This window comes from Roseovarius mucosus DSM 17069 (assembly GCF_000768555.3).
Classification (GTDB): domain Bacteria; phylum Pseudomonadota; class Alphaproteobacteria; order Rhodobacterales; family Rhodobacteraceae; genus Roseovarius; species Roseovarius mucosus.
In genome coordinates this window covers 506,571-561,360 of sequence record NZ_KN293991.1, presented here as the reverse complement: position 1 = coordinate 561,360, position 54,790 = coordinate 506,571, and the positions used below count along the sequence as shown (strand labels likewise).

The 54,790-nt window shown below is 61.2% G+C and carries 57 protein-coding genes (2 of these 57 only partly in view); 17 read left to right on the top strand and 40 right to left on the bottom strand.

The features are described 5' to 3' along the window. The 3 genes from ROSMUC_RS20435 to ROSMUC_RS20425 form a co-directional block, all read right to left on the bottom strand. Positions 1 to 308, bottom strand: partial view of a MotE family protein gene (locus ROSMUC_RS20435; protein ID WP_245875251.1) — the 5' portion only. The gene continues 211 nt to the left of window position 1, outside the view; 308 of the gene's 519 nt are visible here — the first part of the coding sequence; the start codon lies at positions 306 to 308; the stop codon falls past the left edge of the window. An 80-nt stretch (positions 309 to 388) separates the two neighbouring features. Continuing rightward, entirely contained in the window at positions 389 to 784 is a 396-nt protein-coding gene (locus ROSMUC_RS20430) for a hypothetical protein (protein WP_037276735.1), read from the bottom strand. Between the two features lie 11 nt (positions 785 to 795). After that, positions 796 to 1,299, bottom strand: a complete 504-nt coding sequence (locus ROSMUC_RS20425; protein ID WP_037276902.1) for a flagellar basal body-associated FliL family protein — start codon at positions 1,297 to 1,299, stop codon at positions 796 to 798. A 122-nt stretch (positions 1,300 to 1,421) separates the two neighbouring features. Between ROSMUC_RS20425 and fliF the strand changes: the two genes are divergently transcribed. The 6 genes from fliF (at position 1,422) to ROSMUC_RS20395 (ending at position 8,100) form a co-directional block, all read left to right on the top strand. Continuing rightward, positions 1,422 to 3,029 carry a flagellar basal-body MS-ring/collar protein FliF gene (gene fliF / locus ROSMUC_RS20420; RefSeq protein WP_037276734.1) on the top strand — a complete coding sequence of 536 codons (1,608 nt, stop codon included), beginning with the start codon at positions 1,422 to 1,424 and terminating at the stop codon, positions 3,027 to 3,029. Beyond that, positions 3,029 to 3,616, top strand: a complete 588-nt coding sequence (locus ROSMUC_RS20415; RefSeq protein WP_037276732.1) for a FliH/SctL family protein — start codon at positions 3,029 to 3,031, stop codon at positions 3,614 to 3,616. Before fliF ends, ROSMUC_RS20415 begins: the two co-directional genes overlap by 1 nt. Beyond that, positions 3,616 to 3,912: a FliM/FliN family flagellar motor switch protein gene (locus ROSMUC_RS20410; protein WP_037276730.1), complete on the top strand. Its 297-nt coding sequence runs from the start codon at positions 3,616 to 3,618 to the stop codon at positions 3,910 to 3,912. Before ROSMUC_RS20415 ends, ROSMUC_RS20410 begins: the two co-directional genes overlap by 1 nt. Then, positions 3,912 to 4,649, top strand: a complete 738-nt coding sequence (gene fliP / locus ROSMUC_RS20405; protein ID WP_102106049.1) for a flagellar type III secretion system pore protein FliP — start codon at positions 3,912 to 3,914, stop codon at positions 4,647 to 4,649. The genes ROSMUC_RS20410 and fliP overlap by 1 nt, the downstream gene beginning before the upstream one ends. A gap of 161 nt (positions 4,650 to 4,810) precedes the next feature. After that, positions 4,811 to 5,857 carry a glycosyltransferase family 2 protein gene (locus ROSMUC_RS20400; RefSeq protein WP_146005710.1) on the top strand — a complete coding sequence of 349 codons (1,047 nt, stop codon included), beginning with the start codon at positions 4,811 to 4,813 and terminating at the stop codon, positions 5,855 to 5,857. Next, the gene (locus tag ROSMUC_RS20395) at positions 5,854 to 8,100 is read left to right on the top strand and encodes a glycosyltransferase family 2 protein (RefSeq protein ID WP_052115464.1); all 2,247 of its coding nucleotides are present in this window, start codon (positions 5,854 to 5,856) and stop codon (positions 8,098 to 8,100) included. The genes ROSMUC_RS20400 and ROSMUC_RS20395 overlap by 4 nt, the downstream gene beginning before the upstream one ends. On the opposite strand, the gene ROSMUC_RS20390 is transcribed toward ROSMUC_RS20395, so the two are convergent. After that, complete coding sequence (locus tag ROSMUC_RS20390; protein ID WP_037276727.1) at positions 8,097 to 9,068, bottom strand: glycosyltransferase family 2 protein; 972 nt, start codon at positions 9,066 to 9,068, stop codon at positions 8,097 to 8,099. The two genes, ROSMUC_RS20395 and ROSMUC_RS20390, sit on opposite strands and share 4 nt — an antisense overlap. Before the next feature lie 214 nt (positions 9,069 to 9,282). On the opposite strand from ROSMUC_RS20390, the gene ROSMUC_RS20385 reads away from it, so the two are divergent. Then, a complete protein-coding gene (locus tag ROSMUC_RS20385; RefSeq protein ID WP_037276725.1) occupies positions 9,283 to 11,499 on the top strand; it encodes a glycosyltransferase family 32 protein in 2,217 nt (738 codons plus the stop codon). 32 nt (positions 11,500 to 11,531) lie between these two features. On the opposite strand, the gene ROSMUC_RS20380 is transcribed toward ROSMUC_RS20385, so the two are convergent. From ROSMUC_RS20380 to ROSMUC_RS20340, 9 genes are all read right to left on the bottom strand, one after another. Beyond that, a complete protein-coding gene (locus tag ROSMUC_RS20380; RefSeq protein WP_037276724.1) occupies positions 11,532 to 12,650 on the bottom strand; it encodes a flagellar basal body P-ring protein FlgI in 1,119 nt (372 codons plus the stop codon). Then, a complete protein-coding gene (locus ROSMUC_RS20375) occupies positions 12,647 to 13,657 on the bottom strand; it encodes a flagellin (RefSeq protein ID WP_245875248.1) in 1,011 nt (336 codons plus the stop codon). The genes ROSMUC_RS20380 and ROSMUC_RS20375 overlap by 4 nt, the downstream gene beginning before the upstream one ends. A 2-nt stretch (positions 13,658 to 13,659) precedes the next feature. After that, entirely contained in the window at positions 13,660 to 15,108 is a 1,449-nt protein-coding gene (gene flgK / locus ROSMUC_RS20370) for a flagellar hook-associated protein FlgK (protein WP_037276721.1), read from the bottom strand. A 33-nt stretch (positions 15,109 to 15,141) separates the two neighbouring features. Then, positions 15,142 to 16,443, bottom strand: a complete 1,302-nt coding sequence (locus ROSMUC_RS20365) for a flagellar hook protein FlgE (protein ID WP_206018483.1) — start codon at positions 16,441 to 16,443, stop codon at positions 15,142 to 15,144. A gap of 87 nt (positions 16,444 to 16,530) precedes the next feature. Then, positions 16,531 to 17,394, bottom strand: coding sequence for a flagellar motor protein MotB (locus tag ROSMUC_RS20360; RefSeq protein WP_037276718.1), 864 nt, complete (start codon positions 17,392 to 17,394; stop codon positions 16,531 to 16,533). A 91-nt stretch (positions 17,395 to 17,485) separates the two neighbouring features. After that, positions 17,486 to 18,886 (bottom strand): TRAP transporter large permease, encoded by a 1,401-nt coding sequence (locus ROSMUC_RS20355; RefSeq protein ID WP_037276717.1) that lies wholly within the window; start codon positions 18,884 to 18,886, stop codon positions 17,486 to 17,488. A 12-nt stretch (positions 18,887 to 18,898) separates the two neighbouring features. Further along, the gene (locus ROSMUC_RS20350; RefSeq protein WP_037276715.1) at positions 18,899 to 19,531 is read right to left on the bottom strand and encodes a TRAP transporter small permease subunit; all 633 of its coding nucleotides are present in this window, start codon (positions 19,529 to 19,531) and stop codon (positions 18,899 to 18,901) included. Between the two features lie 75 nt (positions 19,532 to 19,606). After that, positions 19,607 to 20,626: a C4-dicarboxylate TRAP transporter substrate-binding protein gene (locus ROSMUC_RS20345; RefSeq protein ID WP_037276712.1), complete on the bottom strand. Its 1,020-nt coding sequence runs from the start codon at positions 20,624 to 20,626 to the stop codon at positions 19,607 to 19,609. A 268-nt stretch (positions 20,627 to 20,894) separates the two neighbouring features. After that, positions 20,895 to 21,194, bottom strand: a complete 300-nt coding sequence (locus tag ROSMUC_RS20340; protein ID WP_052115463.1) for a hypothetical protein — start codon at positions 21,192 to 21,194, stop codon at positions 20,895 to 20,897. A 91-nt stretch (positions 21,195 to 21,285) separates the two neighbouring features. Between ROSMUC_RS20340 and ROSMUC_RS20335 the strand changes: the two genes are divergently transcribed. Further along, positions 21,286 to 22,548, top strand: coding sequence for a multidrug effflux MFS transporter (locus tag ROSMUC_RS20335; protein ID WP_245875247.1), 1,263 nt, complete (start codon positions 21,286 to 21,288; stop codon positions 22,546 to 22,548). Positions 22,549 to 22,684: 136 nt separating this feature from the next. Then, positions 22,685 to 24,889 (top strand): NADP-dependent isocitrate dehydrogenase, encoded by a 2,205-nt coding sequence (locus ROSMUC_RS20330; RefSeq protein WP_037276708.1) that lies wholly within the window; start codon positions 22,685 to 22,687, stop codon positions 24,887 to 24,889. A 35-nt stretch (positions 24,890 to 24,924) separates the two neighbouring features. On the opposite strand, the gene ROSMUC_RS20325 is transcribed toward ROSMUC_RS20330, so the two are convergent. Further along, entirely contained in the window at positions 24,925 to 26,877 is a 1,953-nt protein-coding gene (locus ROSMUC_RS20325; protein ID WP_037276707.1) for a lytic transglycosylase domain-containing protein, read from the bottom strand. A 148-nt stretch (positions 26,878 to 27,025) separates the two neighbouring features. Between ROSMUC_RS20325 and dapA the strand changes: the two genes are divergently transcribed. Then, positions 27,026 to 27,901: a 4-hydroxy-tetrahydrodipicolinate synthase gene (dapA, locus tag ROSMUC_RS20320; protein ID WP_037276899.1), complete on the top strand. Its 876-nt coding sequence runs from the start codon at positions 27,026 to 27,028 to the stop codon at positions 27,899 to 27,901. Between the two features lie 49 nt (positions 27,902 to 27,950). On the opposite strand, the gene ROSMUC_RS20315 is transcribed toward dapA, so the two are convergent. After that, positions 27,951 to 28,997 carry a cytochrome-c peroxidase gene (locus tag ROSMUC_RS20315; RefSeq protein WP_037276705.1) on the bottom strand — a complete coding sequence of 349 codons (1,047 nt, stop codon included), beginning with the start codon at positions 28,995 to 28,997 and terminating at the stop codon, positions 27,951 to 27,953. Positions 28,998 to 29,286: 289 nt separating this feature from the next. Here ROSMUC_RS20315 and ROSMUC_RS20310 point away from each other — a divergent pair, with 289 nt between their 5' ends. After that, entirely contained in the window at positions 29,287 to 30,993 is a 1,707-nt protein-coding gene (locus tag ROSMUC_RS20310) for a bifunctional sulfate adenylyltransferase/adenylylsulfate kinase (RefSeq protein ID WP_037276704.1), read from the top strand. An 80-nt stretch (positions 30,994 to 31,073) separates the two neighbouring features. Here the strand turns inward: ROSMUC_RS20310 and ROSMUC_RS20305 are convergent, their stop codons facing one another. Both ROSMUC_RS20305 and ROSMUC_RS20300 read right to left on the bottom strand, forming a co-directional pair. Beyond that, positions 31,074 to 31,301 (bottom strand): DUF1150 family protein, encoded by a 228-nt coding sequence (locus tag ROSMUC_RS20305; RefSeq protein WP_008281435.1) that lies wholly within the window; start codon positions 31,299 to 31,301, stop codon positions 31,074 to 31,076. 6 nt (positions 31,302 to 31,307) lie between these two features. After that, positions 31,308 to 31,721 (bottom strand): Hsp20 family protein, encoded by a 414-nt coding sequence (locus ROSMUC_RS20300; protein ID WP_037276703.1) that lies wholly within the window; start codon positions 31,719 to 31,721, stop codon positions 31,308 to 31,310. A gap of 158 nt (positions 31,722 to 31,879) precedes the next feature. On the opposite strand from ROSMUC_RS20300, the gene ROSMUC_RS20295 reads away from it, so the two are divergent. From ROSMUC_RS20295 to ROSMUC_RS20285, 3 genes are read left to right on the top strand one after another with little or no spacing between them, the layout of a single operon-like run. Continuing rightward, the gene (locus ROSMUC_RS20295; RefSeq protein WP_008281433.1) at positions 31,880 to 32,104 is read left to right on the top strand and encodes a YdcH family protein; all 225 of its coding nucleotides are present in this window, start codon (positions 31,880 to 31,882) and stop codon (positions 32,102 to 32,104) included. Positions 32,105 to 32,150: 46 nt separating this feature from the next. Further along, positions 32,151 to 32,639 carry a 5-(carboxyamino)imidazole ribonucleotide mutase gene (gene purE / locus ROSMUC_RS20290; protein ID WP_037276702.1) on the top strand — a complete coding sequence of 163 codons (489 nt, stop codon included), beginning with the start codon at positions 32,151 to 32,153 and terminating at the stop codon, positions 32,637 to 32,639. After that, a complete protein-coding gene (locus ROSMUC_RS20285; protein WP_037276701.1) occupies positions 32,632 to 33,705 on the top strand; it encodes a 5-(carboxyamino)imidazole ribonucleotide synthase in 1,074 nt (357 codons plus the stop codon). The genes purE and ROSMUC_RS20285 overlap by 8 nt, the downstream gene beginning before the upstream one ends. A gap of 73 nt (positions 33,706 to 33,778) precedes the next feature. Here ROSMUC_RS20285 and ROSMUC_RS20280 read toward each other — a convergent pair whose 3' ends face one another. Next, a complete protein-coding gene (locus ROSMUC_RS20280) occupies positions 33,779 to 34,633 on the bottom strand; it encodes an SDR family oxidoreductase (protein ID WP_037276699.1) in 855 nt (284 codons plus the stop codon). A 125-nt stretch (positions 34,634 to 34,758) separates the two neighbouring features. On the opposite strand from ROSMUC_RS20280, the gene ROSMUC_RS20275 reads away from it, so the two are divergent. Continuing rightward, positions 34,759 to 35,244: a lytic transglycosylase domain-containing protein gene (locus ROSMUC_RS20275; protein ID WP_052115462.1), complete on the top strand. Its 486-nt coding sequence runs from the start codon at positions 34,759 to 34,761 to the stop codon at positions 35,242 to 35,244. Between the two features lie 46 nt (positions 35,245 to 35,290). On the opposite strand, the gene ROSMUC_RS21625 is transcribed toward ROSMUC_RS20275, so the two are convergent. The 7 genes from ROSMUC_RS21625 to ROSMUC_RS20250 all read right to left on the bottom strand — a co-directional run bounded on the left by ROSMUC_RS21625 (position 35,291) and on the right by ROSMUC_RS20250 (position 40,939). Continuing rightward, positions 35,291 to 35,422, bottom strand: a complete 132-nt coding sequence (locus tag ROSMUC_RS21625; protein ID WP_281256647.1) for a hypothetical protein — start codon at positions 35,420 to 35,422, stop codon at positions 35,291 to 35,293. A gap of 365 nt (positions 35,423 to 35,787) precedes the next feature. After that, complete coding sequence (locus tag ROSMUC_RS20910) at positions 35,788 to 36,546, bottom strand: HNH endonuclease signature motif containing protein (protein ID WP_146005709.1); 759 nt, start codon at positions 36,544 to 36,546, stop codon at positions 35,788 to 35,790. After that, positions 36,546 to 38,501 carry a DNA topoisomerase IV subunit B gene (gene parE / locus ROSMUC_RS20270; protein ID WP_037276698.1) on the bottom strand — a complete coding sequence of 652 codons (1,956 nt, stop codon included), beginning with the start codon at positions 38,499 to 38,501 and terminating at the stop codon, positions 36,546 to 36,548. Before parE ends, ROSMUC_RS20910 begins: the two co-directional genes overlap by 1 nt. A gap of 70 nt (positions 38,502 to 38,571) precedes the next feature. Then, complete coding sequence (locus tag ROSMUC_RS20265) at positions 38,572 to 38,952, bottom strand: type II toxin-antitoxin system death-on-curing family toxin (protein ID WP_037276697.1); 381 nt, start codon at positions 38,950 to 38,952, stop codon at positions 38,572 to 38,574. Further along, positions 38,949 to 39,197, bottom strand: coding sequence for a hypothetical protein (locus tag ROSMUC_RS20260; protein ID WP_037276696.1), 249 nt, complete (start codon positions 39,195 to 39,197; stop codon positions 38,949 to 38,951). The genes ROSMUC_RS20265 and ROSMUC_RS20260 overlap by 4 nt, the downstream gene beginning before the upstream one ends. Positions 39,198 to 39,243: 46 nt before the next feature. After that, positions 39,244 to 40,176: a glucokinase gene (locus tag ROSMUC_RS20255; RefSeq protein ID WP_037276694.1), complete on the bottom strand. Its 933-nt coding sequence runs from the start codon at positions 40,174 to 40,176 to the stop codon at positions 39,244 to 39,246. Next, positions 40,169 to 40,939, bottom strand: a complete 771-nt coding sequence (locus tag ROSMUC_RS20250) for an aldolase/citrate lyase family protein (RefSeq protein WP_037276693.1) — start codon at positions 40,937 to 40,939, stop codon at positions 40,169 to 40,171. Before ROSMUC_RS20250 ends, ROSMUC_RS20255 begins: the two co-directional genes overlap by 8 nt. A gap of 107 nt (positions 40,940 to 41,046) precedes the next feature. On the opposite strand from ROSMUC_RS20250, the gene ROSMUC_RS20245 reads away from it, so the two are divergent. Then, the gene (locus ROSMUC_RS20245) at positions 41,047 to 41,946 is read left to right on the top strand and encodes a DMT family transporter (RefSeq protein ID WP_037276692.1); all 900 of its coding nucleotides are present in this window, start codon (positions 41,047 to 41,049) and stop codon (positions 41,944 to 41,946) included. 3 nt (positions 41,947 to 41,949) lie between these two features. Here ROSMUC_RS20245 and ROSMUC_RS20240 read toward each other — a convergent pair whose 3' ends face one another. From ROSMUC_RS20240 to ROSMUC_RS20230, 3 genes are all read right to left on the bottom strand, one after another. Continuing rightward, on the bottom strand, positions 41,950 to 42,585 hold the full coding sequence (locus ROSMUC_RS20240) for a GNAT family N-acetyltransferase (protein WP_037276691.1): 636 nt from the start codon (positions 42,583 to 42,585) through the stop codon (positions 41,950 to 41,952). A 210-nt stretch (positions 42,586 to 42,795) separates the two neighbouring features. Next, positions 42,796 to 43,047: an EF-hand domain-containing protein gene (locus tag ROSMUC_RS20235; RefSeq protein WP_037276896.1), complete on the bottom strand. Its 252-nt coding sequence runs from the start codon at positions 43,045 to 43,047 to the stop codon at positions 42,796 to 42,798. 276 nt (positions 43,048 to 43,323) lie between these two features. Then, positions 43,324 to 44,319 (bottom strand): asparaginase, encoded by a 996-nt coding sequence (locus tag ROSMUC_RS20230; protein WP_037276690.1) that lies wholly within the window; start codon positions 44,317 to 44,319, stop codon positions 43,324 to 43,326. 214 nt (positions 44,320 to 44,533) lie between these two features. Here ROSMUC_RS20230 and ROSMUC_RS20225 point away from each other — a divergent pair, with 214 nt between their 5' ends. Next, complete coding sequence (locus ROSMUC_RS20225) at positions 44,534 to 45,037, top strand: invasion associated locus B family protein (RefSeq protein ID WP_037276689.1); 504 nt, start codon at positions 44,534 to 44,536, stop codon at positions 45,035 to 45,037. Positions 45,038 to 45,113: 76 nt separating this feature from the next. Here the strand turns inward: ROSMUC_RS20225 and ROSMUC_RS20220 are convergent, their stop codons facing one another. The 12 genes from ROSMUC_RS20220 to ROSMUC_RS20165 all read right to left on the bottom strand — a co-directional run. Next, entirely contained in the window at positions 45,114 to 45,410 is a 297-nt protein-coding gene (locus ROSMUC_RS20220) for an SCP2 sterol-binding domain-containing protein (protein ID WP_037276688.1), read from the bottom strand. A gap of 82 nt (positions 45,411 to 45,492) precedes the next feature. Further along, entirely contained in the window at positions 45,493 to 45,936 is a 444-nt protein-coding gene (locus tag ROSMUC_RS20215) for a molybdenum cofactor biosynthesis protein MoaE (protein ID WP_037276687.1), read from the bottom strand. A 3-nt stretch (positions 45,937 to 45,939) separates the two neighbouring features. Then, positions 45,940 to 46,185 (bottom strand): molybdopterin converting factor subunit 1, encoded by a 246-nt coding sequence (gene moaD, locus ROSMUC_RS20210; protein ID WP_037276686.1) that lies wholly within the window; start codon positions 46,183 to 46,185, stop codon positions 45,940 to 45,942. Further along, a complete protein-coding gene (gene pgsA, locus ROSMUC_RS20205; RefSeq protein ID WP_037276684.1) occupies positions 46,185 to 46,850 on the bottom strand; it encodes a CDP-diacylglycerol--glycerol-3-phosphate 3-phosphatidyltransferase in 666 nt (221 codons plus the stop codon). Before pgsA ends, moaD begins: the two co-directional genes overlap by 1 nt. A 49-nt stretch (positions 46,851 to 46,899) precedes the next feature. Beyond that, positions 46,900 to 47,661, bottom strand: a complete 762-nt coding sequence (locus tag ROSMUC_RS20200; RefSeq protein ID WP_037276682.1) for an enoyl-CoA hydratase/isomerase family protein — start codon at positions 47,659 to 47,661, stop codon at positions 46,900 to 46,902. Then, positions 47,658 to 48,962 carry a phenylacetate--CoA ligase family protein gene (locus ROSMUC_RS20195; RefSeq protein WP_037276681.1) on the bottom strand — a complete coding sequence of 435 codons (1,305 nt, stop codon included), beginning with the start codon at positions 48,960 to 48,962 and terminating at the stop codon, positions 47,658 to 47,660. Before ROSMUC_RS20195 ends, ROSMUC_RS20200 begins: the two co-directional genes overlap by 4 nt. Then, positions 48,959 to 49,615, bottom strand: a complete 657-nt coding sequence (locus ROSMUC_RS20190; RefSeq protein WP_037276680.1) for a TetR/AcrR family transcriptional regulator — start codon at positions 49,613 to 49,615, stop codon at positions 48,959 to 48,961. Before ROSMUC_RS20190 ends, ROSMUC_RS20195 begins: the two co-directional genes overlap by 4 nt. A gap of 299 nt (positions 49,616 to 49,914) precedes the next feature. Beyond that, entirely contained in the window at positions 49,915 to 51,783 is a 1,869-nt protein-coding gene (gene uvrC / locus ROSMUC_RS20185) for an excinuclease ABC subunit UvrC (protein ID WP_037276679.1), read from the bottom strand. A 295-nt stretch (positions 51,784 to 52,078) separates the two neighbouring features. Next, the gene (locus tag ROSMUC_RS20180) at positions 52,079 to 52,858 is read right to left on the bottom strand and encodes an SDR family oxidoreductase (protein ID WP_037276678.1); all 780 of its coding nucleotides are present in this window, start codon (positions 52,856 to 52,858) and stop codon (positions 52,079 to 52,081) included. A gap of 13 nt (positions 52,859 to 52,871) precedes the next feature. Further along, positions 52,872 to 53,837, bottom strand: coding sequence for a calcium/sodium antiporter (locus ROSMUC_RS20175; protein WP_206018482.1), 966 nt, complete (start codon positions 53,835 to 53,837; stop codon positions 52,872 to 52,874). Continuing rightward, positions 53,834 to 54,025: a hypothetical protein gene (locus tag ROSMUC_RS21515; RefSeq protein ID WP_037276677.1), complete on the bottom strand. Its 192-nt coding sequence runs from the start codon at positions 54,023 to 54,025 to the stop codon at positions 53,834 to 53,836. Before ROSMUC_RS21515 ends, ROSMUC_RS20175 begins: the two co-directional genes overlap by 4 nt. Then, positions 54,006 to 54,790, bottom strand: the 3' portion of a protein-coding gene (locus tag ROSMUC_RS20165) for a S49 family peptidase (protein ID WP_037276676.1). Its footprint extends 13 nt past the window's final position; the window shows 785 of its 798 coding nt (coding positions 14–798); its start codon lies beyond the right edge, outside the window; its stop codon occupies positions 54,006 to 54,008. The genes ROSMUC_RS21515 and ROSMUC_RS20165 overlap by 20 nt, the downstream gene beginning before the upstream one ends.

The window sequence follows — 54,790 nt, the reverse complement described above, 5'->3', positions numbered from 1 at the left end:
TCATTCTCAGCGGCACTTTCCGTGACGGCGATCATGCGGCGCAAATCCTCTTCGGCAGACGTCAGTGCCGTGATTTTTTCGCCGACCTCCTGCTCGACCAGTTTGAGGGCTTGTTCCCTGTTTCGCACGGCCGCCTCTCGCTCCTCAAGAGTGCGCCCGCGCTCTTGCAGCGCTTCAAGCAGGACTTTCATATCTTCCGGCGTTTCGCAGTCCTTTGCGGGAGGCGTGCTGCTCTCTTCTATAGGCTCTGACGCGAGGGCAAAGGCCCCGCCGATACCATCGCCAAACCGCAGCAAGGCTGATGCCATCAAAAAGGTCGAGAGAATTAAAAGCACGCCGCGTGCGGGTCTTGATCGCGCAGATGGCTTGGTTGAGGAGGAGCGCCAAATCATTGGGCCGCCCCTCGCGCCGGTTCGTGATGGCGCTTGAAAACGGGCCCAGTCTCAGCAACCGGGGAGCTGACGGGCGTTTGGCGATGAGGTGGGGGTGGTCCCTCTTGATGGGGCAGATCGTGCATCGCAGCCACCAGAAGCTCGAGCCGCCGTGCCACATCTTCGGCACGTTCGGTGACGTTAACAAGAGAACGGGTGGACCCGTCCGCCGTCTGCCGCGCCGCCTGAAGCGTTCGTGTCAGATCGTCAACCTGCGCCGAAAGCACCGCCACCGCACCGCCCATGCCGGTTTCGAGATCGTTGAAATGGTTGAGCCGTCGGGCCAGCACAAAGCAATAGACCCCCGCCCCGATTGCGCCCGCAACGAGCAAAATATCCGAGATCATTTCCATATGCGCGCTCCTCAGTTCAACACGAATTCCATGATCAACAGATCGTTGATCCGCCCGGCCCCGGTCACGACCTGCATGCGGCGCAAAAGCTGCGCACGCAGGCGAATCAAGGCCTGAGCGTCTTCGAGATCCGCTAGCTTGAGCGCGCGCAGATAGGTATTCGTCACATCGACGATGCGCGGCATCAGCTTTTCGACATGCGACTTGTGGGCGGCCTTCACCTCCAGTTCAGCGGCGAATCGCAGATGCGACCGCGCGGCCCCCTGCCCCACCGAAACAACCACAGGAACCACCGGCACAAAGACCAATTCAACTGTCGGCAGGCCGGGATCGGTCGCCCCTTCAACAGGCGCCTCGGCAACAGGTTCGTGACCCCCGCCAAGCGGGATCAAGCCAGACCACATGGTGTAAAATCCCGCGGTCGCCCCCAAGAGCGACAAGACCAGTCCGATCATCAATGGCTTCTTTGACGGCCTCGCCACGGCTGTTGTCTCCAATTCTCCGGTCTCTGGCATGCTCATCCATCCTGCTGTCGATAAACCCTTATAGACCCACAGAAACTAACCGATTGTTAAGCCTGATGCAGGAATGATGACCTCGGAACATTACTGGAACTCAAGGTGGCGGAGGGCATGCTGTGCAGCAGATCACGAAACTCTGGAAAGCGCTGACCCTGCGCAATCGCATCATCGTCATCGGCGCGGCAGTCGTGATGTTCTGGGCGGTTCTGGCCCTTGCACGCATGGCATCCACGCCCAGCATGACCTTGCTTTACGCAGGCCTCGAAAGTGGGGCTGCGGGCGAGGTTGTCGCGGCGCTTGAGCAGCAAGGGGTCCAATATCAAGTGCGCAACGATGCGATTCTCGTCGACGCGACTCGGCGGGATGAACTGCGCATGATCCTGGCCGGCGAGGGTCTCCCGCGCTCGGGCACGAGCGGCTATGAGCTGCTCGATGGTTTGTCGGGCTTTGGCACCACATCACAGATGTTCGACGCAGCCTACTGGCGCGCCAAGGAAGGTGAATTGGCGCGTACGATCGTCTCGCATCCGGCGATTCTGGCGGCACGGGTTCATATCGCCTCGACCGGTGCCAATCCATTTCAGCGAAATATACGCAGGTCCGCTTCGGTGTCGATTACCACAAACGGGGCCGAGATCTCCGCCAAACATGCGCGCGCGCTGCAATTTCTCGTCGCATCTGCGGTTGCCGATCTTACGCCTGACGATGTTTCCATCATTGATGCCGAGGGGGCCTTGGTGAGCGGTACCGAGGAAACCAAGGTCAACACCTCGGATGAACGCGCAGAGGGTTTGCGCCTACGCGCACAGCGTCTGCTTGAGGCGCGCGTCGGGCCAGGCAATGCAGTCGTCGAGATCGCTCTAGAAACCGTCACGCAAACCGAATCGACCCGCGAGCGGCGATTTGACCCCGAAGGGCGTGTTGCCATAAGCACGGATACCGAAGAACGCGCGAATACCTCAAGCGGCGGCGACACTAGCGTTACAGTCGCCTCCAACCTGCCGGACGGGGATGCGGCCGCAGGCGGAACATCGGCCAGCGAGAACACCGAGACGCGCGAACGCGTGAACTACGAAGTGTCCAGCACCGAGCGCGAGATCATCCAGCAACCCGGTGCGATCAAGCGCATGACAGTTGCGGTTCTGATCAACGGGATCATCACCCCCGACGCAAGCGGCACACCAATCTTTGCGCCGCGCCCCGCAGAGGAACTGACCGCGCTTAGCGATCTCGTTGCTTCTGCGGTAGGTCTGGACGAAGCGCGCGGCGACGCGTTGACGATTCGCAGCTTGCAATTCCAACCTACCGAGCCTGTCGGTACGCTCGTCGAAACAGGCTTGCTTGAGCGTCTTGCCATCGACACGATGACCTTGGTGCAATCGCTGGTTCTGGCCATCGTAGCGCTTGTGCTGGGCCTTTTTGTACTGCGTCCGATCCTCTCGCGCCCCGCCCTTCAGCCCGCCTCTCAACTGAACGCCCCAGCACGGCGGGTTCCGGAGCCAGAGCCTGCGCTCACGCCCCTTTCTGGCGTGATCGACGACGGCGACATCGACGTCGCCGGTCTGTCCGATGTGTCAGAGACACCGCAAGCAGGCCTGCGCCAGCGTCTTGATGACAGCACAGACGATCCGGTCGCACGCCTGCGCGCGCTGATCGGTCAACGCCAAGAGGAAACGGTTGAAATCCTGCGCAACTGGCTGGAAGGCGAAGAGGAGAGGGTTTGATGTCGATTGCACATCTCTTGCACGATTTTGGCGCGCTCTCCCAAGGAAAACCCGTTGCGATCACGGATGTCTCGCTTGAGGAAGAACGCCTCGCAGCCTTCGAGAAAGGCTATCAGGCGGGGTGGGACGATTGTGTAAAATCGCAGGTCGAGGATGGCCGCAGGATCACCGCCGATCTTGTCCAGAACCTGCAGGACATCGGCTTTACCTATGAAGAAGTGCGCGCCGAGATCATGGAGGCGATGCAACGGCTTTTACAGCAGATCACAGAAACGGTCCTACCACCGCTCAGTCACGCGATGCTGGTCCCGCATGTGACCGAAATCCTCCACGACTTGCTCGAAGCCAACGGGCGTCAGCCGGTTCAGCTTACAGCCGGCCCCACGGACCTCGCGATCCTGCGCCGCCTGAGCGCCGAGATGCCTGATCTTGCCTGCACCTTGACAGAGGATCAAACCTTGGCAAGCGGCCAGGTTTTCGTGCGCTTGGGCGAGAGCGAACGCGCCCTCGATATGCCGGACGTCCTGCTAAGAATTGAGCACGCGATATCCGGATTTTTTCAGCAAAATCAAAGGATAGTGGCATGATGGATGACAAAAATGGCGGCAATGAAACCTATCCCAACGATCTGCAAAATCCGTTTTCCTCGGTCCCGATCGAGATAACTGTGTCGGTCGGAAAGGCGCGCCCGCTGATCCGGGACCTTCTGAAACTTGGCAAGAATGCGGTTCTTATCCTCGACCGGCGTGTTGACGATGCTGTCGAACTATACGTGGGCGAGCGCCTGATCGCGCGCGGTCAACTCGAAGAGCTCGAAGGCGATCAACACGGTCAGATTGCCGTGCGTGTGACAGAGGTCGCTAATTTGCAGGATGGTTTATGATGAGGGCAGGTCTGATCCTCATCGGACTGAGCGCCCTCTTGCTGACAGGGCATGCCTCTGGTGCAGCGGCACAGGATCTGACCCTGTCTTTGGGTGACGGTGCCTCACTCTCGGCACGCACGCTACAACTGATCGCCTTGATTACGGTGCTCAGCCTCGCGCCGGGTCTTGCGATCATGGTGACGTGCTTTCCCTTTGTCGTCACGGTTCTCTCTATCCTGAGACAAGGGATCGGCCTGCAACAATCCCCGCCGAACATGCTGATCGTGAGTCTCGCGCTCTTTCTCACCTTTTTCGTGATGGAGCCCGTCTTTACCCAAGCTTGGGAGACCGGGATCGAGCCGCTATTGCAGGAACGCCTGTCCACCGACCTCGCCATCGAGCGGACACTGGCACCATTTCGGGTGTTCATGTTCGGCCGCGTAGACCCTGACACTTTGGCAACCATGGCCACCCTGCGCCCAGAGACAGCCACCGTTCCAGCAGGGCCGGACGCGCCGCTCTCGATCCTTATTCCCAGTTTCATGCTCTCGGAAATCGCACGCGCCTTTCAAATTGGCTTTCTGGTTTTTCTACCCTTTTTGATCATCGACCTTGTGGTTGCGGCCATCCTGATGTCGATGGGTATGATGATGGTCCCGCCCGCCATCGTCTCTTTGCCCTTCAAGCTGGCGTTCTTTGTTATTGCCGATGGTTGGACACTGATCGCAGAAAGCCTTGTGCGCGGATACCTCTAGCGAACCAACCCAAGCCGCACTGTGAACACAGCCCGCCGCACCTGCGAGTCGGAAAGAGAATTTTCGAAAGGACATCGCCCTTCGGGTGACTTTGATCCACAGCCCTGTCTATAGTGTCCATCAGCGCGCCAACCATACGAGCCAGACAGCAGGGGATCGCATTGACTATTCTGGGAATGACCTGTCTGCACGATGATGGCCCCTATGTCGTTGAATGGCTGGCGCACCATCTAGCCCTCGGTTTTGACAGGATGCTGGTTTACAGCCATGACTGCACCGATGGCAGCGCGGCATTGCTGAACCTCCTCACTCAGGACCCGCGGATATTGCATGTGGAATTTTCCCCCAAAGGTGGCAAATCCGTGCAATGGCAAGCGTTGCGCCACCTGCGCGACACCAAAGAGTACAAGAAGGCCGACTGGGCGCTCTTCTTTGACTGCGACGAATTTCTGTGTGGTCACTTCAACAGCCTGCGCGACCTGCTTGCAGATTACGAACGACATGCCGGTAATTTCGACGCCCTCGCCCTTCCGTGGCGATTGTTCGGCTCGGGTGGCCACAAGCGACGTGCTGCGGGCCTGACACCAGAGCGTTTCACCCGCGCGGCGCCACTTGATCTGCATTTCCCGCTCGCCCATCTCTTCAAGACGCTGCACCGGCCGCGTGCCTTTCGGCAGCCCGGCGTCCACCGCCCACGCGCACGCCAAGCTCATGCTGCAAGTTGGATCGGTCCGGACGGTAGGCATCTTGCCGAGGGGTTCGCGGTCAGTGACAGCGCAATCTCGCTCTATGGCGCACTCAACGCCCCAGCATTGGCGTGGCTCAACCACTATTCGCTCCGCTCGGTCGAGGAATTCATGCTCAAGCGTGCCCGTGGATTGCCCAATCATATGGACCGCGAAATCGGGATCGCCTATTGGGCCGAACGCAACTGGAATACAGTCGACGCCACAGAGATTATGCCCATGATGCGCCAGACTCGGCAAGAGTTCGAGCAACTCATGGCCGTGCCCGGTGTCGCAGCGGCGCATGCGGCCTGTCTTCAGACACACACAAACCGCTATCAAACGCTGATGCAGGATATCGATTATGTTCGCCTCGCGTTCAGAGTGGGCTTTCTAACCGGTAGCACGCCCCCCTCCGCCGAAGAGGGGCGCGCCTTTTTGGCCGCACAGCTGCACTTGACCAGAGGTGGCACCGACTCATGACCGGGCAAGTGATCGAACGCCGTATGGCGAGCCAAATGTTCGAGGGGGGCACCCTACTCGATGCCGTCGAAACGCATCACGAGGGCGAGCGGCGAATAACACTGTTTTTAGCCCCCAAAGTTGACCCTGCCCTGATAAAACCCCCAAAGGGTGCCGTGCTCCTAGCAGAAATGAGCGTGGGCAGTGCGCCTATCCTCGTCTATTCCGCGCCCGAAGGCCGCCTTGCGTTTCAAACGCCCAACGGCGTGATGGACGTGACCCCAGCCGAAGCCGAATTATCCCTGCTTGAAGGGCGCGACACCATCGCTGCCGTGCGCAACGGAGAGGATGCCGCCACCGTTCTGACATGGCTGGCGTTCCACGCCGATCAGCAGCGGATGACCGGTGCCGTGATCCTCGACCGTGCGCGTCCCGGCTCGGACCGCGAATTTGCCCGCGCGCTGCGAGACGGCCTCCGCGAGAGCGGCCTCGACATCTCGGTGATCCTGCTCACGAGCGATCAGCCGCTGGGATATCCCGATGCCCCGCCCGAAGCGCATCCCTTTTGCGTGCCAGAGGCGCCGGGCAAGGACCGGATGGAAATCCCCGCGCCCGCACCATGGGAGTCGCCCCTCGGAGCGCTCAGCTATTACGAAATTGCCCGTCACCGCTTTCTGGCAGAGGCCCGCGCCGTGGCCAATATCGACGTTCACGATCTGATCGCGACAGGGCCCGAGACGATCTTTGACAGTGCGGTTGCCGCTCGCGGGGGACTGATCGCGCTTATCGGGCGGCATTGCTATCCTTGGCGCGTGCGCAATGGTCAACCCACGCGCTTTGCCGATCATATCTGCGTTCAATTCGATTCGGGCGGCGGGCGGCAGCGCTGGTGCCTCGCGCCCTCGAAACTGCCCAAGGATGCGGTCTGGCGTCTGCTGCGGGTGGGCAATGCCCGCCCCGATGCGGCGCGCACGCAGGGGTTTTATCGGCACATGGCCCTGCGCCACCCAACCCAATCGATCTCGCGGATCGTGCCGAAATCCTCGTTGATCGAGCATCCACCGCTGCTGGAACGTGCGCAATCCTACTTTGACCATACTCCGGTGCGCATGCCCGAAATCGCCCCTGATCCGCTGCATTGCGGGCGCGGGCGCGCGGCGATCATTACCACGATGAAGAATGAAGGCCCTTTTATCCTCGAATGGCTGGCCTATCACCGCGCGATTGGGTTCGACGACATCCTCGTTTACACCAACGACTGTGTCGACGGCACCGACACCATGCTTCAACTGCTGGAGCACAAGGGATTGGTACAGCACCGCGACAACCGCTTTCGCGAGATGGGCTTGCCCCCGCAACATGCCGCTCTGCAATCCGCCGAGAGCGAGCCGCTGATCAAATCTGCCACTTGGATTACATGCATCGACGTGGACGAGTACATTAACATCAAGATCGGCGACGGCACGCTTGATGCGCTATTCAAGGCGGTGCCAGAGGCCAACATGATCGCGATGACATGGCGGCTTTTTGGAAATGGCGATGTTCGAGACTATGTCGATCGCCCCATTACCGAACAATTCCTGCGCTGCGCCCCGGAATTTGCGCGCAAGCCGCATCAGGCTTGGGGATTCAAGACCCTGTTCCAGAATATCGGCTTGTTCAAGAAACTGGGGGTACATCGCCCCAAGGGGCTTAACCCGCAACTCTGGGAAGAGATCAACTGGGTAAACGGATCGGGCAAGCCCCTGCCGCGCGAAATGTATCGCAATGGCTGGCGCTCAACGATCGAGACCTATGGCTACGACCTCGTGCAACTCAATCACTACGCCGTCCGCTCTGCCGAGAGTTTTTTGGTCAAGCGTGATAGGGGCCGGGTGAACCATGTGGACCGCGACCAAGGCCTCGCCTACTGGTTTCGCATGAACAACAATTTCCAAGAGGACCTCTCTATTCAACCGCGCCTTGCGATGATGCGGGCCGAACTGGATCGGCTGATGCAGGACCCCGAAATTGCCGCAGCGCATCACCATTCGGTTGCCTGCCACCGCGCAAAAATCGACGAATTGCGCGCGACCGAGAATTACAGCAATTTCTTCGCGGAGCTGACCAGCCCCCGTATGGAACGCCTGTCGCGGTTGCACAGCCACTTTGGATCGAATGTCTTTCTATCCGGTCCGGGCGTGATCCCTGACGAGGTTGCATCACGCGACCCCATGGATGAGTGGTTCTTTACCGTGGAGTTGCAGGGCGATACCGCACATTAGCCGAAATCGGCTGAAATCGCCTCTACAAGCTCGTCCATATCGGGGTCCATCCGCAATGACGCAGCCTTGCGTCGGTGCCACTCAACCCCTTTGGCGTGCAAGTCTGCCAACTGTGGATCCCGTTTGAAACGCTCCAGCCATTCCGAGGTTTGTTCGCCATAACGCGCAATCGACCCATCGGTTTCATCGTTCAGGTTGAACTTGTCCCAATATTCCTTACCCAGAACGTGATGCGAATGGTTGGCCCGCCCGCGCGCACGCTTGACCAAGAAGCTGTCCATCGAGCGCAACGCATAGTGGTTCACCTGTGCATGCGTAAAAAGAGGCGGATTGTCCGTGCGACGCCCGTTCACGACATAATCAAGGCCGCCGGGCAGCACGCGTCGGACGGTGGCAATATGCTCCTCCCGCGACACCGGCGCATGCAGGCCCATCCGCAGGAACTTGTGCTGATTGGTGTAGAGAGATTTGACGAACTTGCCGGTACTGGGCCGCGTCTCGGCGTCCCATTCATATTCGCCCTTGGTGAATTGTTCGGTCACGGGCTTGTCGACGAACTGGCCGACACCATTCGGTCCGAATACACGCCACGGCACCGAAATCACATCCGCATCCGCGCCGGACCCTTGGACCAGCGCCCGCACAGAACCGTCACCCAGATGAATATTGAGGAATTCGTCGACATCGCACACAAAAATCCAAGCGGCATTTAACACGATGTCATAGCGGCGGCTGGCCTGCCGCAGGGCGCTGCGGTGGATGCCCGCCTTGCGCACAACTGTGTCATGCTGCGTGACATGGCCCATCTCTTGCAGCCGCCGCAGGATCTCAACCGTCGTGTCGGTGCAATCGTTGGTGCAGACCAGAATATGATCGAAGCCGAGCGTTTTGTAATGCGCCACCCATTCGAGGATATAGGGCGCCTCGTTCTTCATCGTCGAGACGACGGTATAGGTCTCTGTGCTCATATCCGCCTCTTTACGTGCGCCATCTGGCCGCCTTGTTTTGATGACACCTTAACGTGGGCATCCCCGCCAAGACAAGCCGCATGGCGGCGCTGACACGACCCCGCAATTTCGCCAACGCCCCCCATTCTGACGATTCACAAACCCGGTCAGAGCGTCTAATCTGCTCAAAATCGCACTGTGCCGGCGACATGGCGCGCTAAAAGGAGAGTTTCTGGTGGCACGGATACGCGAGGTTGGAACACTCTGGATTGGCGGTGCACTGAGTTGGTTGGAACAGATTTGCCTAAAGTCCTTTGTGGACAAAGGTCAGAAAATCACGCTTTTCGCTTATGAACCCATCCCGAACATGCCCGCAGGGGTCATCTTTCGCGACGGGCGCGAGATCATCGACACTGAAGATTTCATAAAATACGAGCAAAAAAACAGCTACGCACTCTTTGCCGACTGGTTTCGCCTACACATGATCCACAAATGCCCCGGCATGATCTGGGTGGATACCGATGTCTATTGCCATCGCCCGATGGACTATGACAGCGACTATGTCCTTGGGTATGAGCTTCCGGGGGAGCATCGCGTCAATAACGCGGTGCTGGGCCTGCCCGCCGACAGCGAGATTCTGGCGCAGATGCTGGAATTTACTTCGGATCGCTATTCCATTGCGCCCTTCCTGCCCCGCAAGCGGCAAGAGATGATGCGCAAACAGGCGCAAAAGGGCAAACCAGTGCATGTTTCGCAACAACCTTGGGGCGTTTGGGGGCCGATGATGGTCACGCATTATGTCCATACCTTGGGGCTAGAGGCACATGTGCAATCGCTCAACGCCTTTTATCCGATCACCTTTCCAGAACGGTTCAAGTTCCTGCGCCGGGCAGATCTGGCCGAGGGGCTGATCACGCCGGAAACCACGGCGCTGCACCTCTGGGCCTCGAACAAACGTCAATTGGGCAATATCCACAACGGCCTGCCGCCCAAAGGATCGTATCTGGAGAAACTGGTACAGGAGACCGGCATCACGCCCGCGCTTGCGCCAATCAGGGGGCGCGGCAACACCACATTCGAAGGGGCTTTGATCGACGAGTTGGACCTGCAGACTGTCACCGTTGCGGCGGATCTGACCGGACAGGCCCGCGGCTTCATGCTGGCCCTGCATCACAAGTTCGATTGCGACATCCAGGTGATCAATTGCAACCGGCGGGGCAAATTCAAAGACAGTGATCAGGATTGGCTGGCGGGCTATATGTCTTTCCTGACCGAAAATGACGTAAGCCCCGACCGCATCCGGGTCCTGCGCGCAGAGTCGGACCTGCGCCCGGTGGATGTGCTGTGCAATCTCTCGGGATTTGGCGACCGTCACAACGTTCCGTTTCTTGGGAAATTCCTCGAACGCTGTTTGCATGCGGATAGCCGCGTCTTCATGGATGTGCGCAAAGGCTCGGGGGCTTTTCCATTTCTCAAGGCGTTCGGCACCTACACAACGCTCTCGACGCGCGAGGAAGACGGGCATCAGATCACCCGCATCCGCCTCCAGCCCAAAGCGCCAGAGGTTACGCCAACCGAAGACAACTGGGACCAGATCGCGCACCAATTGGCCGGGCAGGACGGCTGGTATCGCGCAGGGCCAGAAGGGCACAGCTTTCTCTTCATGCCCCGCGATCCGGATACGCTGGTTGTCACATTCGACAATCTCGATATCGCCATGACCAAGCGCGAGGATCGGCGCCCTTGGGGATACAATTTCATTCAGGACCAAGGCTGGTCGATGTTGGGCGTTCTGGCAGGCGGCTGGACATGGTATCGCGAGCCATGGGTTTGCGATCAGTTCGACACGCTCCAGCAAGAAGGCTTCTTCAAACAATTTCGCCGGGTCGTGTTCTATGGCGCTTCGATGGGGGGCTATGCGGCCTGTGCCTTTGCGCCGGCGGCACCCGGTTGTGATGTGGTTGCGATCTCGCCTCAGAGCACGGTCGACAGATCCATCGTCCCGTGGGAAACCCGCTACAAGACTGTGTGGGATAGGGATTTTACCGGAAAGTACGGGGACGCCGCCGAGGTCAGTCGTGCGGCCCATCGTGTATCGATCCTCTATGATCCCTATGAGCCGCTCGATGCGCAACATGCAGCGCGCTTCCAACATCCGAATGTACAGCATCTGCGCGCGCCCCTTCTGGGGCATCGTTTGGGCAGCGCGCTCAATCAGATGGGTATTCTCAGCCCGATCATCCTTGGGGCCCTGAACGGCACTCTGACCCCGCAGGACTATTATCGCCTGCTGCGCGCCCGGCGCGACTTGCCACGCTACCAACGCGAATTGTTCAACCGCGCTGTTGCCAAAGGGCACACCAAGCTTGCCGAAAGGCTTGGGGCGAAAATTCTGGCTCAGAACCCAAATCGCGCCGTGCGCATCGGTCTCGAGGCACTCAAGGCGGGGTGACCCCCGGATCTCGGCCCCAAACCGCCGCGCCCTCATCGCACGACGAATTCGGCATGCAGCGCCCCGGCCGCTTTGATACTCTTGAGTATGTCGATCATGTCTCGCGGGGCCACACCCAGCGCATTCAAGCCCGCAATCACCTCCGAGAGCGAGGTTCCCGGCAAAACCTCGGCCAATCCGATCCCAGGCTCTTCTTCTATCCCCGCCTGCGTGCGCGGCACCACAACTGTCTCGCCTTGGGCAAAGGGATTGGGCTGTACCACCAGTGGCGTTTCCTGAATGCGCAGGGTCAGATTGCCCTGCGATACGGCCACCCGCGAAATCCGGACATCCTGCCCCATCACGATCGTGCCGGAGCGTTGATCCACCACCACCCGCGCCTTGCGCTCGGGTTCGACCAGAATATTCTCGATCTGGCCAAGCGCATGGGCAGGCGAAGCGGCACGCATGCGCGAGAGCGTCAATTGCACAGTGCCCGCGTCAAGCATAAAGGCCGCGTCGCGGCCGAGGGTGCCATTGATCGCTCTCTCGATCCGCGCAGCCGTGGTAAAATCCGGCTCTCTCAGGGCAAGACGCACCGAATCCAGCGCGGTAAAGTCAAAGTCGATTTCGCGTTCGACCCGCGCACCAGAGGGAATCACGCCCGCCGTCGGCACCCCTTGCACAACCCCGCCCGCATCCCCCTGGGCGGCCACACCGCCCGCGATGATGGTACCCTGAGCCACGGCATAGATCTGACCATCGGCCGCATTCAGGGGCGTCATCACAAGGGTTCCGCCCAACAGGCTCTTGGCATCACCAATAGCGGATATGGTTACGTCGATCTGGCCCCCAGCCCGGGCAAAGGGGGGTAATTCCGCGGTGACAAAGACTGCAGCGACATTCTTGGGTCGAAATTGCTCCCCCGAGACGTTTATCCCGAGGCGTTCGAGAATGTTCGACATTATCTCTTCTGTGAACGGCGCGTTGCGTAACCCGTCTCCCGTGCCATTCAGGCCCACAACAAGGCCATAACCCACAAGATCATTGCCGCGCACCCCGTCGAATTCGACCAGATCCTTGATCCGGATAGGGCTGGCGGATGCCGCCACGCCAGCGACCGCAAGAGCCAGAGTCGCAATCCCCCTGACGATTTGCAACCAGAGACTCATGGCAGGAAATTCAAGAGGCTGAGGCGCGACGCGCGCGCCGTGACGGTATATAGGGACTCCAATTGGAATTGCACCTGCTCCAATTCGACCGCCGTCTCGAACGCGTCCACTGAGATCAGTTCCGCGCGCGCAATCTCGAAACTGGTTATTTCAGTGGCGATGCGCACGGTCGATTGCGCGATCCGGTTCTCAGCTTGACCGAGGCTGGCGCGCATTTCGGTCAGCACATCCTGATGCGCCAAGAGCGCGACACCCGCCCCCAAGGCAAGGCCGATCCGATCGTCCAACCCTAGGGAAAGATCTGCATCATCGCTGACGGCGATCAGGGTCACCTGCTTGAGCGCCTCGCGCAAGCCCTTATCATCAGCCCGGATATCAAGAGCCACAGACTCGCCCGAGCCAAGCCTGTAAGTGGCAACCTCGCTATTCCCCCCCTGATAAATCGAGGCCAGAAATCCGCCTGTGGAACTATCAAAAAAGATATCCAGTCGGCTTTGGACCTCTGCGGCGCTCGTGGCCCCAATGAGTGCGCTTCGCACCTCGGACAGCAGAATTTCGGCTGGGGCCAGCGGGCTTGTTTCGGTCTGGGCGCCAGAAAACAGGGAACGACCGGCGACCTCGGTGTTAAGAGAACCGATAAGAGAGCCCATGGTCTGAGCAGCAGTGGCGGCAAGGTCTGAGACTTGGCGAGTTGTACCTGCCGTCCCGAGGGTGATGGCCTGCGCCGCCAACTCGGTGGTTGCGCTCTGCACACGGGCGAGAGAGGCCTGCATAACCTCTGTATCGGTTGCGGCCTCGCGTGCGGCCGTACGATGCCCCGACAAGAGCACCAACTCGTGCTCGATATCGGCCAGTGGCAGGAAGTTTCCCGACAGGTGCCGCCCAAGGTCCGCAGCCCGTCCGCTGCTCAACTCCAGCCCAAGGCGGTCCAGTTGCTGGCGTAGGTCCACGCCTTGCCGGCGCAGCGCAAAGGATTGGGCAAGATCACCAATGGTCTGAAAATTCATGGTCATATCCTCAACAGGGTATCAAGCATGTCATCAATCGTCTGGATCATGCGGGCATTGGCGCCGAACGCCTGCTCCACAAGCAAGAGGCGCTGCAATTCCGCGTCGCTGTCTACGCCGGTGGCCAATTCTTGCGCCCTGAACTCTGCGGCCTGACCCGTGGCAAAGCTCTGGCGTTCTTCAGTTGCGACCCGCTCTAGAGAGAGGCTTGAAATCAGGGTGGCGGCATGATCGGCGACAGAGCGCGTGCCACCTCCCAAAAGGCCGGACGGCAAACTGCTGGACTGCGTCAAGGCGCGGCTCAACGCTCCAAGTAGCGCCCCGCTGCCTGGTGGCCCGGCGAGCGGCGCCCCGAGACCGTCTCGAATCCGGAAAAGGGCGCCCCCTTGGGCGGGATCGACAAGACGTGTGACTGCGATCCGGTTGGCAATGCCCGGCTCGTTTTCTGCCGCAAAGGCAGTGCCCGCATCTGTCAGGAAACCCGGCGCGTTAGGCGCGCGCGTCGCGTCCAGGCCCGGTTCCTGAAATCGCTCCACCAGATCGCGTGCCAGCGCATCGAGCTTTGCATTCGCCTCAACCGCCGCGCGATCCCGAATGTCGAACAATGCGCCAAGCCGCCCACCTTGCAACGGCCCTCGGTCGGCAGCGATAGTCACCTCGGTGCCGTCGATTGCGATGCCCGAGAGATGCCCCCCTTCGTATGTCATGTGTGGCGTCACCAGCGGCGCAGGTTCAAAGGTGAGGCTGACGGCCCGACCATCCAGCAGCATTCCCCCGCCAGTGGTCACAAGCGCCACAGAGGTATCCCCGCGCGGCAGCTGCCGCAGAGGAACAATCAGTGACAGCGCGTCAATCGCACGTTGGCGCTGATCCTCAAGTGCTGTGATGTCATGACCGCGCGACTGACCCTTGGTGATCTGGGCGTTGAGCGCGGCGACATCTTTGAGACCCGCGTTCAGCGCCTGTACCGCTGTGGCGATGTCGCGATCTGCGGCCGTTCTGAGGCGCGCTATGTCTGCGGCGGCATCGTTGATCCCCGTGGTCAGGCCCTGCGCGGCACTCAGGACCGCCGCAAGCCGGTTCGTGTCCTCGGGGCGGTTGGCCGCCGTTTCGAGCGCCACTTCAAATGCGGCCAGACGACCTGTCAGGGAGTTCGGCGCATCGGGCGTGCCAACCGCATTCTCGACCGCGCGTGCAAACCCGGCCTGCACCTCAGAGGCCGCGCGCGCGCTGTCGGCCAGACGCCGGTCGGACAGAAGACCCTGATCGACCTGCCGCACAACACCCGTGACCTGGACGCCACGACTATCCCGCGTCGCCGCAAGCGTGATCTCGCGCGGCGCGAACCCCTCGGTCAGCGCGTTCGCGAGGTTCCCCGACAGCACGTCGACCGCGCGGGTGTTGGCAGCCAGCCCGCTGAGGGCGCTGGACAAGGCCGAGCCGAGGGTCATGGCATTTCCTTTCCTTCTGCCTCAAACAGGCGATTAGCGGATGATATTGGTTGTTTCCTGCAACATCTCGTCGACGGTTTGGATCACCTTGGCATTCGAAGAATAGGCGCGCTGTGTCTGGATCATATCCGTCAACTCGCCCGCAACATCGGTGGCGGATTCCTGGCGGGCAAAGGCCACGATATCGCCCGTCGGCCCATCCCCCGCATCCCACAGGAAAAACGAACCGCTAGCGGTCGAGGGCAGGTAGGTCTGTTGGTCCATCGACACCATACCATTCGGATTGGGCAGATCCACGAGCGGCACCTGATAGACGATCCGGCTCACGCCTGTGTCAAAGGTGGCGCGAACAAATCCGTTGGCGTCCACTTCGGCAGAGGTCATGTTGCCGACCGGAGAGCCATCCTTGGCGATAGAGAGCGGCGCAAAGCTGTCCGAAAGCTGGCTCATCCCATCGGAGGTGCCGGGGCGCCCGATATTGATCTCGATCGGTCCGCCCGCGACATCGACGATGATGGTGCCGCTGCTCGGATCATAGGCGCCGCCTGTTAAACTCTGGACATTGAGAAGAGTGCCCCCCGTCTCACGCGCGTCGTCGAAGGTCAAAACATATTCCCCGATCAACGCATTGCCCTGCGCGGAGTCGGTCAGGGTCACGGTCCATTCATTCGAGAGACCCGTGGTGGGAACGGTCGGCGCGAACTGCATCGAAATCGTCTCGGACGTGCCGAGATTGTCGAAATACTCGATCGAGAGCTGCTGCGGATCGCCCAAACTATCAAAACGCGTATCCGTGGCAGGTAGGTTGATGCCCAAATTAATGGCGGTGGTCGGCTCACCGGTCAGTTGGTTGACATTGATCTGGACGGGTTCCAGCCCGGTGCTCGTGTCGCGGGAAAACTCGGGGATGGAGCCATCGGGATTGGCGGGCCAACCCAAGAGAACGAGCCCGGATTCCGTGACCAGCCGACCTTGGGAATCGGTGCGGAACGAACCGGTTGTGGTCAGCAACATCTGCGGATCGCCGTTGCCAACGGCAAGGTCGGTGACACGCGCCACCGGCAAAAACCCACGGTCACGCACAGCGAGATCTGTTGGGTTCGCAGAGCTGACAATCGCGCCGCCCTGATCAATCAGGCGCTGCGTTCCTGCGCGCACCCCGCCTGCCGCATAGCTGCCACCACGACCAGAGATGACGACCGACTCGAAATCAGCCTCGACCCGGCGATAGCCAAAGGTTGATGAATTGGCGATATTGTCCGAGATCGTGGCGAGCCGCGTGGCATTCGCGTTCAGCCCCGCAACGCTGGCATTGAGTGAGGAGGAAATTGTCATGGATACGCCCTTCTGCTGCGTCGACCAACCTTGGGACACAGGCATACGCGCGTAACTTTAACAGTCCGCTAATGGATAAAAATCTCGCTAGTTCTCTCCATCTCGGGATCGCAGCAGGATCAGCTGGAGCCTGTTGTTGCGCAGGTCCATCGGATCGGTGACATTCGGAGACCGGTCCGCATGGCCCGTGATCCGGCGCATTCGGGTGGCCGCGAGACCCGCCTCCTCTAGCATCCGACGAAACTGATTGGCACGTGCGGTGGACAGGTCCCAGACAGGGTTTCGGACCAGCGTAATGGGCTGCGCACGCGCGTAGCCCGCAAGTGCCGCATCGTTGATCACAAGATTGGCGGCCGAGGCCAAGAGCACCGAAAGGTCTTGGAGCAGTCGCGTCGGACTGGTCTGTTCTGCCTCAAAAAGCAGGGCACCGGGCAGGTCGAAAATCTCGATCACCAGCCCCTCATCGGTGACACGGGTCACGATGTGGCGCAACAGGTCGTCCGATACCATACTCTCGCCGCTGCGCCCGGTCAGCATAGCCTCAATAGTGGAGAATGCCTGCACTTCGGCCTCTTGTTCAGCCGAAAGATTGCCCCCTTCGACCTGGCCCATTTCGCCTCGCGCCTGCTGGCTGGAGGTTGCCAGACGTTGCGAGGCACCAGTGCCATTCTGCGCCAGAACATCCTGAGAAAAGACGCTCTCGCCACCAAAGGCACCTTCACCCCCGCCTGAGGTGCGGCTGATCGGGACGGTCGGGCTGAAATAGTCCGATATCCCCTTGCGTTGTTGTTCCGTCGTCGCGTTCAACAGCCACATCAGCAGGAAAAAGGCCATCATGGCCGTGACAAAGTCTGCGTAAGCGACCTTCCAGGCACCGCCATGATGCCCACCACCGCCCACAACCTTTTTCCGTTTGATGATGACTGGCGCGGCATTGCTCTGCGCGCCCATTCTCACCACCTTTGTACTCACCCGCGTTAAGGGTTAGCACAACAGAGCTTACCGGGCTGTTAACACCTCAAGTTTTAACAACTTACCGGTCCTAAGCCTGCCCCGGCAACCACAGGACAATCGCCGGAAAGGCCACCAGCAGCGCAATGGTGATGGCATCCGCGACAAAGAACGGCGCCACGCCCTTGAACACATCCTGCACGCTGATATCGTCCCGCACCCCCGCCACGACAAAGCAATTGAGCCCGATGGGTGGGGTGATCAAACAGAATTCGGCCATCTTAACCACGAGTATCCCGAACCAGATCGCGCACATCGGCCCCGACATGCCAAAGGTGCTGTCGGCCGCGCTGACCGCAACGCCGCCATTCAGCGCCATGACCGCCGGATAGACCACCGGCAGCGTCAACAGCAGCATTCCGATCGCGTCCATGAACATGCCCAAGACGGCATAGGCCAACAGGATGCAGATCAGGATAAGCATCGGCGACATGGTGAGAGAGGTGATCCAATTGGCAAAGGCATGCGGCAGATCCGCAAAGCCGAGGAAGCGCACATAGATCAGCACGCCCCAGATGATCGTGAAGATCATCACGCTCAGCTTGGCGGTTTCCAGCAACGCATCCTTCAACTCGGGCCACCGCATTCCACGATAGAGCGCGACCAGAAACACGAGAAACGCCCCTATGGCTCCGCCTTCGGTCGGAGTGCCCCAGGCATCGCCGCCAAACGGGTTGTAGACAAAGAATACGATGGTCACGACCACAAAGACGATGGGCAGCGCTGGAGGCAAGGAAACGAACCGCTCGCGCCATGTGAAGCCCGTGACCGGCGGGCCGAACCCCTTGATCGTCAGGGCCAAACCGATGATCAAGGTCACATAGACAACGGCCGAGAACACCCCCGGTACGAAGCCCGCCAACAAGAGCTTGCCCACGTCCTGCTCGACGATGATGGCGTAGATCACCAAGAGCGCGGAGGGCGGAATCAGGCTGGCCAAGGTGCCGCTGGCGGCCACGACGCCTGCAGCAAAACGCTTGTCATATCCGATCTTGAGCATCTCGGGGATGGCGATACGGGCAAAGACCGCCGCCGTCGCCACGCTCGCCCCCGACACGGCGGCAAAGCCCGCGGTGGCGAACACCGTCGAGACCGCAAGCCCCCCCGGAACCCATGCAATCCAGCGCTTTGCCGCCTCAAACAGAGCCTGCGTGAGGCCTGCGTAATACGCGAGATATCCAATCAGGATGAATGTGGGAATGAGGCTCAGCGCCTGCGAACTCACCTTGGAATGGGGCACCTGCCCCGCGGTCTTGACTGCAACGGTCAGGGCCCAGAAGAATTCGTCACCCGCATAGCCCTTTTTGGACCAGAAAATCCAGATCAGGCCAATGACACCGGCAAGGGCCGCAGCAAAAGCCACCCGCATGCCCAAAATCACGACGACCAGCATGATACCGGTGACGACGATTCCGATCTCGATGGGTTCCATCAGGCGCTTTCCTTACGTGTCATGGCCGGTCAATTGCGCGGCTTCGCGCGCGGCTTGCGTGGCCACATCCTCGATCAGGGGCACCGCTATTGGTTGCTCGGACCCAGAGGTGAACGCCCGCCCATAAGCCCAGAGTTGCAGTGTCAGCCGTAGTGAAAGCACTGCAAAGGCGATGGGTGCCAATATCTTGGCGGGCCAGATCGGCAGGCCGATGTCGATGGTGCTGTCCCGGCTCCACATCGGCGCGGCCCAATCGAAACTGCGCTGGAAATGCGCCCAACTGCCCCAAACCAGCAGTAGCATCAGGACCAGCACCGCCAGAGTCGTGATGAACTCGACCAACCAGAGCGTCCGGCCACGCAGCATCCCGACCACCACATCCATGCGAATATGCCCGCCGTCCCTCTGCGTATAGGCCACGCCCATAAACGCAATAAGCGGCATGATCTGTTCGATCCAGTCGACATAACCGGGCACAGGCTGATTAAAGAAATTCCGCCCACTGACAGAGATCACCGCTAGGATCATGATGCTGAAGACCGCGAGGCCGCTCAGCAGCGCGAGCAGCCTCTCTAGCCGATAGAGGTGCCGGTCAAGATGGCTCAGAAGGCTGTTATCGGACAGCACAGATGCAGAGCCCGCCATCGGTTTTCCCCCCTGTCTTTATGGGATGAGAAACGGCCCGCCGCGCGGATTGCGGGGCGGGCCGACGTCATCGGCTCAGGAGCCACCCTTGATTTCAGTCAGTTTGGTCGTAACGAAATCATAGAGTTCCTGCGCCGGCAGGCCGCGTGCGGTATTCTCTTCGATCCAGCTCTGCGCGGCCGGCCCAGCCGCCGCGTCCTTGAACGCATCGAGCGACGCCTGATCAAAGCTGACCGAGGTAATTCCGCGCTCTTCGAGGGCCGGGCCCCATGCCTTCATGGTTTCGTTCTCGTAATAGTCGATGTAATGCGCCAGCGCCTCATCGACCGACCCCAGCAGCGCCTCGCGCTCGGCATCGCTCAGGGCGTTCAAAGCATCGGTATTCACGACAACTGGGCAATTCACCGTGCCGGGGTTGAGGTTGGCGGTCCACCATGTCGCGCTCTCGATGGTGCCAAACGACATATGGGCATGCGGTGCAAAGCTGACGGCTTTAACGACACCGCTATCCATCGACTGCCGCACTTCGGTCGCCGACATCGAGGTGGGCACAGCACCAATAGCTTGCATGGCCGCGCCGATCCCGCCAAGAGCGCGCACGCTCATGCCCTGAAAATCTTCGGGGCTGTCAGGCACGTCACCGGCGCCGACAAAATTATACTGCGGCATCGGCGTGGGCATCAAAAGCGTGGCATTCCAACGTGCGAGATCGGCCTGAACAGCCGGATGCGCATAGAGCGCTTGCGCCAGCGCCGTTTCCTGCTTCAGCGTTTCCACGCCGAGGAAGGGCAATTCCATCACCGTCAGCGACGGATTTTTGTCGGCGTGGTACCCGGCACAAAACTGCGCCATCTCGAACGCCCCGATGGAGATCCCATCGAGGTTCTCTTTCTCGTTCGAGAGGCCGCCATAGCTGATGTTCAGGGTGAATTCGCCATTGGTCTTGGCGCTCACCAATTCCGCAATCTTTTCCACATGCTCGGTAAAGGCGCGGCGCTTGCCCCAAACGGACACGTTCCACTCCGTTGCCATCGCCTCGCCCGCAAAGGCGAGGCTAAGGGCCGCCACGGCGGTGTAGCTCAGATATTTCTTCATGGTTTTGCTCCCTGTTTGACTTGTTTGATTGGGGTTGCCATTCGGAAATGTGCCAACATTGTTCTTTGTAAACAATGAATATCGACGGCAACCCAGTTGATTACCGTCACAACACACCAGTAGCGCCGTTTTGTCCAGCCTTAGCTGACCTGGGTCGGGGCCAAGACGATGGCGGCATCGCGCACCCGTCGGCGGCCCAAGGCCGGTATGAGAGGCAAACCAGCCTTGCGCAAGTCGCGCCGATCAGTCGTCTTGAGGAACATTCGCGTCAGAATTGCGGCAGACCGTCATCAAGTTCATAGGACTTGATCGCAATCAGCGGCTGTTCGGCATCATGTGCAAATACGAACACATGCGCTCGATCATCCGCAAGTGTCATGCGACAGAACATCTTGTCCATGTCGAACTCTGCCGGACATATCGCAAGATCGACATGCTCGATGGCGTGCTCGAACACCTCATAGGTCATGCGCCCGTCGGCGACCTTGACCGTTTCGGCATGAGATGCCGCCGCCGCAACACCGCAAAGAGCGGTAAGACTAAGAGCACGCAAGAAGGAGAGTTTCATTATCTGATTCCTTTTATCAGGTATTTGAACTTTTCACATACTGTTTTAGTCAACTAATTGTAAAGCCTCGTCTGGTCAGTCCCCTGACGCCATGCTAAACGCGGTCCATTCGCGTGACGAAAGTTTCCGTATGCTTGACAGTGCGCCCGCCAAACCTGCCCTCTCGCGGCCTGAATTCATCGCCATGATGGCGATGATGGCCGCGACAGTCGCGTTCTCCATCGACGCTATGCTGCCCGGTCTGCCCCATATCGCCGAGGCGCTGACACCGGACGCTCCGAACCGCGCACAGCTGATCATCACCGCCTTTTTGCTGGGACTTGGGGTGGGCACCTTTGTTTCCGGCCCGCTTTCGGATTCCTTTGGCCGCAAAAGGGTGATCCTGATCGGTGCGGCGATCTATACGGCGGGGGCCGGCCTCGCAATGGCAGCCCCAAGTCTTGAGACATTGCTTGCCGCGCGCGCGGTACAGGGTATGGGCGCTGCGGCCTTTCGCATCGTGTCGATCGCGATCATTCGCGATCTCTACGCGGGACGCGAAATGGCACGGCTCATGTCCTTCGTGATGATGGTCTTTGCGCTGACACCTGCCATGGCCCCCCTTCTGGGCGCGGGCCTGATCGTACTGACGGGCTGGCGCGGTGTTTTTGCGGCCTTCGTGGTCTTTGCGCTGGCCCTGTCACTCTGGATGGCGCTGCGCCTGCCTGAACCCCTGCCACCACAAGCGCGCCGCGCGTTTCGGGCCGCGCCCCTCTGGGCCGCGCTGCGAGAGGTTCTGGCCCATCCGGTGACACGCGTGGCCATTGTTGTGCAAATGCTGTGCATGACCACGCTTTTCACCTCGCTCAGCATGGTGCAGCCCGTGTTCGATCTGACATTCCATCGCGCAGACAGTTTCCCCTACTGGTTCTTCCTGATGGCGCTCATTGCGGGCTGTGGCAGTTTCCTAAACTCCCGTCTTGTCATGCGCCTAGGCGTAGAGCGGATGGTGAGCGCAGCACTGGCGTCACAAATCGCGCTGTCCATCGTCGCGATTGCGCTCTGGCAGATCGGCCTGCCGCCCGGCGCGCAATTCGCCACCTTCCTGATCTGGCAGACCAGCGTTTTCTTTCAGGCCGGGCTGACGCTTGGCAATCTCAATGCGCTGGCGATGGCCCCTATGGGCGCAATCGCAGGCATGGCCGCCAGCGTGACCGGCGCTGTGGCCACCGTGGGCAGCGTCGCGATTGCCGTGCCCATCGGGCAGCAATTCGCGGGCACCCCGATGCCCGCGCATTTGGGCGTGTTGGGCGCGGTGCTGACGGGCTTTGTCCTGATGCAGCGCTTGCGGGCGCGCACGGCAGAGATGGTCTGAGTCACTTTATTTTGTATACCGTCGCATACTATCTTTATCGGACGCGAAATATCCGCTAAGACAAGCCCAATCCAACGAGTCGCGCGCCTGCGCCGCAGGGCCGCCGCGCGCATCCCCTGATCGGAAAGGATCCCCGATGGCCACGTCCAATACCCCCGACATCATCTATACCAAGGTCGATGAGGCCCCTGAGCTGGCAAGCGCCTCGCTCTTGCCCATCATTCAACGCTTTGCAGCGGCTGCTGGCGTGAGCGTGGGCACCAAGGACATTTCGCTCGCGGGCCGTATCCTTGCCGCCTTCCCGGAATCGCTCGCCGATGATCAGCGAATCTCCGACGATCTGGCGGAGTTGGGCGAACTTGTAAAAACCCCGACAGCGAATGTGATCAAACTGCCCAATATTTCGGCCTCCGTGCCGCAACTCCTGGCCGCGATTCGCGAATTGCAGGCCCAAGGCTATGCCGTCCCCGACTATCCCGAAGAGCCCGCGACCGAGGCTGAAAAATCCGCGCGCGCCAAATATGACGCGCTCAAGGGCTCTGCCGTGAACCCGGTTCTGCGCGAGGGCAATTCTGATCGCCGCGCCGCGAGTGCCGTCAAGAAATACGCGCAAGCCAATCCGCACCGCATGGGGGATTGGACCGCCGACAGCAAGACGCGCGTGGCGGCCATGTCAGGCGGGGATTTCTTCTCGAACGAGAAATCCGCAACCCTGCCTCACGCGACCAAGGCCAAGATCGTTCTGGAAACCGCCAATGGCGAAACCGTGCTCAAGGACGGGCTGAGCTATCCGGCAGGCACAGTGGTAGACGCCACCTATATGAGCGCCTCCGCTCTGGACGCCTTCCTCGCCGCAGAAATCTCGCGGACCAAGGCCGAGGGCGTGCTGTTTTCCGTCCACCTCAAGGCCACGATGATGAAGGTCTCGGACCCGATCATCTTTGGCCACGCGGTCAAAGCCTTTCTTGCCCCAGTGTTCGAGCAATTTGGCGATGAGATGGCCGCCCTTGGCGTGAACCCGAATTCCGGACTTGGCGATCTTTTGGCTCGCGTCAAAGACAAGGCCGAAATCATGACGGCGATCGACGCCTGCATGGCCGCGCGCCCTCCGCTCTACATGGTGGACTCCGACAAGGGCATCACCAATCTGCACGTGCCCTCCGACGTCATCATCGACGCCTCGATGCCCGCGCTCATCCGCGCAGGCGGCAAGGGATGGGGACCGGATAACAAAGAACATGACGCGGTCTGTGTCATCCCCGACAATGCCTATGCGCCGGTCTATGACGAGGCAATCAAGTTCTTCAAAGAGAATGGCAAGCTGAACCCCGCCACCGCAGGCACGGTGCAGAACATCGGCCTGATGGCACAAAAGGCCGAAGAATACGGCAGCCACCCGACCACGTTCGAAATGCCCCAGTCCGGCACCGTCAAGATGATCCTTGAGGATGGCACCGTCCTGCATCAGCATAATGTCGAAGCCGGCGACATTTGGCGCTCGGCCTCGGCGCGCAAGGCCCCGATCGAGGATTGGGTCAATCTGGCCATCGAGCGGCAAAAGGCGACCGGCTATCGGTCGATCTTCTGGCTGGATGCGGCGCGCGCGCACGATGCGGAACTGATCGCAATGGTCAAACCGATCCTTGAGGCGCGGGGTGTCTCCGACAAGTTCGAGATCATGGCCCCGCGCGAGGCAACCCGCGCCAGCCTTGAGACCATCACCAAGGGCGAGAACAGCATTGCCATCACCGGCAACGTGCTGCGCGATTACCTCACGGACCTCTTCCCGATCCTCGAACTGGCGACCAGTGCCAAGATGCTGTCCATCGTCAAGCTGATGCAGGGCGGCGGCATGTTCGAAACTGGGGCCGGCGGCTCTGCGCCCAAGCATGTGCAGCAGTTGCAGTCCGAGAACCATCTGCGGTGGGATTCCTTGGGTGAATTCTGCGCTCTTGGCGAGAGCCTCAAGTTTCTGGCTGAAACCAATGGCAATGAGCGCGCTCGCATTCTGGGTGAGGCGGCCGAGGTCGCGACCCAGGGCATTCTGGACCACGACCGCTCGCCCAGCCGCAAGGTCGGAGAACCGGACAACCGCGACAGCCACTATTGGTTTGCTCGCTATTGGGCCGAAGCCTTGGCCGCACAGACCGAGGATGCAGCCTTGGCCGCCGAGTTCGCCCCCGTTGCACAGGCACTGGCCGAAAACGAGGCCAAGATCGTCGGGGAATTGGCGGCGGCCCAAGGCAAGCCCGCTGATATCGGCGGCTATTACCACGCCGATCCGGCAAAGCTGGCGGCCGTGATGCGCCCAAGCGCGACGCTGAACGCAATCATCGGCTAAAAGATACGGACCGCGCGACCCTCTGGTCGCGCGGTCTATTCTCCGACCGGGGCCACGCTGTTACCCGCCAATTCCTCGGAAAAGGGACGCGGCAGCGGCTCCTTGCCCAGACGGGCGCGATAGGCCGGCAGGCTCTCGGCCACGCGCATCACGTAATTCTGCGTCTCGCGGAACGGGATGTGCTCGATCCAATCAATGATGGCATGGGCATCACGCCCGCGCGGATCGCCATATTCCTCTATCCATTGCGCCGCCCGCCCTGGCCCTGCGTTATAGCCGACCGACACCAGCACGATATTGCCGCCAAAGCGCGCGCCTAAACCAGCCAGATAGGCCGAGCCAAGCCGCGCGTTATAAACCCAATCATTCAGGACGTCCGAAGGCACATAGAGCAGGCCCAGTTCGCGCGCCATGTCCCGCGCCGTACCGGGCATGAGCTGCATCAACCCCTGTGCGCCCGCGCCGCTGACAACCACATAGTTGAATTCGCTTTCGCGCCGGGCAATGGCCAACGCCAGTTCCATCGGAATGGGCATATCCATCTCCGCCATCGGATGCAGGGCGTAGTAGGGGCGCTCCACGATCACCCCGCGTTCTGCCGCCGTCTTGCCCAGCATCACCTGAAGATGAGACTGTTCCAGATCTTCGAGCATGTGACCCATCTGCATCAGGCCCGTGCGATCCTGAGAGTCGGCCAGGTGCAGGAAGAACCGCCGCGCAAGACTAAGATCATTCATGCGCAGGGCGAGCGTTCCAATCTCATGCAGGTCGGTTTTGGCAAACGCGGCGCCACGCCAGTCTGGCGTTGCCTCATTCCCCGCAAGGCGCAGGTCAAACGGCAGCCCGCCCGCCTCGGCGGCCAACAGCCCGTAAAAACTGGTCTGATAGGCGGCCCCTTCGGCATAAGCCAGTTGCGCAGCCTCCGGGTCGCCCAAAGCTTCTTGGGTGCGGCCAATCCAATAGCCTGCGCGCCCAAGCGAAATCGGCGTGGCGACGGCAGCGCGAAAGCGCTGGAAATGATCAAGCGCAAGTTCAGGCGCGTCGAGATATGTCAGCGCCAGATACCCCGAAAGCCATTCGAGATCCGCAAAATTTGCCCCCTCGACCAGCTGATGCACAGACGCGATGTCATAGGCCAATTGCGCCTCGCCCGCGCGCATGCTCTGGCGCGCCAAGGCGCGCCGCCAACTGGCCCAACGCTCCGGCTCTCCCAACCCTGCCTTGATGCGGCTCTGGCGCAAGAGAACCGCAATGGCATCTTCGGGCGCGTTGCTCAGATGTCGGGTAAACAGCTCGAAGGCGATACCGGGATTGCGCGCTTCGGCCTCGGTCAGCCCCTTGCCGCCGTCGCGCTTCACAGTCTCGCGCAACTTCGCCAAACGGCGCACCTCCTCCGAGACCAAGGGCAGCATATCCGCCACATCGTCCAAGCCGCGCCAGAGCGCCATTTCCAAGCGGGCCTCGTGATGCGGTGTCAAGAGCGTTCCGAACTCGCGCAGGAAATCGTCATGTTCGGCGCGGCTCAGGTCCAGCGTGCGCCAGGCCAACACAAGACCGATCTCGGCCTCGCCCTGTCGGCCGCGCGCCTGAAGCGCATGCGCCAGGTTGAGGGCACCTGTACCGGTCTGCGGCCTGTAGCCCTTATAAAAAGCCAGCACATCGTCGAAATCGGCACGCGTCATCGGCTCTTCGCTCTGCTTGCGCAGATGATCGAGACCGGGCCAATGAGAGTTGCGGCCCAGAAAATCGAGAATCGCGGGCGGCTCACCCAAGCCCGCGCGCAGGCGGTGCCATTCGATCAGGTCGGCGGCCGCGATGCCATCGCGCCGCGCCAGACTCGCAGCCACCTCCCAACGCCCGCCCTGCATGGCATCAAGCGCGCTGCCCAGCGGACGCGGCGCCTGACGTGGCAGATCAGACGCATACCCCGCCGAAACCGACAGACTCAGCCCCAAAACCATGGTCAGCGCGCGCAACATCTCTTGCATTTTCCGCTATTGCGAAGGATAGACAACGCCAGCCTAGGCGGCCCGCGCGCCCGCGTCCATGCACGATGCCGGTAGCAATGTGCGAACTACCGCCGATGGCCCGAGATTTCAGCGGGCCCCGCCCAAACGTCAGCAAAAGGAGCGTGTCATGTTCAGAGGATCTTTTCCTGCCCTGGTCACGCCGTTCAAGAACGGCGCAGTGGATGTGGAAACGCTCAAGAAACTGGTGGAATGGCATATCGGCGAAGGCAGCCATGGCCTTGTCCCCGTGGGCACCACGGGCGAAAGCCCGACGCTGACCCATCAGGAACATGAGATGGTGGTCGAAGAGGTGGTGCGCGCCGCCGCAGGCCGGATTCCGGTGATTGCCGGTGCAGGCTCCAACAACACGCTCGAAGGCATCCGATTGATGCAGCACGCCCACAAGGTCGGGGCAGATGCGGCCCTCGTCGTGACCCCCTACTACAACAAGCCGACGCAGGCCGGGCTGATCGCGCATTTTACCGCACTACATGATTGTTGCGACCTGCCGATCATCATCTACAACATTCCCGGTCGTTCCGTCGTGGACATGACACCTGAAACGATGGGCAAGCTGGCGCAATTGCCACGCATTGTTGGCGTCAAGGACGCCACCGGAGATTTGGCGCGAGTCTGCGCACAGCGGATCACTTGCGGCAAGGATTTCGTCCAGATTTCCGGCGAAGACGCGACCGCCCACGGGTTCAACGCCCAAGGCGGGGTTGGCGTGATTTCCGTCACCGCCAATGTCGCGCCCAAGCTGGTGGCACAGGTACAAGAGGCAACGCTTGCGGGCGACTATGCCAAGGCGCTGGAATTGCAGGACCGCCTGATGCCCCTTCATCGCGCGATCTTTGTCGAGCCGGGGCTCGTGGGCGTAAAATACGCGATGTCGCGTTTGGGGCTTTGCAGTGAAGAGGTCCGCTCGCCCTTGGTGGGTCTGAGCGACCCGACCAAGGCACTGGTCGAGGATGGCATGCGCCACGCCGGGCTGATCAACTGAATTCTGTTCCAAGCACGGCGGGAGGCAATTTGCCGCCCGCCGTCTTTGCTTACTTCACCTCACCTGTGGGGCGTGGTGTCTTGAGCGTCTCCGCAGGAAGAACCGGATATGTCACGTCCGGCATCTTGCCGGTCAGCGCCCCGAGAAAGGCCACGATCTGATCGGCCTCGGCATCGTTGATTTCCTCGCCGAGTTGCGATGTGCCCATGATCTGCACCGCCACCTTGAGATCCCAGACCTTGCCCGAATGGAAATAGGGCGCCGTCTGGTCGATATTGCGAAGCGGAGCCGCGCGGAACACATAAGAATCATCTGCGGTTTCGGTCACGGCAAATCTTCCCCGATCATCGGGCGGCAGTACATCAGCCCCCGGTTTCTCGATCAGGCCAAAGGGGTAATAGCCATTGCCGCCTAGGTTGATCCCATTATGGCAAGACGAGCATCCCTTATCCATGAACAGCGCGAGACCGGTCTTTTGATCCTCATTCAAGGCCGCCTCGTCACCGTTGAGGAACGCATCAAAGGGCGCGGGCGTGATCAAGGTCGCCTCATAGGCCTCGATTGCCTTGGCAAAGTTGTCAAAGCTGACAGGGTTTTCCTCGCCGGGGAAAGAGGCGGTGAACCAGTCGATATACTGGGGCATCGACATCAGCGTGGCGACCACATTGTCTGGCGTATTGGCCATCTCGACACCTGCCTGAACCGGGCCTTTGGCCTGTTCCGCAAGATCAGCGGCGCGGCCATCCCAGAACTGCGCCTCGTTGAACACGGCATTCAATACGGTAGGAGAGTTGCGCGGACCCTTTTGCCAAGCATGCCCGATCGAGGTCTCCATATTGTCATCGCCACCGGTGGCAAGGTTGTGGCAGGAGTTGCAGGAAAACACGCCCGAGGCTGACATGCGCGGATCAAAGAACAGCGCCTTGCCAAGGTCTATCTTCTCCTCGGTAATCATGTTGTCATTCAGCGCCGGGATGGTAGACGGCAAGGGCGAGAATAGCTCCTGCGCACGTTCGCGCAGTTCCGAGGCCGCAGCACCTTGTGCCAAAGCCAGCGCAGACAGGGTGCCCAAAAGCACTTTGAGAGGATGTGTCACGGAGTAGCTCCTTAGCTGAAAGGAATCGCGCGCTTAGAACTATTCTAAGCTAGGAGATGACCGTGCGGATTGATCCACCTCAAAAGACCGCGTATTTGCCATAGCTGTTCGCCGAATATAGGCAACCAATGTCCTAAAATTCGCTATCGGCACCTTTTCGCATCATTTTTGCCTCAAATGCCCGCGCAATGCCGCTATGCCTTGATTTCAGGCCTCATCCGGGTCTAAGCCGCGCCGCAATACGTTGCCGCTGCAACATCTCTTAAAACGTCATTATCCGAGGATTCCGATGCAATTGCCCAATCTCGCCCCCGTGCCCGAACTCTACGTCTCTTACGAGAGTGCGCAAAAGCTCAAGGTCGAGGCTGCCAACCTCACCAGCTGGGATCTCAGCCCGCGCCAGATCTGCGATCTAGAACTGTTGATGAACGGCGGTTTCAACCCGCTCAAGGGGTTCCTCAACGAAGCCGATTATGACGGTGTGGTCGAGAACATGCGGCTGGCCGATGGCACGCTCTGGCCGATGCCGATCACACTAGATGTGAACGAGAAATTCGCGGAAAGTCTGGAAATCGGTCAGGACATCGCGCTGCGCGACCAAGAGGGTGTGATCCTCGCCACCATGACCGTCACCGATCGCTGGACGCCCAACAAGGCGCGCGAAGCCGAGCAAGTATTTGGTGCCGATGATCTCGCACATCCGGCGGTAAACTACCTGCATCACACAGCTGGCAAGATTTATTTGGGTGGTCCGGTCACCGGCATTCAGCAGCCGGTGCATTACGATTTCCGTGGCCGCCGCGATACGCCGAACGAATTGCGCGCCCTCTTCCGCAAACTGGGTTGGCGCCGCGTTGTGGCGTTCCAGACCCGCAATCCGCTGCACCGCGCGCATCAGGAACTGACCTTCCGTGCCGCCAAAGAGGCGCAGGCAAACCTGCTCATTCACCCTGTTGTCGGCATGACCAAGCCGGGCGATGTCGATCACTTTACCCGCGTGCGCTGCTATGAAGCGGTACTCGACAAATACCCCAGCTCGACCACAACGATGAGCCTGCTCAACCTGGCAATGCGTATGGCGGGCCCCCGTGAGGCGGTCTGGCATGGTCTGATCCGCAAGAACCACGGCTGCACGCATTTCATCGTCGGCCGCGACCACGCCGGTCCGGGAAAGAACTCTGCCGGACAGGATTTCTACGGCCCCTATGACGCACAAGAGCTGTTCAAGCAGCATCAAGACGAAATTGGCATCGAGATGGTCGATTTCAAACACATGGTCTATGTTCAGGAAAAAGCGCAGTATTACCCGATTTCCGAAGTTCCGGAGGGGTCGACAGTGCTTGACATCTCAGGCACCGAACTGCGCCGCCGTCTGGCCGAAGGTCTTGAAATCCCCGAGTGGTTTTCGTTCCCCGAAGTGGTGCGCGAACTGCGTCGCACCCGGCCGCCCCGGTCCAAGCAGGGCTTTACCGTGTTCTTTACTGGCTTTTCAGGCTCAGGCAAATCCACCATTGCCAACGCCCTGATGGTCAAGCTGATGGAGATGGGCGGCCGTCCTGTAACCCTGCTTGACGGCGATCTTGTACGCAAGAATCTCAGCTCGGAGTTGGGTTTCTCTAAGGAACACCGCGACCTCAATATTCGCCGTATCGGCTATGTCGCCTCAGAAATCACCAAGAACGGTGGCATTGCCATCTGTGCGCCAATCGCCCCTTATGCCGCGACACGGCGCGCGGTACGCGAGGATGTCGAGCAATTCGGTGCCTTCGTCGAGGTGCATGTCTCAACCAGCATTGAGGAATGCGAACGTCGTGACCGCAAGGGCCTTTACAAGCTGGCACGCGAGGGAAAGATCAAGGAATTCACCGGCATTTCCGATCCCTATGACGTGCCCGAAAATCCCGAACTGCGTGTCGAGACCGAGAATGTCGATGTCGATAACTGCGCCCATCAGGTCATTCTCAAGCTTGAAAGCCTCGGTTTGATCGCAGGCTGAGCGACCTGTCGCTACGCATCAAAAAGGGCCGTCCCTCGTGGGGCGGCCCTCCGTCATTGGGGCACCCGCGCTGTCGCGCTTCAGTGCACCGTCACCGGCTCCATATTGTTCTGACGCGCGAGCAGAAACGCCAGCTTGCGGTCACGCACCAGCGCCAGACGCTCGCCCTCAGCTGTATGCACCGCGTAAAGTGTGGTCAGATCCCCTACCTGTTCGCGCATATCGGCCGGCAGATCGCCCACCTTGACTGCGCGCACATAGACGATGGGGCGGTCTGTGTCCTGTCCAAAATCATATCGCGTATCCATGACCGCTTACCCCTTGTTGATCTTGATCCTCTGCACGACCGGTTCGGGCTGCGCCCGCGTCAGATCGACATGCAAGAGACCGTTTTCCATGATCGCCTCGCCCACTTCGACCCCGTCGGCCAAAACGAAAGAGCGCTGGAATTGCCGCGCGGCAATCCCGCGATGCAAATAGAGCCGGTCTTCGGCATCGTCACTCTGACGGCCTCGGATCACCAACTGTCGATCCTCGACCGTGATCGCCAGATTCTCCTCCGAGAAGCCGGCCACAGCCAACGTTATGCGATAAGAGTTCTGCGAGGTTTGTTCGATATTGAAGGGCGGATAGCCCTCGTTCCCGGATTTCGCGCTGCGTTCCAGCATGCGTTCCAGCTGTTCAAACCCCAGCATATAGGGGTGTGACCCCAGAGTAAGCTTTGTCATCGACACGTCCTTGAGCGTAAGCGACCGTCCATTGCGCAGGCCCCGTTTCGGCGACCTCGGATTGAATATGGGGTCTGGTCCGCATGCGTGCAAGGGCTTTGCGAATGCGCTGCGTTTCGGTATCGTATGCACCTACGACCCCATAGGAATCGTGTGCCATGAATGCCTTTAGCGACCTGTCGATGAAATCCGAGGATGTGTTGCGCGTCGAGCTTGAAGAATTCCGCCGCGAACATCGCGATCTCGACGAGGCTATTCGCGCGTTACAAGACAAAGGCACGGCGGATCAGTTGATGATCCAGCGGCTCAAGAAGAAAAAGCTCTGGCTGCGTGACATGATTGCCCGGATCGAGGACCGGCTCTATCCGGACATCATTGCGTAGCTGCCGATGATCAGTATAGTGCGCGCTTCGACACGAGGGGCGTTATATGGCAGGCGTGAAAATCGGCATCATCATGGGCAGTCAATCCGACTGGCCCACCATGCGCGAGGCCGCGCAAATTCTGGATGAATTGGGCGTGGCCTATGAGACCCGGATCGTCTCAGCGCATCGCACGCCGGACCGGCTCTGGGACTATGGTAAATCGGCGGTAGAACGCGGCTTGCAGGTGATCATCGCCGGGGCCGGTGGGGCGGCACATCTGCCTGGGATGATGGCCTCCAAGACGCGCGTGCCGGTAATCGGCGTACCCGTTCAGACGCGGGCGCTCTCGGGCGTGGATAGCCTATATTCCATCGTGCAAATGCCCAAGGGTTTTCCGGTGGCCACCATGGCGATTGGCGCTGCCGGGGCGGCCAATGCCGGGCTGATGGCGGCAGCAATTCTTGCCAATTCCGATGCCGACCTCGCGCAGCGCCTCGACGATTGGCGCGCGGCCCTCTCTGCCTCTATTCCCGACGAGCCAACCGATGACTGATACGCTTCCCACAGGTGCGACCATCGGAATCCTCGGCGGCGGGCAGTTGGGCCGCATGCTCTCTGTTGCCGCCGCACGGTTGGGGTTCAAGACCGTGATCTTCGAACCCGCGAACGATTGCCCCGCAAGCCATGTGGCACAGCGCCATATTCAGGCCGACTACACGGACGAGGACGCGCTGCGCCGCTTTGCCGAGGCGGTCGATGTCATCACCTATGAGTTCGAAAATATCCCCACCGCAGCCCTCGATCTGCTTGAGAAACTGCGCCCCGTGCGCCCCGACCGCCGTGCGCTGAGGGTCAGTCAGGACCGACTGTTGGAAAAGGCATTCCTCAGTGATCTGGGGCTGATGACCGCCCCCTTCGCTGCCGTTGACGATGCCGTGGATCTGGCCGAGGCGATGGACGAGATCGGGACGCCCGCCATCCTCAAGACCCGGCGCTTTGGCTATGACGGCAAGGGGCAGGCGCGGATCATGTCCCCCGCCGATGCCGAACAGGCGCTCGCCGACATGGCCGGCCAACCCGCAATCTACGAAGGCTTTGTCGAGTTCTCCCATGAAGTCTCGGTCATCGCCGCACGCAATCAGGCAGGGGATGTAGCCTGCTATGATCCCGGAGAGAATGTGCATGAGGGCGGGATACTGCGTACCACCACCGTGCCGGCGCGCCTGACGTCAGCGCAGCGCACAGATGCAGTGCTCTTGGCAGCCAAGATACTGAACAGTCTGAAATATATCGGCGTCATGGGGGTCGAGCTCTTTGTGACGCCCAAGGGTCTCATCGTCAACGAAATCGCGCCGCGTGTTCATAATTCAGGCCACTGGACGCAGGCAGGCTGCGCCATCGACCAGTTCGAGCAGCATATTCGCGCGGTGGCGGGCTGGCCCTTGGGCGATGGCACGCGCTACGCCGATATCGTGATGGAAAACCTGATCGGCGCGGATATGGACCGCGTGCCAGACTTGTCCCGCGCGCCCGGTGTCTCGCTGCACCTTTATGGTAAGGCAGAGGTCAAGCCGGGCCGCAAGATGGGTCATATCAACCGGATCGTGACGAAATCCTGATCTCGGCTTCGTCTGGCCGAAAATACCTCGGGGGAGTCCCGGACACCGTCCGGGATGGGGGCAGCGCCCCCTCTTAATCCCCCGACGCCAAAAGCGCGCGCAGCCCGGATCGGTAATCAGGATAGAGGAGGTCAATCCCCAACTCTTCCTTGATCCGGCGGTTCGAGACGCGTTTTGATTCCGCATAGAACGATCGCGCCATCGGCGTCATCTCGGCGGCATCAAAGGCCACCTCTTCGGGCAACGGCAGACCCAGCAATTCGGCAGCATGGCCGATCACATCCTGCGGCGGGGCCGGATCATCATCACAGAGGTTATAGATCGCGCCCGGATTGGGGCGCGCAATTGATGCCTCCAGCACCTGGGCGATATCCTCGACATGGATACGACTAAATACTTGACCCGGCTTTACAATCCGCCGCGCCGTGCCTTGACGCACCTTTTCGAACGGGCCGCGTCCGGGGCCATAGATGCCCGCAAGGCGAAAGATGTGCAGCGGCAGACCGGGGATCGCCTGCCACGCCGCCTCGGCCTCGACCCGCATCTGGCCGCGCTTGGTGGACGGGGTGAGCGGCGTTGCCTCATCCACCCAACCGCCCGCATGATCGCCGTAAACCCCCGTGGTCGAGAGATAGCCCACCCATTCCAGCCGCTTGGCCGCCTCGGCAATCGCATCGCGATAGCGCGCCAGCACCGGATCACCCGCCGCATCGGGCGCGGCAGAAATCAACAGATGCGTGGCTGAGGCCAGAGCGGGTGCCAAATCCTCGTCGGGCCAGAGCACGGGTGTCACCCCCTCGTGGCGCAAAGCCTCGGCTTTGTCAGCGCTGCGGGTGGTGCCGATGATCTGCCAGCCCTGCGGCAAGAGACGGGCGGCAAGGGCGCGGGCGGAAAAACCGTGGCCAAAGGAAAGAAGCGTTTGTGTCATGACCCTTACATGGCGCGGGTGGCGAGGATTGGCAAGGTGGCGGGGTTCCGCCTGCCCCATACAAGCCCTCTGGCGCGACTTGCACGATCCGGGCATCTTGCGCGCAGCGTTTTTCAGGAGCCGCCATGTCTTTGATCAGTCGTCGTCTTGTTCTGGGTCTCATCGCGGTTGCTCCGCTCGCTGCCTGTGCGCGCCCCGAACCCGAGGTGTCCAGCCGCAACGCGCCTTTTGATCCGCCGCTCTATCCGAATGAAACGCCAGAGTTGCGCCACCTGATCAACAAATATGCCGATCATTATCAGGTGCCGCGCAGCCTCGTGCATCGTCTGGCGATCCGAGAGAGCACGCATCGCCCCGGTGCGCGCAACGGGCCGTATTATGGCCTGCTGCAAATCTTGCCTCAGACCGCGCGCGGGATGGGGCACCGGGGGCCCGCGTCGGAACTGCTCGATGCCGAGACCAACCTGAAATACGGGGTCAAATACCTGCGCGGGGCCTATATCGTGGCGAATGGCGATCCGGATGCCGCGATCATGTGGTATGCGCGGGGGTATTATTACGAGGCCAAGCGCAAGGGGCTTCTGGTGGAAACCGGCCTGCGCTCGGCCTGAGGGGCAGGCCACATCCGCGCCGATTGCGCGAATGCCGACCCAGCGTTTACTTGACCGCTTTGCCCGCGATCACGGTGGCGTTCTTGCCACTGTTGGAATTCGCGGTGGCAAGAATCTTGGGCTTTTCCTTCTTGGGCTTCTTGGCCTCGCGGTTGCTCTGGCTTTTTCCTTTGGACATGGGAGTGTCTCCTGAATGATCCCGGTCAGGCAGGGTGCCGGGCCGGGTCGTGCTCAGGGGATCAGGGGGCCTGACAGGGTCAGGGCGATGAGCCCTCGGGCGCAGCAGGCACGGCGCGGGGCCGGTGCTGCATCATGGAAGATAAGCGGGCGGGGGCGTGGCGGCAAGGGGGGTGAGGGGGCCGCGCGGTCGACGGGCCGCGGTCTGGCGAGACTACGGCGGTGGATGGCATTTTATGCCTGCGAAATACGTGTGACCCAAAGACGGAGTGCCACGCCCTCAAAATCGCCAGGCCGGGGGGCGGCCCGGCGATCGCGCGGCGGCGCTGCGCGCCTTGATTCCGCGCGGGACAATGCTACGACCATTCATCTTTTCCAGTGAGGCAGATACACCATTCTTGGCCTTGTCATTGCAAAGTTGGGTTTGAGGATACGCCCCTCAGGCCCAATTGCCAGCCCAATTCTAGAACCAGACAAATGCACATTGCTAAATTGAGCATGGTTTATCTGAGAGTTCTTTTCTTTAAGTGATATGGTTGTAGCGCCGATATTAAATTCCCCATCGATTTCTACATGATCACCTCTGAAATCAATTTCTAGGAAGATATCACGCTGTTTTCGACGAAACTTCACCCAGTTTGTCTTAAATTCGATGTCCCAGAACTCAGCCGTGTTCGCGATTAGATTATTCTTTTTGATCTCAATTTCAGGCCAAAAACAGTCATCAGGTATGAATACGTTGAGCCTGAACTCTTCTTCTTCCAGAGCATAAGAAAAAATATCAATTCCAGAAAAGTTTAATGCGGATTCGCAATCAGAAACAATGACGCCGCCAATTCTGAGAGCTTTTTGTTTCTTATTACCACCAAGGAAACCTTTTATTCTGCCTTTGCTAACGTTGATTGGATTTTGCTTTACTTTATATGCTTTGTCTCGTGAAAGCTTCCCATATTCAGTATGATGGGTCGGACAAAGCGCAACCATATGCTCCGGCTCGAAGTGTTGCCTTTCATGCCATTCAACAATGTGATGGTACTCAACAATCGGACAGCCGCAGTCAGCACAGCCAAAGCCTGCTTCTTGACGTAGTTGTCTAGCGACCGCAGTTGGGGGAGTACGCCTCATCAAACATCCAACTCCTCCACAAACCGCGCATTCTCCGAAATATACTGGAACCGCAGTTCCGGCTTTTTCCCCATCAGACGCTCCACCAGATCGCCGGTCTGGCCGGGTTCGTCCTCGTCAATCGTCACGCGGATGAGCTTGCGCGAATTGGGGTCCATCGTCGTCTCTTTCAAATCCTTGGCGTCCATCTCGCCCAGACCCTTGAAGCGGCTGACGTCGATCTTGCCCTTGCCGCCCAGCCCCTTTTCCAGCCATTGATCGCGTTCGGCCTCATCAAGGCAATAGACCCGTTTTGACCCTTGGGTCAGGCGGTAGAGCGGCGGGCAGGCCAGATAGAGATGGCCCGCGTCGATCATCGGGCGCATCTGGGTGAAGAAGAAGGTCATCAGCAGCGCCGCGATATGCGCGCCGTCGACATCGGCGTCGGTCATGATGATGATCTTGTCGTAGCGCAGATCGTCGAGGTTGAACTTGCTGCCAAGGTTCACGCCCAAGGCCTGAGTCAGATCGTTGATCTCCTGGTTGCTGCCCAGCTTGGACGAGGCCGCGCCCAGCACGTTCAGAATCTTGCCTCGGAGCGGCAAGAGCGCCTGGGTCTTGCGGTCGCGCGCCATCTTGGCGGAGCCGCCCGCGCTATCGCCCTCGACGATGAACAGCTCTGTGCCATCGCGGGTGTTTGACGCACAATCCACCAGCTTGCCGGGCAGGCGCAGTTTCTTGGTTGCGGTCTTGCGTTGGGTTTCCTTTTCCTGACGGCGGCGCAGGCGTTCTTCGGCGCGCAGCACCAGAAAATCGAGAATTGCGCCCGCGGATTTTGTATCCGCCGCCAGCCAGTTGTCGAAATGGTCGCGCACCGCGCCTTCGACCATGCGGGCAGCGTCAGTGGTGGCAAGACGGTCCTTGGTCTGGCCCACGAATTCCGGTTCCCGGATAAAGCACGACACGAGGGCACAGCCGCCCGCGAGCAGGTCTTCGCGGGTGATCTGCGCCGCCTTGCGGTTATTGGCGAGATCGCCGTAAGCCTTGATCCCCTTGAGGATCGCGGCCCAGAATCCGGCCTCGTGGGTGCCACCCTCGGGCGTGGGCACGGTGTTGCAATAGGACTGGATGAAGCCGTCACGCGCGGGTGTCCAGTTGATCGCCCATTCCACCTTGCCCGGCACGTTGTACTTGTCGCGGAAATCGACGCTGCCGGCAAAGGGACGCTCGGCATAGGTGGTCGCCCCGCCCAGCGCCTCGCCCAGGTAATCGGCAAGCCCGCCGGGGAATTTGAACGTAGCCTCGGCGGGGGTGTCGCCATCGCTGATCTCGGTCTTCCAGCGGATTTCGACGCCGGAGAAGAGATAGGCCTTGGAGCGGGCCATCTTGAAGAGCCGCGCGGGTTTGAGCGTGAGAGAGCCAAAGATCTCGGGGTCGGGATGGAAGGTGACGGAGGTGCCGCGCCGGTTGGGGGCAGCGCCAATCTTGGCCAAGGGCGCCTGCGGGATGCCGCGCGAAAATTCCATCATGTAAAGTTCGCGGTTGCGCGCCACCTCGACCCGGAGATGATCCGACAACGCGTTGACGACCGAGGAGCCGACGCCGTGCAGGCCGCCCGAGGTCTGATAGCTGTCGCCCGAGAATTTGCCGCCGGCGTTGAGCGTGCAGAAGATGATTTCGAGCGCGGATTTCCTGGGATCCTTGGGGTGGGGATCGACCGGGATGCCGCGCCCGTTGTCGCGCACGCTGACATGGCCGTTGGCGTGCAGCTCCACCTCGATCCATGTGGCATGGCCTGCGACCGCCTCGTCCATCGAGTTGTCGATGATCTCGGCCACCATGTGATGCAGGGCGCGATCGTCCTTGCCGCCGATATACATGCCGGGGCGCAGGCGGACATGCTCCATATCCTCGAGCACCTGAATGGAGGAGGCATCGTAATCGGATTTCGGGGTGGGCGAGAGAAGATCGTTCATGCCGCTGCTCTTTTTTGTTGGTTGGGGGGCATTATGGCAGAGCGGAGGCGGCGGGGAAAGTGGGTGCGGCCTAGCAGCCTGCCTGCGTGCGCAACCAATCGGCCATGTCGCCCGCATCATCGAGACGTTGGGCAAGGCGGATAATCCGTTGGCCGACGTCCTCGGGCTGCCACGCAATCTCGATCCCGTTCAGATCAAGGCAGACGTCCATCGCCTGATGCGCTGTGCGCTTGTTGCCATCGTTGAAGCAATGCCCCTGCGAGATCGCCTGGGCATAGCTGGCCGCAAGATCAAAGACGTCTTCGATCATCCCGTAGAGGATACGATTGTCGACGCGCGCCAAGGCGCCTTCAAGCGATTTGTCGCGCGCACGCCCCGGCAGTTCACCGGGGTTGAGAACCGCATCGTGAATAACCTCGACAAGCTCGACCGAGAGAAGCAGGAAGCTCATTTGTCCTTGAGATACTCAAGCACTGGCTGGTTCTCGGCTCTCCGCTTGCGCAGGGAGGCCATCACCTCGTCCATCGTGGCATGGCGCGGTTCCTGTTGCAGCGTGGCCTCTTCAGGCACCAGATAACCGATGCATTTGGAGTTCTTCATGATCGCCACCGGCTTGCCGCCTGCCGCGTCGAGCACCTTTTGCGGTTCGCGCAGTTCGGTCATGGTGCAGATCTGGTTGGTCAAGAGGCGTTTCATGGGATGCTCCCTAAAGTGTGCGGTAAAATATACACTGTAATGTCTATTATTTCAACCGCTGCCGCAGATAGCGCGCGCAGCCCGTTAGAGCCGCGGTATCGTCGGTGATCAGATGGAGCGGCATGGCCTCCATGATGGGGCGATAGGGGCCTTTGGCGGCAAAGTTTCCGCGAAACTCTGGCGCGTTGAGCATCGGCGCCATGGCGCGGGCCAGCCCACCGATCAGGAACACGCCCCCTGTTGCCATATGGGTCAGGGCCAGATTGCCCATGACAGCGCCCAGAAGTTCAAGAAAGAGGGTGAGGGTTTCGGCACAGTCGCCCTCCTCCTGCTCTGCCTGCCCGAGGATTTCCGGCGCGGTGAGGATCGCGCCACAGCGCAGGCGGTGCAGGCGCATGAGCCCCGAGCCGGACAAGAGCGCCTCATAGGGTTTGTGCGGCACCTCGGCCCCCAAGGCCGAAATCACCGCATTGGCAGTTGTGTCGAGATGCGGCAGGCCGGAATGACCGGCCTCGGCGGGGGGCACCAAGAGATCGGCGCCCACGCGATGCACCACCGCGATATTGCTGCCCGTGCCCAGCCCCAGCACCATGCGTGGGCCGTTGGGATCAGAATGCCCGGCGAAAATAGGCGTTACGCTCTGCCGGTCGAGATCGTCGAGCGCATAGCCCTGCGCCTGAAGGTCGTTGATCAGATGCACCTCGGCGGCCCCGGTGGCGCGGGCAATCTCGGCCCCATCGATGACCCAATCGAGATTGGTCAGCTGTGCTGTGCCCGCCCGCACCGGCCCCGCCACCCCGGCGCAGATTGCCTTTGGCTGTGCGCCCTGTTCGTCGAGATAGGACGCAATCATCGGGAGGACACCGGGAAAATCGGCGTTGAGAAAGTGCCGCGCGCTGCCCGGCTTCAACGACCCGTCCGAAATCAGCGCGAGGCGCGTATGGCTGGCCCCGACATCGGCGACGAGCCCCTCAGCCATCGCGCCAACGGGCCACGGTTGCGCGCGCCGCCTGTGCCAGCATCACCACGTCAATGCCCACCGCCAGAAACTGTGCGCCCCAATCGGCATAGTGCTGTGCCGTGTCGTGATCGAGCGCGAGGATGCCCGCCGCCTTGGGCGAGGCGGCAATCCGGCTGAGCGCCGAGCGGATGACCTCTTGCACCTCTGGCGCATGGCTGTCGCCGACATATCCCATATCGACCGCCAGATCGGAGGGGCCGATAAAGACACCGTCCACGCCCTCGACCGCGAGAATATCATCCAGCGCGTCGATTCCGGCCATGCTCTCGACCTGAACGATCAGGCAGATTTGCGCATTGGCGGTGGGGATGTAATCGCGGATGCGCGAGAAGTCGGAGGCGCGTGCAAGGGCGGCCCCGGACCCGCGGATGCCGTCGGGCGGATAGCGGGTGGCGCGCACGAGGGCGCGGGCCTGATCCGCGCTCTCGACCATGGGGATGATCAGGCTCTGGGCCCCTGCGTCGAGCACCTGCTTGATCGCCCAGGCCTCGCCCATGGGCAGGCGCACCACCGGCAGGCTGTGCCGCCCCACTAGCATGGCCAGTTGCGCCGAAATCGAGCGCAGATCGTTGGGCGCGTGTTCGCCGTCGATCACGAGCCAGTCGAAACCCGCGCTGGCCAGAACCTCGGTCGCATAAGGATCGGCGAACCCGGCCCAGCACCCAATCAGGCGCTCGCCCCGCATCAGGGCAGATTTGAAACGGCTTTCGGGGGCGGGCATGGCGGCTCTCCTGTGATTGTCCGGCACAAGATAGACCGCGCCCGCGCGCTTTGGCGAGAGGCAAGACGGGGTTTACTTTGCCCGGTATTGCCCCCAGAGATTGCCCAATGAATACGCATCTCAAAGGTCTGATCATCACCGCGCTCGGCGTTCTCTTCGTCGTGCCGGATTCGCTTTTCGTGCGGTTGATCGACGGGGACGCAGCCAGCATCGCCTTTTGGCGCGGGATCACGGCGGGGTCTGTCATCTTGACGGGTGTGCTGCTGTTTCAGGGCCAGCGCGGCATCCGGGAGGTGGTGAAAACCGGCAAGCACGGTCTGCTCTATGCCTTTCTGATTGCCATCACCGCGCCCGGTTTCGTCTTTGCGGTCAGCCTGACCAGCGTGGCCAATGTGGTCTTTATCCTGGCCTCGATGCCGGTCTTTGCCGCGATTTTCAGCCGGATTTTTCTGGGCGAGGCGATCAGCAAACGCATGGTCCTGACCATGGCGGGGGTTTTTGCGGGGCTGGGTGTGATCGCCTGGGGGTCGGGCGAGACGCATGGCGCGCATTGGCATGGCGACCTGATCGCGCTTGGGGTTTCGGCCAGCTTTGCAGGCGCAATGACCACGGCGCGGCAGTTGCGCGCCGTTTCGATGATCCCTGCCATTCCGCTGGCCTTTCTGGGGGCCTCGCTGGCCATCTGGCCGGTGGCACAGCCGATGGCGGTCTGGCAGGCGAACTGGCCGCTGATTCTGGCGCATGGCGCGTTCATCAGTGTCTCGACCTGCCTGCTCACGCTTGGGCCGCGTTATCTCGCCTCGGCGGAGGTGGCGCTGTTGATCCTGCTCGAATCCGTGCTGGCCCCCCTGCTGGTCTGGGCCGTGGTGGGCGAGGACCCCGGCCGCTGGGCCATTGTCGGGGGTGTGGTGGTGATCGGCGCGCTGTTTGCGTCGAACCTCTGGGCGCTGCGGCATAACCGGCGCTTGCGCAACCGGCCGCAGCCGCGCACCGGACCGCCTGTCTAGGTCTCAGCCGTCGCGGTAGATCACGAAACAAGACCAGCCGTCGTCGCGGTGGCCACGGTCGTGATAGCCCGCCGCACGCAGGCAGCGGGCCGAGGCGACATTGCCCGGATGAACGAAGGCCACCAGACGAGAGAGCCACGGATGATCCGCGAAGGCGCGCCTCGTGGCGCGGCGGACGAGGCGGCGCCCATGGCCCCTGCCCCAGTGATCGCGCCCCAACCAGTAGCTGAGTTCGGCGGTGTCGCGGCTGCTGGCATCTGTGCCGAAGGCCAGGCGCATCTGCCCGATGGGTTGGCCATCGAGGGTTGCAGCGAGAACGTCGTGGTGATCGCTGAGCCCGGAGATGTCGATCAGGTCGCGAGCAAGCGCGTCGGTCAGCGGGCCGGGCCAATCCTCGTGCATGTGCTGCCAGACCTCGGGGTCTGACAGGAGCCGCTTGTAGGCCGGCACGTCTTGGGGTTGCCAGCGGCGAAAGCCCAGGGTGCCCGGTGTCTTGACCTTCCACGAGAGGGGGGCGACGGGGGTGGAGCGTGGGCAGGGAGCGTTTTCTTCGGCGATGACCCAGCCGATCTGCAAGGGATCATAGGCGAGCGTGATGCCCCGCGCCTCGCACCATGTCTTTTGTTCTGGTGTGAGCACACCGTCCCAACGGTTCGATGTGGAGAATGCGGGCCCTGGCCCGGTCGGGTCTGATTTTCTGGTCCGATCCGTCACGTCGCGGCCCCCAAGTCTGCGGCGGAAAATGGTCGTTTCGGACGATATGGGACCGCAGTCCGCGCGTTCAAGTGGGCAAGGTCTTGGGGCGGGGGTTGCCCCCGCCCCGGCGTTTATCATGGGTCTGGCCGGGGATCAGCCATCCGCTGCGGGGAGCACGCCCGCATCGACCGCGGCGGCCACCTCGTCCTGGCTCAGCGCCCCATCGGCATTGGCATCCACCGTGGTAAAGGTCTCGGATGTGGCCTCGGGCATTGCCTGCTGAAACTCGGACATGGTGACATAGCCGTCGCCATCCGCGTCCATCGTCGAAAACTCGCCCGCGAGGGCCATGGCGGGCAGGCCAAGGGCGAGGGCGAAGGTGGCGGCAACGAAATCCTTGGTCATGTGGATCATCCTTTCTCTGGTTGCGAGGGCGCGGTTGCGCCCCCAAGGCCAGAAGATGAGCATAGTTGACCGGGTTGTCGCGGGCGGTGCTGATTTCACGCGAAAAGGCGCGGAAAGCAGCCAGATGCGGCAGGGCCGATACGCGGACCTACGCCGGTCCGAGGGACCAGGCGACAGGCCGCGTATGGCGAGGGGCGGATTGGGCAGGCAAGCGCCGAAAAAGCCCCGGCGTTGGCATCGGTGGAGCCCCCGCCGATGCCCGCGCGGCGAGTCGGATCAGGCGAGGGTAGCGGCGGGGCGGATCATGCCGGTTTCGATGCCACGCCAGTTGACGATGGGCGCGTTGCGGTATTTGCGCGCCGCCGGATGCTCGGGGTCGAGCACGCCCAGACGCACGAGGATCGAGGCAATCGCACATTCCGCCCCGCGCGTGCCGCCATCGGCGATCTTGAGCGCCACGCCCAGCTTGCGCCGGGGCAGGATCGCGATGAAGAACGCCTCGGCCCCGGTCTTGAGCGCCACAGGCTCGGAACAGGCGCGCATGAGTTCGGTGCAGGCGCGCCCTTCGCCCGCCACCAGTTCGGGATGGGCGACCATGGCCTGCCAGAGACGCACCGAGGCACGCTCTGTCGCGTCGCCATTTTCGGATGCGCCCGCGAACCGCGCCATCGCGCGGGCCATGCCGTGCAGGGAGCTGGCGTGATTGGGGGCGGAACAGCCATCAATGCCGTAATAGGGTGAGGTTTCGCCAGTGGCTTCCTCGAACGCCTCAAGCACGGCCTTTTGCACCACATGGCCGGGCTCGACATATTCGGCAGACCCGCCCAGATGCCGGTTGAGCGTGAGAAACCCGGCATGCTTGCCCGAGCAATTGTTATGCACCTGACAGGGCGCGGTCCCGGAGCACAAGAGCGCCTTGTGCGCCTCCTTGTCCTGCGGGTCATGCGCGCCGCAGCGCAGATCGTCGTCCGTCAGGCCCAGATCGGAAAGCCAGCGATTGACGCGCTCGGTATGGATCGCCGCGCCGTTGTGCGAAGCGCAGGAGAGGGCAAGCTGTTCGGAGGTCAGCCCATGCGCATCCGCAGCGCCACTGGTGAGAAGCGGCAGCGCCTGCAGCATCTTGCAGGACGAGCGTGGCAGGATCGTTTCGGACGGGTTGCCCCAAGCCTCGACAATCGCGCCGCCTGCGTCACAAATCACGGCATGACCCAAATGAACGCTCTCGGCCCGAGGGCCGCGCCAGATTTCGGTGAGAGGGGCAGCTTGGGTCATCGGTATGCTCCGGCAGATCGGGGAACAGGCGGGATATGCGGAAATCCGCCAATTGCGTCTTTCACTTCTCGCGTGTTTCAGGCTAATATTGCAATGTCGAGACGGAACTGGTCGCATATAAAAATATTCCCGTAAAGGGTAGCTGGCGACCGATGGATTTGAGGCTCAGGACAGCTTGGAGGCTGGACAAATGATATCACGATTTGCAGGCGGCATGGCCATTGCGGTGGCGATGCTGATCACGCCCGCCGCACAGGCGCAAAGCACAAGCACCAATCAGGTCGCAACCAGCACCGCATGGAGCGTATTCGAGGATAGCGATCCTCGGGAATGCTGGGCCGTGTCGGCCCCGACCGAAACGGTCAACACCAAGGATGGGCGCGTGGTTGCGGTGCGGCGCGGTGATATTCTGCTGATGACATTCTTCCGCCCCGGTGCCGGGGTGCAGGGGCAGATCACCTTTACCGGCGGTTATCCGTTTGCCGGGGGATCAACCGTGAACCTCAATATCGGCGGCACGCAGTTTGAACTCTTCACCGAGGGCGAGTGGGCCTGGCCCGCAAGCGCCGCCGATGACGCGCAGGTTCTCGCGGCGATGAAGCGCGGCGCGGATGCCGTGCTGACCGCACGCTCGGCACGGGGCACCGTGACCAAGGATACGTTCTCGCTTCTGGGGTATACGGCTGCGGTGGAAGAGGCCGAAAAACGCTGCAAGTAAGCGATCCGGGAATTCAGAATACAGATCAGAGCGGCGGTCCCCATGGTACCGCCGCTTTTCCTTGAGCGTGGGCGCGTTAACCCTCGCCCGTCAGGATTGCACTGACCTTGAGCGCGCGTTGCACATTGCCCTCGACCTTCAGCTTGCCTGACATATAGGCCATGATCGGGTTTTGCGCCCCCGACAGGATGTTGCGAAATACCTCGTCGCTGGCACTCAGGACCACATCCGCCGCCGCATCCCCGGCGATGGCTCCGTCTTCGCTCAGCATGACGCTGCCGTGGCCCGTGATCACAAGCTTGGCAAGGCCCCTGATCCGGCCCTTGGCGCGAGGTGTGAGCGTGGTGATATAGTCGTCGATGATGGCGGTCATGGGAGGTCTTTCAAGAAAACGGTCTGGAGGCAGATCACCCTGAAACCCGGCCCGGCGCAAGCGGGACCGCGCGTCGCATCGCCTACCAGCGGGTCAGCGCATCCTCATCCGCGTCGCGTGCAGCAACCCAATCCGCGCCCTTCTCGGTCACTTCCTTTTTCCAGAAAGGCGCGCGAGATTTCAGGAAGTCCATCAGGAATTCCGCAGCCTGGAAGGCATCGGCGCGGTGGCGGGCGGCGGTGGCCACCATCATGATCACCTCGTCGGGCGTGAGTTTTCCGTAGCGGTGGATGATGAGCACATCGCCAAGGGTCCAGCGGTCCCGTGCCTCTTGCGCAATCTTTTCCAGCGCCTTTTGCGTCATGCCGGGATAATGCTCGATCTGCATGGCTTGCAGGTCAGTGTCGTCGAGATCGCGCACGATGCCGGTGAAGGTGACGACCGCGCCCATGCGGGATTGTCGTGCGACAAAGCCATTGGCCTCGGTGCCAAGGTCGAAGGCGGCCTCTTGCACGCGGATGTCCATGGCTCAGCCCCCGGTCATCGGCGGAAAGAAGGCCACCTCGCGCGCCCCCGCGAGAGAGGCGTCAAAATCGCTCAGCTCCTGATCCACGGCCACGCGCAGGGCGCTCAGATCGGAAAAGGCTGCTTCATAGCGTTCTTCCCGCGCGCGCAGGGTGTTCACGAGGTCCATGACCGTGGCGGGCGCGGTTTCGATCCGCTCTTTCGGAACGCCGATCCGTTCCCGCACCCAAGCGAAATAGAGCACATCCATCATCTCTCATCCTTCAGATAGGGGATCGACTTGGCGAGATAGTCGAACCCGGTCAGCAGGGTCAGGGCCGCCGCCAACCACAAGAGCCAGATTCCCACATGCCCGGCCCAGACCATGCCGGCATATTTCCACGTCAACCCGTGCACATCATCCTCTCGCCCCTCAAGGATGGACAATACCAAGTGGTCATCCATGCCGAACACCGACATACCAAAATAGTGCTCGAACACGCCTTGGGCAAACAGCACGGCAATCGCGATCATCTGCGCGGTGGTTTTCCACTTGGCCAGTTGCGTGACCTTGAGGGTGCCAGCGGTGTCACCGAGAAATTCGCGCAGGCCCGAGACAAAGACTTCGCGGAAGAGAATGACCGTGGCGGGCAGCACCAGCCAGGGCGACATGCTGGAATAGCCGACGATCACCATCAGGGCGATGACCACCATCGCCTTGTCGGCAATCGGGTCGAGCATGGTGCCGAGCTTTGTCACTTGCTTCCAGCTGCGCGCCAGATAGCCGTCGAACCAATCGGTGATTGCGGCACTGACAAACAGGATCAGGGCGAACCAATCGGCATAAGGTCTCGTGAAATAGAGGAACATAACCGCAACTGCCGGGGCGGCCAGCAGGCGGAGCGTGGTCAGGATATTGGGCAAGGTCCACGTCATGGCCTCTGTTCTATCCTGTCACAGGCACGAGGGAAAGCGCCCTTGATCGCTAGAAATCACGTAGGCGCCGCGTGGTTTCCGGGTCCATGAACCCGGCAATCGTCGCCTCGGTTTCAAGGTCCATGGCGCGGCGCGGATCAGTCATCGCGGTAGCGTTCAAAACCCGCTTCATCGCGCGCACGGCCAAGGGAGGTAGATCGGCCAGACGGCGGGCGGTCGAGAGGGCCTCAGGCATCAGATCGGCGTCGGGCACGCATTTCCAGGCCAGCCCCATCGCCTGCAGATCGGGCGCGGCGTAGCGGTCGCCGAAGAAGAGCATTTCGCGGGCCTTGTTAAGGCCGACGAGGGCGGGCAGAAGACTGCTTACGCCGCCGGTGACGAAAAGGTTGAGCGAGACTTCGGGGAAGAAACCGCGCGCCGAGGCGGCCCAGATCGGGAAATCGCAGTTGATCGCCCATTCAAAGCCGCCGCCCACCGCCCAGCCGTTGATCGCGCCCACCACGGGCTTGTGGTTCAGGACGATGGCATCGGTCGCGCGCTGGATCGCGCGCACCAGATCGCGCGCCTCTTCTTCGCAGGTGGGGTGGACGTGTTCGCGCCGGTCGTCGCCCGCGCAAAACGCCTTGCCCGCGCCTGTCAGGATAATCGCGCGGGTGGCGGGATCGGCATTGGCATCCTCGAAGGCACGCGCGACATCGTCGATCAGGGCGCGGTTCATGGCGTTGAGGCTATGGGGGCGATTGAGGGTGATGCAGCGCACGCCCTCGGCTGCGATCTCGCTCAGCACAGTGTCATAGGTGAAGGTGGTCATTCGTAGGTCCTCACAACGCGTTTCGTCTTGCCCTCGGTCAGCGGGAAGGTGCCATGCGGCACCAAAGTCACCCGTGCGGTGGCGCCCAGCTTGGTCTTGATCGCGGTGGCCACCTCCTCTGCCAATCCGTCGGAGGCGGGCCGCCCCTTGGCCAGCTCCACCGAGACCGGCAGCGCGTCATAGGGCGGCGGTGTGTCGAGGGTGATCCGGTAATCGCCGGAGAGGGCTGCGAATTCGTTGATCACCGCCGCAACCATCGTTGGAAAGAGATTGAGGCCGCGCACGACAACCATGTCATCCGAGCGCCCCACCACGCGGAAGCGAAAGCCGGTTCGCCCGCAGGTGCACGGGGCGGTTTCATCCACGGTGATGATGTCGCCGCTGCGAAAGCGCACGAGCGGCTGGCAGTCGCGCGCCAGATGTGTCAGGACCAGCTCGCCCGTCTGCCCCGCAACAAGCGGCAGGGGGGCGCCGGTGTCGGGGTCGATGAGTTCGGGCCAGAGCACATCGGCGGCCATGTAATGCAGGCGCGTGTCGTGTTCACATTGCGCCGCGAAATTGCAGAACACGTCGGACACGCCGTAATTGGCATTGCGCGGCTCCATTCCCCAGACCTCGCGCAGGCGCGCGCGATAGGCGGGATCATCGAGCCCCGCCTCGCCGCCAAAGAGCCCCAGACGCAGGCCCAGATCGCGCGGGGTCAGCCCCGGGAATTTCTCGGCGATCACCCGCTCCAGAACCGCCGGATATGAGGGGGTGCAGGAAATGGCGGTGATCCCCACCTCTTGAATGGTGCGCACCAAAAGCTCGGTCGAGCCCACGCCGAAGGGCACCACCATCGCGCCGGTGGCCTGCAAGGTCATGTGGTCTGTCAATCCGCCCATCCACATCTGATAGTTCAGGCAATGCACCACGGTATCCTCGGGGGTGAGGCCAGAGGCGGATTGACAGCGCCCGCCCACGGCCTCTGTCACCGCGCAGTCGCGGGCTGAGAGCGCGAGGTTCATCGCCTGCCCGGTGGTGCCGGAGGTGCGGTGCAGGCGCACGGCGGCGCGGCGCTCTGCGGCCATGTATTTGCCGAACGGGGGATGTGCGGCCTGCGCGAGGCGCAGCTGCGCCTTGTCCGACAACGGCAGATCAGGCAGGTCGCGCAGATCGGCGGGCGGTGTGCGCCCCTGCCAGAGATCGCGATAAAACTCTGACTGTGCCGCGACATAGGCGCTCTGCACCGCCCAGGCCGCCGCTTGATGGGCGCGCAGGCGTTCAGGGCTGGCAAATTCGGCTTGGTCGAGCAGGCTCATGGCTGCAATCCTCGTTCCCAGATGGTTGTGAGCGTGGCAATCACCGCCGCGCGATCGGTGGAGACATCGACCAGCCCCGGCTCGTTCGAGAGATAGAGGCTGGAGAAATACTGATCCGTCATGCCGCCCAGGGCATAGGCGCGGCGGGTGAGTTCGGCATCGCTGAGGGTATCGCGCCCCTCACGCGCCAGCCTGCGGCGGGTGGCGGCAACGACAGTGTCGATCCATTCGCGATTGAGCCGGTGAAAGGCCGCGCGCGCCGCGGGAAAGGCATCGAGATGGTGAATAAGGCATTTCATCAGCCCGCGATTGGCTTCGAAGAGGCGAGCATAGGCCTCGGTCGCGGGGCGCATGCCGCGCTCGGGGCTGGTCTGGCTGGCGCGGATCATCCCCGCTTGCAGGAAGGCGGCAAAGCCCTGCAAGAGATCGTCGAGCAGATGGGCCTGATCGGGGAAATAGAGGTAGAAGGTGCCATTGGCGACGCCCGCCTCCTTGCAGATCGCGGCGATGGTCAGATCCGACAGGGCGGCGCGTTCAAGCAGGGCGCAGGCGGCGATGCGCAGGGCCTGTGCGGTGCGAACGCCCTTGGCCTCGCCCTCGACCTGCGCGGCAAGGAAGGCCGGATAGCTGGTGTGATCGGTGGGATCGGGCATGGCGACTCAAAATGAAACTGAATTCATGTTCAGTTTTTTGATCGTCCCTGTCAAGCCGGTTTGCGCGGTTCGACTGAAAGCGTTTCGGCATTTCGCTGAAACGTCAGAGCCTGTCGCGCCCCATCGAAACCGCACCCGTCCCGGGCTTGACCCGGGACCTTGCCGAGGAAGCACAGAGGCCCCGGCACGGGGCCGGGGCGATGTGAACGCGATCAGACCAACCCGCTCCAAAACGCTTTAGCTCTTTGAATCGGCGCGATTTCGAACCGAAAAAGTCACTCGGCTTTTCTGAAATGGCTTTAGCTGCGGTCGTGAAAGAAATCGTAGAGCTTTTGCGCCATCGCGTCCGAAACCCCGTCGACGGCGCGCAGGTCGGCGAGATTGGCGCGGCTGACGGCCTTGGCGCTGCCGAAATGCGCGAGCAGCGCCCGTTTGCGGGCAGCGCCGATGCCCGGCACTTCATCGAGCGGGGTGGCCCCTACCGCCTTGGCGCGTTTGGCGCGATGCGTGCCAATGGCGAAACGGTGCGCCTCGTCGCGCAGGCGCTGGATGAAATAGAGCACCGGATCATTGTGCCGCAGCGCCATGGGATGCTTGCCCACGCGGTGAAACTCTTCCTTGCCTGCGTCGCGGTCCACCCCCTTGGCGACCCCAACCATCGGGATATCCTCGACTCCCATCTCGCGCATGATGCTGGCCACGGCGCTGACCTGCCCCGCGCCGCCGTCTATCAGCAAAAGGTCGGGCCAATGCCCTTGGCTACGATCAGGGTCTTCTTTCAACAACCGCTTGAAGCGGCGGGTCAGAACCTCTTTCATCATCCCGAAATCATCGCCCGGCGTGATGTCATCGCCCCGGATGTTGAACTTGCGATAATGGTTTTTCATCATGCCTTCGGGGCCCGCGACAATCATCGCGCCCACGGCATCCGTGCCCTGAATATGGCTGTTGTCGTAGACCTCGATCCGCTGCGGCGGGCCGGGCAGATCGAAGACCTCGGCCAGACCGCGCAGCAATTTGCCCGTGGTCGCGGTCTCGGCCATCTTGCGCGCAAGGCTTTCGCGGGCATTGCGCATCGCGGCGTCGATCAACTCGGCCTTTTCGCCGCGCAGGGGCACGGTGAGCGTCACCTTGCGCCCCAGCTTGTCGCTGAGCGCCTGTTGCATGAGATCGGTATTCTCGATCGGATGCGACAAAAGCAGACTGCGCGGCGGTTCCTTGCTGTCGTAGAACTGGCCGATGAAGGCCTCGAGCGCCTCGGCCTCTTCGACATCGGCCCCGACGCGGGGATAGAAATCCTGATTGCCCCAGTTCTGCCCACCCCGGATGAAGAACACCTGCACGCAGGCCTGGCCCTGTTCGAGATGCAGCGCGATGACATCGGCCTCGTCCACGGTGCGGGGGTTGATCCCCTGGGCGGTCTGCACCTGCGTCATCGCCTTGATCCGGTCGCGCAAGGCGGCGGCGCGTTCGTATTCCATCGCTTCGGCGGCCTCGGCCATTTGCGCCGCCAGCTTTTCCTGAATCTCGGTCGAGCGGCCAGAAAGATAGCGCTCGGCATCGCTGACCTGTGTGGCATAGTCGGCGCGGCTGATCTTGCCCACGCAGGGCGCGGTGCAGCGCTTGATCTGGAATTGCAGACAGGGGCGCGTGCGGCTCTCGAACATGGCATCCGAACAGTTGCGCAGTTGAAAGACGCGCTGCAACTGCGCCAGCGTGCGGTTGACGGCACCGGCACTGGCGAAGGGGCCGTAATAGGCCCCCTTTTCCCGCTTGGCGCCGCGATGCTTCTTGATCATCGGAAAGTCATGCGCGGTCACGAGGATGTTGGGAAAGCTCTTGTCGTCGCGCAGGAGCACGTTGTAGCGCGGCTTGAGTTGCTTGATCAGGTTCTGTTCGAGAAGCAGCGCCTCGGTCTCGGTCGCGGTCGTGAGAAACATCATCGACGCGGTTTCCGAGATCATTCGCGCGATGCGCCCGGTATGGCCCGTGGGGCGCGCATAGTTCGACACGCGCGCCCGCAGATTGCGCGCCTTGCCCACGTATAGCACCCGCGCATGCGCATCGAGCATCCGGTAGACCCCCGGCGACGCATCGAGCGTGCGCAGATAGTCTCGGATTACCTCATGGCCGGGTTTGGGCGGGGATTCGGGGGCGTTGTCGGTCATCGGTCCTCAGATATGATTCCCCCGAGTGCTGCAATGATCCGAGCAAGAGAGCAAGAGGGAAGCTGTCCACGGTTTCTGTGGATAACTCTGCGGATAGGTTTCCGTGAAATGGAAATTTTCCTTGAATTCGGCTGGCTTCGTTGACTTGCCTAATTTTTAGGCAAATTCGCAACCCCCTGATATCCTTCGTTAAAAAATTAACTGCATAGCAAAATATTGAAAACACTAACGATTTTGTAACGCTTACGTAACGAAAACCGCGCCGGTGCAAAACTTTTGTCGGCGGGCGCGGTTTCTACTCTATACCCAGCACATCGGGGGTCTGCCAGCCAAGGTGCTGACCGCCGTCCACACAGAGCAATTGGCCGGTGACGCCGGGCGCATGGAGGAAATAGACGAGTGCCGCCGTTATGTCCTGCGGGTTGGCACCGCGATGCAGGATCGTGTTGCGCCGCTGGCTCTGGAAATGACTGTCGCTCTGCCGATGCCCCTGAAGGGTCGGCCCCGGCCCGATGGCATTAACGCGCACCTTAGGCGCCAATGCCTGTGCCGCGGTACGGGTCAGCGCCCAGAGGCCCATCTTGGCAATCGTGTAGGTCATGAATTCCGGTGTCAGCTTGTGAACGCGCTGGTCGATCATGTTGATCACCAGCCCCTGCGCCACCGGCTCGCCCGCTTCATCCTGCGTGGGGGCGGGCACCTGAGCGGCAAGCTGCTGGGTCAGCACGAAGGGCGCGCGCAGGTTGCTTTCCATGTGGCGATCCCAGCTGCGGCGCGTGGCGGTCTGGATATTGTCGTAATCGAAGATGGAGGCATTGTTGACGAGGGTAGTGATTGGCCCGCCCAAGGCCTCGGCCGCCTGCGCCACCAAGGGCGTCACCTGCGCCTCATCCAAGAGGTCCGCCTCTAGCGTCACCGCCTTGCGGCCCATCGCCCGGATTTCCTCGACCACCGCCTCTGCCGCATCGCGAGAGGTGGCGTAATGCACGGCCACATCGTGACCCTGCCGCGCCAGTTCCAGCGCCATAGCCCGGCCCAGCCGTTTGCCGGCACCCGTCACCAAAGCCCGCGTCATGCCATCGCTCCCCTCAGATCAATATCACCGAGACATAGACCACATAAGCCGAGGTCAAGGCGATGCCCCACAAACGGTTGATGTCGAGCCTGAAGAAAACGAAAGGAATTATCACCAAAGAGGCACCCAGCATCACCCAGAAGTCGAAACTGAGAAATTGCGCATCAACGGGAATTTCACCCACCAGCGCCGCCACACCGATGATACCCAAGAGGTTGAACATATTCGAGCCGATGACATTGCCCAGCGCCACATCCGCCTGTTTGCGTAGCGCCGCCATCACCGTAGTCGCCAGTTCCGGCAGCGACGTGCCGACCGCCACCAGCGTGAGGCCGATCACCGCCTCGCTCACGCCATAGCGCTGCGCGAGGATCGAGGCATTGTCCACGAGGATGTCGGCGCCCAGCGGCAGACCGACAAGGCCAAGCACCAGAAAGGTGATGATCTGCCACCAGGGCATATTGGGGTCCGCGCCTTCGACATCTTCGATGTCGTCCGTCTCGGAGAGGGCGGTGATCGCCGCATCGCGCCGGTGGGCCATGGTATCGCGAAAGGCATCCGCCAGCATGAGTACCAGCGCCCCGAGCAGGATGAGGCCCGCGACCCAGTCGAAGGAGCCGCGAAAGGCCAGCAGTATGAACAAAGCCGAGGCCGCAAGCATCTGGAGGTAAGACTTGGAGCAACTGCACGAACTGGTATGCAATACCGAAAGAATGGCCGGTATCCCCAGCACCAAGAGGATATTGGCGGTATTCGAGCCCACCACATTGCCCAATGCCAGCCCCGGCTTGTCATCCAGCACCGCATTGACCGAAATCAGCAGTTCCGGGGCCGAGGTGCCAAAGGCCACCACCGTGAGACTTACGATCAGCGCGGGAATCCCCACCCGCAAGCTGAGGTTCACGGCCCCTTTGACCAAGGCATCCCCAGCCAGAAGCAGGATCACCAGCCCCAGCGCCGACAAAAGCCATGGCATCATTTCAACTTACCCTTTTCGCAGGAGCACGGACCCTTGCCGATGCGGTAGCGCCCGCATTTCCGGCATTTGGCCTCGCTCAAGCGTTTTTGTCCGGGGAATCGGAGGCGTCCGAACATCGCGAGGACCCCCATCGCCAGAAGAAAGAATATGACGACCTTGACCAGCAAATCAGAGGCCGAACCGGGCAAAGCTTGCCCGTTCCTCGACTGCGGTCAGCGCATCTTCAGCAATGGTCGCGCCAAAGCGCGGGAAAAACCCGCGCTTGCGCCCGTAGCGGGCAAGCTGCACCTTGTCGCCATAAAGCTCCTTGAGCTTGGGCAACAGATGACCGATGCCATCGGCCAGCCCCAATTCGACGCTGCGCGCGCCCAGCCAGAATTCGCCGGTGAAAAGATCGGGATCGTCGGCAAGCCGCGCACCGCGCCGGGATTTCACATGGTCGATGAAGGCCGCGTGAATATCCTCCAGAATGCCCTTGAGGCGGGTCACATCCTCGGGCTTTTCGGGCAGGAAAGGATCCAGCGTGCTCTTGGATTTACCTGCCGTGTAGATGCGGCGTTCAATCCCCTGCCGGGTCAGAAACTCATTCGCGCCAAAGCCCGCCGAGATCACCCCGATCGAGCCCAGCACCGACGAGGCATCGACCCAGATGTCATCCGCCGCAACCGCCAGCCAGTAGCCACCCGAGGCCGCCACATCCTCGACAAAGGCATGAACCGGGATTTTCTTTTCCTCCGCCAACCGCCGGATGCGCGCCGCGATGAGCGAGGATTGCACCGGCGAACCGCCGGGCGAATTGATCACCAGCGCCACAGCCACCGGTTTGCCGCGCGCAAACGCCTTGTCGATCACCGGCCCGATGGCCTCGTCGCTCAGCGGGGCGCGGGGCCCCGCGCCGATCATGCCCGCAAGGCGTATGACCGCGACGGTGGGCCGGCGGTTGAGGAAAGGGA

Excerpts from the sequence above, each read along its gene's own strand:
- ROSMUC_RS20430 (WP_037276735.1), bottom strand. The coding sequence starts at position 784 with ATGGAAATGATCTCGGATATTTTGCTCGTTGCGGGCGCAATCGGGGCG.
- ROSMUC_RS20425 (WP_037276902.1), bottom strand. The coding sequence starts at position 1,299 with ATGCCAGAGACCGGAGAATTGGAGACAACAGCCGTGGCGAGGCCGTCA.
- ROSMUC_RS20415 (WP_037276732.1), top strand. The coding sequence starts at position 3,029 with ATGTCGATTGCACATCTCTTGCACGATTTTGGCGCGCTCTCCCAAGGA.
- ROSMUC_RS20410 (WP_037276730.1), top strand. The coding sequence starts at position 3,616 with ATGGATGACAAAAATGGCGGCAATGAAACCTATCCCAACGATCTGCAA.
- fliP (WP_102106049.1), top strand. The coding sequence starts at position 3,912 with ATGAGGGCAGGTCTGATCCTCATCGGACTGAGCGCCCTCTTGCTGACA.
- ROSMUC_RS20395 (WP_052115464.1), top strand. The coding sequence starts at position 5,854 with ATGACCGGGCAAGTGATCGAACGCCGTATGGCGAGCCAAATGTTCGAG.
- ROSMUC_RS20390 (WP_037276727.1), bottom strand. The coding sequence starts at position 9,068 with ATGAGCACAGAGACCTATACCGTCGTCTCGACGATGAAGAACGAGGCG.
- ROSMUC_RS20380 (WP_037276724.1), bottom strand. The coding sequence starts at position 12,650 with ATGAGTCTCTGGTTGCAAATCGTCAGGGGGATTGCGACTCTGGCTCTT.
- ROSMUC_RS20375 (WP_245875248.1), bottom strand. The coding sequence starts at position 13,657 with ATGAATTTTCAGACCATTGGTGATCTTGCCCAATCCTTTGCGCTGCGC.
- flgK (WP_037276721.1), bottom strand. The coding sequence starts at position 15,108 with ATGACCCTCGGCTCGGCCTTGTCCAGCGCCCTCAGCGGGCTGGCTGCC.
- ROSMUC_RS20365 (WP_206018483.1), bottom strand. The coding sequence starts at position 16,443 with ATGACAATTTCCTCCTCACTCAATGCCAGCGTTGCGGGGCTGAACGCG.
- ROSMUC_RS20360 (WP_037276718.1), bottom strand. The coding sequence starts at position 17,394 with ATGGGCGCGCAGAGCAATGCCGCGCCAGTCATCATCAAACGGAAAAAG.
- ROSMUC_RS20355 (WP_037276717.1), bottom strand. The coding sequence starts at position 18,886 with ATGGAACCCATCGAGATCGGAATCGTCGTCACCGGTATCATGCTGGTC.
- ROSMUC_RS20350 (WP_037276715.1), bottom strand. The coding sequence starts at position 19,531 with ATGGCGGGCTCTGCATCTGTGCTGTCCGATAACAGCCTTCTGAGCCAT.
- ROSMUC_RS20345 (WP_037276712.1), bottom strand. The coding sequence starts at position 20,626 with ATGAAGAAATATCTGAGCTACACCGCCGTGGCGGCCCTTAGCCTCGCC.
- ROSMUC_RS20340 (WP_052115463.1), bottom strand. The coding sequence starts at position 21,194 with ATGAAACTCTCCTTCTTGCGTGCTCTTAGTCTTACCGCTCTTTGCGGT.
- ROSMUC_RS20335 (WP_245875247.1), top strand. The coding sequence starts at position 21,286 with ATGCTAAACGCGGTCCATTCGCGTGACGAAAGTTTCCGTATGCTTGAC.
- ROSMUC_RS20330 (WP_037276708.1), top strand. The coding sequence starts at position 22,685 with ATGGCCACGTCCAATACCCCCGACATCATCTATACCAAGGTCGATGAG.
- ROSMUC_RS20325 (WP_037276707.1), bottom strand. The coding sequence starts at position 26,877 with ATGCAAGAGATGTTGCGCGCGCTGACCATGGTTTTGGGGCTGAGTCTG.
- dapA (WP_037276899.1), top strand. The coding sequence starts at position 27,026 with ATGTTCAGAGGATCTTTTCCTGCCCTGGTCACGCCGTTCAAGAACGGC.
- ROSMUC_RS20310 (WP_037276704.1), top strand. The coding sequence starts at position 29,287 with ATGCAATTGCCCAATCTCGCCCCCGTGCCCGAACTCTACGTCTCTTAC.
- ROSMUC_RS20305 (WP_008281435.1), bottom strand. The coding sequence starts at position 31,301 with ATGGATACGCGATATGATTTTGGACAGGACACAGACCGCCCCATCGTC.
- ROSMUC_RS20300 (WP_037276703.1), bottom strand. The coding sequence starts at position 31,721 with ATGACAAAGCTTACTCTGGGGTCACACCCCTATATGCTGGGGTTTGAA.
- ROSMUC_RS20295 (WP_008281433.1), top strand. The coding sequence starts at position 31,880 with ATGAATGCCTTTAGCGACCTGTCGATGAAATCCGAGGATGTGTTGCGC.
- purE (WP_037276702.1), top strand. The coding sequence starts at position 32,151 with ATGGCAGGCGTGAAAATCGGCATCATCATGGGCAGTCAATCCGACTGG.
- ROSMUC_RS20285 (WP_037276701.1), top strand. The coding sequence starts at position 32,632 with ATGACTGATACGCTTCCCACAGGTGCGACCATCGGAATCCTCGGCGGC.
- ROSMUC_RS20280 (WP_037276699.1), bottom strand. The coding sequence starts at position 34,633 with ATGACACAAACGCTTCTTTCCTTTGGCCACGGTTTTTCCGCCCGCGCC.
- ROSMUC_RS20275 (WP_052115462.1), top strand. The coding sequence starts at position 34,759 with ATGTCTTTGATCAGTCGTCGTCTTGTTCTGGGTCTCATCGCGGTTGCT.
- ROSMUC_RS21625 (WP_281256647.1), bottom strand. The coding sequence starts at position 35,422 with ATGTCCAAAGGAAAAAGCCAGAGCAACCGCGAGGCCAAGAAGCCCAAG.
- ROSMUC_RS20910 (WP_146005709.1), bottom strand. The coding sequence starts at position 36,546 with ATGAGGCGTACTCCCCCAACTGCGGTCGCTAGACAACTACGTCAAGAA.
- parE (WP_037276698.1), bottom strand. The coding sequence starts at position 38,501 with ATGAACGATCTTCTCTCGCCCACCCCGAAATCCGATTACGATGCCTCC.
- ROSMUC_RS20265 (WP_037276697.1), bottom strand. The coding sequence starts at position 38,952 with ATGAGCTTCCTGCTTCTCTCGGTCGAGCTTGTCGAGGTTATTCACGAT.
- ROSMUC_RS20260 (WP_037276696.1), bottom strand. The coding sequence starts at position 39,197 with ATGAAACGCCTCTTGACCAACCAGATCTGCACCATGACCGAACTGCGC.
- ROSMUC_RS20255 (WP_037276694.1), bottom strand. The coding sequence starts at position 40,176 with ATGGCTGAGGGGCTCGTCGCCGATGTCGGGGCCAGCCATACGCGCCTC.
- ROSMUC_RS20250 (WP_037276693.1), bottom strand. The coding sequence starts at position 40,939 with ATGCCCGCCCCCGAAAGCCGTTTCAAATCTGCCCTGATGCGGGGCGAG.
- ROSMUC_RS20245 (WP_037276692.1), top strand. The coding sequence starts at position 41,047 with ATGAATACGCATCTCAAAGGTCTGATCATCACCGCGCTCGGCGTTCTC.
- ROSMUC_RS20235 (WP_037276896.1), bottom strand. The coding sequence starts at position 43,047 with ATGACCAAGGATTTCGTTGCCGCCACCTTCGCCCTCGCCCTTGGCCTG.
- ROSMUC_RS20230 (WP_037276690.1), bottom strand. The coding sequence starts at position 44,319 with ATGACCCAAGCTGCCCCTCTCACCGAAATCTGGCGCGGCCCTCGGGCC.
- ROSMUC_RS20225 (WP_037276689.1), top strand. The coding sequence starts at position 44,534 with ATGGCCATTGCGGTGGCGATGCTGATCACGCCCGCCGCACAGGCGCAA.
- ROSMUC_RS20220 (WP_037276688.1), bottom strand. The coding sequence starts at position 45,410 with ATGACCGCCATCATCGACGACTATATCACCACGCTCACACCTCGCGCC.
- ROSMUC_RS20215 (WP_037276687.1), bottom strand. The coding sequence starts at position 45,936 with ATGGACATCCGCGTGCAAGAGGCCGCCTTCGACCTTGGCACCGAGGCC.
- moaD (WP_037276686.1), bottom strand. The coding sequence starts at position 46,185 with ATGGATGTGCTCTATTTCGCTTGGGTGCGGGAACGGATCGGCGTTCCG.
- pgsA (WP_037276684.1), bottom strand. The coding sequence starts at position 46,850 with ATGACGTGGACCTTGCCCAATATCCTGACCACGCTCCGCCTGCTGGCC.
- ROSMUC_RS20200 (WP_037276682.1), bottom strand. The coding sequence starts at position 47,661 with ATGACCACCTTCACCTATGACACTGTGCTGAGCGAGATCGCAGCCGAG.
- ROSMUC_RS20195 (WP_037276681.1), bottom strand. The coding sequence starts at position 48,962 with ATGAGCCTGCTCGACCAAGCCGAATTTGCCAGCCCTGAACGCCTGCGC.
- ROSMUC_RS20190 (WP_037276680.1), bottom strand. The coding sequence starts at position 49,615 with ATGCCCGATCCCACCGATCACACCAGCTATCCGGCCTTCCTTGCCGCG.
- uvrC (WP_037276679.1), bottom strand. The coding sequence starts at position 51,783 with ATGACCGACAACGCCCCCGAATCCCCGCCCAAACCCGGCCATGAGGTA.
- ROSMUC_RS20180 (WP_037276678.1), bottom strand. The coding sequence starts at position 52,858 with ATGACGCGGGCTTTGGTGACGGGTGCCGGCAAACGGCTGGGCCGGGCT.
- ROSMUC_RS20175 (WP_206018482.1), bottom strand. The coding sequence starts at position 53,837 with ATGATGCCATGGCTTTTGTCGGCGCTGGGGCTGGTGATCCTGCTTCTG.